Origin of the sequence: Longibacter salinarum, from assembly GCF_002554795.1 — a bacterium.
Taxonomy (GTDB): domain Bacteria; phylum Bacteroidota; class Rhodothermia; order Rhodothermales; family Salinibacteraceae; genus Longibacter; species Longibacter salinarum.
Window position 1 is genome coordinate 1 of record NZ_PDEQ01000003.1, and the last position, 57,671, is coordinate 57,671.

46 protein-coding genes (1 of these 46 running past the window's edge) are annotated in these 57,671 nt (G+C 59.5%); 35 read left to right on the forward strand and 11 right to left on the reverse strand.

What is annotated here, in order from left to right; genetic code table 11:
• Positions 1-373 precede the first annotated feature (373 nt).
• Positions 374-1,468: a mannose-1-phosphate guanylyltransferase gene (locus CRI94_RS06395; RefSeq protein WP_098074864.1), complete on the reverse strand. Its 1,095-nt coding sequence runs from the start codon at positions 1,466-1,468 to the stop codon at positions 374-376.
• A gap of 409 nt (positions 1,469-1,877) precedes the next feature.
• On the opposite strand from CRI94_RS06395, the gene hisD reads away from it, so the two are divergent.
• The 8 genes from hisD (at position 1,878) to CRI94_RS06435 (ending at position 12,209) form a co-directional block, all read left to right on the forward strand.
• Positions 1,878-3,236, forward strand: a complete 1,359-nt coding sequence (gene hisD, locus CRI94_RS06400; protein WP_098074865.1) for a histidinol dehydrogenase — start codon at positions 1,878-1,880, stop codon at positions 3,234-3,236.
• Between the two features lie 92 nt (positions 3,237-3,328).
• On the forward strand, positions 3,329-4,447 hold the full coding sequence (gene hisC, locus CRI94_RS06405; protein ID WP_245846095.1) for a histidinol-phosphate transaminase: 1,119 nt from the start codon (positions 3,329-3,331) through the stop codon (positions 4,445-4,447).
• A gap of 244 nt (positions 4,448-4,691) precedes the next feature.
• Positions 4,692-5,291 carry a bifunctional nuclease family protein gene (locus tag CRI94_RS06410; protein ID WP_098074866.1) on the forward strand — a complete coding sequence of 200 codons (600 nt, stop codon included), beginning with the start codon at positions 4,692-4,694 and terminating at the stop codon, positions 5,289-5,291.
• 185 nt (positions 5,292-5,476) lie between these two features.
• Complete coding sequence (bshC, locus tag CRI94_RS06415) at positions 5,477-7,150, forward strand: bacillithiol biosynthesis cysteine-adding enzyme BshC (RefSeq protein WP_098074867.1); 1,674 nt, start codon at positions 5,477-5,479, stop codon at positions 7,148-7,150.
• A gap of 40 nt (positions 7,151-7,190) precedes the next feature.
• Positions 7,191-7,892, forward strand: coding sequence for an HD domain-containing protein (locus CRI94_RS06420; protein WP_098074868.1), 702 nt, complete (start codon positions 7,191-7,193; stop codon positions 7,890-7,892).
• 68 nt (positions 7,893-7,960) lie between these two features.
• Positions 7,961-8,692 (forward strand): SDR family oxidoreductase, encoded by a 732-nt coding sequence (locus CRI94_RS06425; protein WP_098074869.1) that lies wholly within the window; start codon positions 7,961-7,963, stop codon positions 8,690-8,692.
• 239 nt (positions 8,693-8,931) lie between these two features.
• The gene (gene ppdK, locus CRI94_RS06430) at positions 8,932-11,613 is read left to right on the forward strand and encodes a pyruvate, phosphate dikinase (RefSeq protein WP_098074870.1); all 2,682 of its coding nucleotides are present in this window, start codon (positions 8,932-8,934) and stop codon (positions 11,611-11,613) included.
• 167 nt (positions 11,614-11,780) lie between these two features.
• Positions 11,781-12,209: a VOC family protein gene (locus tag CRI94_RS06435; RefSeq protein ID WP_098074871.1), complete on the forward strand. Its 429-nt coding sequence runs from the start codon at positions 11,781-11,783 to the stop codon at positions 12,207-12,209.
• Positions 12,210-12,226: 17 nt separating this feature from the next.
• Here CRI94_RS06435 and CRI94_RS06440 read toward each other — a convergent pair whose 3' ends face one another.
• The gene (locus CRI94_RS06440; RefSeq protein ID WP_098074872.1) at positions 12,227-12,751 is read right to left on the reverse strand and encodes a YybH family protein; all 525 of its coding nucleotides are present in this window, start codon (positions 12,749-12,751) and stop codon (positions 12,227-12,229) included.
• A gap of 163 nt (positions 12,752-12,914) precedes the next feature.
• Here CRI94_RS06440 and CRI94_RS06445 point away from each other — a divergent pair, with 163 nt between their 5' ends.
• The gene (locus CRI94_RS06445; protein ID WP_143815320.1) at positions 12,915-14,309 is read left to right on the forward strand and encodes an MFS transporter; all 1,395 of its coding nucleotides are present in this window, start codon (positions 12,915-12,917) and stop codon (positions 14,307-14,309) included.
• A gap of 46 nt (positions 14,310-14,355) precedes the next feature.
• Here CRI94_RS06445 and CRI94_RS06450 read toward each other — a convergent pair whose 3' ends face one another.
• The 5 genes from CRI94_RS06450 to CRI94_RS06470 form a co-directional block, all read right to left on the reverse strand.
• Positions 14,356-16,203, reverse strand: a complete 1,848-nt coding sequence (locus CRI94_RS06450; RefSeq protein WP_098074874.1) for a glycoside hydrolase family 15 protein — start codon at positions 16,201-16,203, stop codon at positions 14,356-14,358.
• A gap of 61 nt (positions 16,204-16,264) precedes the next feature.
• Complete coding sequence (pgl, locus tag CRI94_RS06455) at positions 16,265-17,020, reverse strand: 6-phosphogluconolactonase (RefSeq protein WP_098074875.1); 756 nt, start codon at positions 17,018-17,020, stop codon at positions 16,265-16,267.
• Between the two features lie 57 nt (positions 17,021-17,077).
• A complete protein-coding gene (gene zwf, locus CRI94_RS06460) occupies positions 17,078-18,565 on the reverse strand; it encodes a glucose-6-phosphate dehydrogenase (protein ID WP_098074876.1) in 1,488 nt (495 codons plus the stop codon).
• A 110-nt stretch (positions 18,566-18,675) separates the two neighbouring features.
• The gene (gene gnd, locus CRI94_RS06465) at positions 18,676-19,584 is read right to left on the reverse strand and encodes a phosphogluconate dehydrogenase (NAD(+)-dependent, decarboxylating) (RefSeq protein WP_098074877.1); all 909 of its coding nucleotides are present in this window, start codon (positions 19,582-19,584) and stop codon (positions 18,676-18,678) included.
• Positions 19,585-19,790: 206 nt separating this feature from the next.
• Complete coding sequence (locus tag CRI94_RS06470) at positions 19,791-20,558, reverse strand: ferredoxin--NADP reductase (protein ID WP_098074878.1); 768 nt, start codon at positions 20,556-20,558, stop codon at positions 19,791-19,793.
• Positions 20,559-20,926: 368 nt separating this feature from the next.
• Here CRI94_RS06470 and CRI94_RS06475 point away from each other — a divergent pair, with 368 nt between their 5' ends.
• The 6 genes from CRI94_RS06475 to CRI94_RS06500 all read left to right on the forward strand — a co-directional run bounded on the left by CRI94_RS06475 (position 20,927) and on the right by CRI94_RS06500 (position 30,467).
• Positions 20,927-22,648 (forward strand): LamG-like jellyroll fold domain-containing protein, encoded by a 1,722-nt coding sequence (locus tag CRI94_RS06475; RefSeq protein ID WP_098074879.1) that lies wholly within the window; start codon positions 20,927-20,929, stop codon positions 22,646-22,648.
• 101 nt (positions 22,649-22,749) lie between these two features.
• Positions 22,750-24,825: an OPT family oligopeptide transporter gene (locus CRI94_RS06480; RefSeq protein WP_098074880.1), complete on the forward strand. Its 2,076-nt coding sequence runs from the start codon at positions 22,750-22,752 to the stop codon at positions 24,823-24,825.
• 251 nt (positions 24,826-25,076) lie between these two features.
• Positions 25,077-25,757 (forward strand): metal-dependent hydrolase, encoded by a 681-nt coding sequence (locus CRI94_RS06485; protein WP_098074881.1) that lies wholly within the window; start codon positions 25,077-25,079, stop codon positions 25,755-25,757.
• A gap of 488 nt (positions 25,758-26,245) precedes the next feature.
• Complete coding sequence (locus CRI94_RS06490) at positions 26,246-26,740, forward strand: metallophosphoesterase family protein (protein WP_098074882.1); 495 nt, start codon at positions 26,246-26,248, stop codon at positions 26,738-26,740.
• Positions 26,741-26,847: 107 nt separating this feature from the next.
• Positions 26,848-27,771, forward strand: coding sequence for a sucrase ferredoxin (locus CRI94_RS06495; protein ID WP_143815321.1), 924 nt, complete (start codon positions 26,848-26,850; stop codon positions 27,769-27,771).
• A 362-nt stretch (positions 27,772-28,133) separates the two neighbouring features.
• Positions 28,134-30,467: an amino acid permease gene (locus tag CRI94_RS06500; RefSeq protein ID WP_098074884.1), complete on the forward strand. Its 2,334-nt coding sequence runs from the start codon at positions 28,134-28,136 to the stop codon at positions 30,465-30,467.
• A gap of 174 nt (positions 30,468-30,641) precedes the next feature.
• Here CRI94_RS06500 and CRI94_RS06505 read toward each other — a convergent pair whose 3' ends face one another.
• Entirely contained in the window at positions 30,642-31,049 is a 408-nt protein-coding gene (locus CRI94_RS06505; protein ID WP_098074885.1) for a CoA-binding protein, read from the reverse strand.
• Between the two features lie 278 nt (positions 31,050-31,327).
• Between CRI94_RS06505 and leuS the strand changes: the two genes are divergently transcribed.
• Positions 31,328-33,970, forward strand: a complete 2,643-nt coding sequence (gene leuS / locus CRI94_RS06510) for a leucine--tRNA ligase (RefSeq protein WP_098074886.1) — start codon at positions 31,328-31,330, stop codon at positions 33,968-33,970.
• A 380-nt stretch (positions 33,971-34,350) separates the two neighbouring features.
• Here leuS and CRI94_RS06515 read toward each other — a convergent pair whose 3' ends face one another.
• On the reverse strand, positions 34,351-34,578 hold the full coding sequence (locus CRI94_RS06515; RefSeq protein WP_143815322.1) for a hypothetical protein: 228 nt from the start codon (positions 34,576-34,578) through the stop codon (positions 34,351-34,353).
• Between the two features lie 470 nt (positions 34,579-35,048).
• On the opposite strand from CRI94_RS06515, the gene bshB1 reads away from it, so the two are divergent.
• The 16 genes from bshB1 (at position 35,049) to prmC (ending at position 51,272) form a co-directional block, all read left to right on the forward strand.
• Positions 35,049-35,810, forward strand: coding sequence for a bacillithiol biosynthesis deacetylase BshB1 (gene bshB1 / locus CRI94_RS06520; protein WP_098074888.1), 762 nt, complete (start codon positions 35,049-35,051; stop codon positions 35,808-35,810).
• Between the two features lie 383 nt (positions 35,811-36,193).
• Positions 36,194-36,775, forward strand: a complete 582-nt coding sequence (gene efp / locus CRI94_RS06525) for an elongation factor P (RefSeq protein ID WP_098074889.1) — start codon at positions 36,194-36,196, stop codon at positions 36,773-36,775.
• Positions 36,776-36,872: 97 nt separating this feature from the next.
• A complete protein-coding gene (gene accB / locus CRI94_RS06530) occupies positions 36,873-37,478 on the forward strand; it encodes an acetyl-CoA carboxylase biotin carboxyl carrier protein (protein ID WP_098074890.1) in 606 nt (201 codons plus the stop codon).
• Between the two features lie 160 nt (positions 37,479-37,638).
• Positions 37,639-38,997, forward strand: a complete 1,359-nt coding sequence (gene accC, locus CRI94_RS06535; RefSeq protein ID WP_098074891.1) for an acetyl-CoA carboxylase biotin carboxylase subunit — start codon at positions 37,639-37,641, stop codon at positions 38,995-38,997.
• 93 nt (positions 38,998-39,090) lie between these two features.
• The gene (gene gcvH / locus CRI94_RS06540; RefSeq protein ID WP_098074892.1) at positions 39,091-39,468 is read left to right on the forward strand and encodes a glycine cleavage system protein GcvH; all 378 of its coding nucleotides are present in this window, start codon (positions 39,091-39,093) and stop codon (positions 39,466-39,468) included.
• A 134-nt stretch (positions 39,469-39,602) separates the two neighbouring features.
• Positions 39,603-41,180, forward strand: coding sequence for a glutamine-hydrolyzing GMP synthase (guaA, locus tag CRI94_RS06545; RefSeq protein ID WP_098074893.1), 1,578 nt, complete (start codon positions 39,603-39,605; stop codon positions 41,178-41,180).
• Between the two features lie 281 nt (positions 41,181-41,461).
• Entirely contained in the window at positions 41,462-43,120 is a 1,659-nt protein-coding gene (locus CRI94_RS06550; protein WP_245846096.1) for an ABC transporter substrate-binding protein, read from the forward strand.
• 223 nt (positions 43,121-43,343) lie between these two features.
• A complete protein-coding gene (locus CRI94_RS06555) occupies positions 43,344-44,198 on the forward strand; it encodes an outer membrane protein assembly factor BamD (protein WP_098074895.1) in 855 nt (284 codons plus the stop codon).
• 223 nt (positions 44,199-44,421) lie between these two features.
• Positions 44,422-45,009 (forward strand): nicotinate (nicotinamide) nucleotide adenylyltransferase, encoded by a 588-nt coding sequence (gene nadD / locus CRI94_RS06560; RefSeq protein WP_098075227.1) that lies wholly within the window; start codon positions 44,422-44,424, stop codon positions 45,007-45,009.
• Between the two features lie 104 nt (positions 45,010-45,113).
• Positions 45,114-46,742 carry a glycoside hydrolase family 3 protein gene (locus CRI94_RS06565; RefSeq protein ID WP_098074896.1) on the forward strand — a complete coding sequence of 543 codons (1,629 nt, stop codon included), beginning with the start codon at positions 45,114-45,116 and terminating at the stop codon, positions 46,740-46,742.
• 143 nt (positions 46,743-46,885) lie between these two features.
• Complete coding sequence (locus CRI94_RS06570) at positions 46,886-47,548, forward strand: PhoU domain-containing protein (RefSeq protein ID WP_098074897.1); 663 nt, start codon at positions 46,886-46,888, stop codon at positions 47,546-47,548.
• A 114-nt stretch (positions 47,549-47,662) separates the two neighbouring features.
• Positions 47,663-48,256, forward strand: a complete 594-nt coding sequence (locus CRI94_RS06575; protein ID WP_098074898.1) for a thioredoxin family protein — start codon at positions 47,663-47,665, stop codon at positions 48,254-48,256.
• An 18-nt stretch (positions 48,257-48,274) separates the two neighbouring features.
• Positions 48,275-48,502: an ABC transporter permease gene (locus CRI94_RS06580; RefSeq protein WP_098074899.1), complete on the forward strand. Its 228-nt coding sequence runs from the start codon at positions 48,275-48,277 to the stop codon at positions 48,500-48,502.
• 309 nt (positions 48,503-48,811) lie between these two features.
• Complete coding sequence (locus CRI94_RS06585) at positions 48,812-49,648, forward strand: phenylalanine 4-monooxygenase (protein ID WP_245846098.1); 837 nt, start codon at positions 48,812-48,814, stop codon at positions 49,646-49,648.
• A 231-nt stretch (positions 49,649-49,879) separates the two neighbouring features.
• A complete protein-coding gene (locus tag CRI94_RS06590; RefSeq protein ID WP_245846099.1) occupies positions 49,880-50,182 on the forward strand; it encodes an acylphosphatase in 303 nt (100 codons plus the stop codon).
• Between the two features lie 112 nt (positions 50,183-50,294).
• Positions 50,295-51,272 carry a peptide chain release factor N(5)-glutamine methyltransferase gene (gene prmC / locus CRI94_RS06595; protein WP_098074900.1) on the forward strand — a complete coding sequence of 326 codons (978 nt, stop codon included), beginning with the start codon at positions 50,295-50,297 and terminating at the stop codon, positions 51,270-51,272.
• Here the strand turns inward: prmC and CRI94_RS06600 are convergent.
• Together CRI94_RS06600 and CRI94_RS17480 are read right to left on the reverse strand one after the other, a co-directional pair.
• Positions 51,269-52,180: a histone deacetylase family protein gene (locus CRI94_RS06600; RefSeq protein WP_098074901.1), complete on the reverse strand. Its 912-nt coding sequence runs from the start codon at positions 52,178-52,180 to the stop codon at positions 51,269-51,271. The two genes, prmC and CRI94_RS06600, sit on opposite strands and share 4 nt — an antisense overlap.
• 697 nt (positions 52,181-52,877) lie before the next feature.
• Positions 52,878-53,081, reverse strand: coding sequence for a hypothetical protein (locus CRI94_RS17480; protein ID WP_143815323.1), 204 nt, complete (start codon positions 53,079-53,081; stop codon positions 52,878-52,880).
• A 377-nt stretch (positions 53,082-53,458) separates the two neighbouring features.
• Between CRI94_RS17480 and CRI94_RS06605 the strand changes: the two genes are divergently transcribed.
• From CRI94_RS06605 to CRI94_RS06615, 3 genes are all read left to right on the forward strand, one after another.
• The gene (locus CRI94_RS06605; protein WP_098074902.1) at positions 53,459-55,030 is read left to right on the forward strand and encodes a Do family serine endopeptidase; all 1,572 of its coding nucleotides are present in this window, start codon (positions 53,459-53,461) and stop codon (positions 55,028-55,030) included.
• A 62-nt stretch (positions 55,031-55,092) separates the two neighbouring features.
• Positions 55,093-56,295: a chorismate synthase gene (gene aroC / locus CRI94_RS06610; protein ID WP_098074903.1), complete on the forward strand. Its 1,203-nt coding sequence runs from the start codon at positions 55,093-55,095 to the stop codon at positions 56,293-56,295.
• Positions 56,296-56,516: 221 nt separating this feature from the next.
• On the forward strand, positions 56,517-57,671 hold the 5' portion of the coding sequence (locus CRI94_RS06615) for a sensor histidine kinase (RefSeq protein WP_098074904.1). The gene runs 951 nt beyond the window's last position; only the first 1,155 of its 2,106 coding nucleotides appear in the window; its start codon is at positions 56,517-56,519; its stop codon lies beyond the right edge, outside the window.

Sequence of the window (57,671 nt, forward strand, 5' to 3'; positions counted from 1 at the left end):
TCGGGTGCCGAACATCTGCTGCAGTGGCACCAAATCTACCGGCACCATCCGGACCGGTGGGCCGAGTGGTTCCCCGCATCTGAGCCGGATTGATCCTCCCTTCGTCTCACAGTGTTGACATGCTACCAAACTTCCAAACTTTTAAACCTCCAAACCTCGAAACCTCAACCCCATTCTCCCTATCCCCAAAACCCATCCCACAAAAACGCCCCATCCCGGGCGGACCGAGACGGGGCGGAGAGGCAAAAAATGTAGGCGTCACCGTATCACACAGGTCAGCGACGCATTCGGGGTTCAGCACATGCTGTCACCGAAGCAGGACTCTGAACATTGAACTCTGAACATTGAACCCTGAACGGCGAAGCGAAGCGAGCTACACGTATTCGTCAAGCTGGTGCGAGCGGAGATAGTCCACGACGTTCTTGACCTGTTGCGCATTTTCGCGGTCGCAGACGAGGATGGCGTCCTCCGTGTCGACAACGACGGTGTCGTGCATGCCGACGAGGACGACGAGCCGGTCGTCGCTATTGACGAGACAGCGCGAGGAGTCGTGAACGATGACGCGAGCATCATCAGGGACGACATTGCCCTGGTCGTCATCCAGGCCGCGTCGCTGGCTTTCTTCGAAAACGGCTTTCCAATCGCCGACGTCATTCCACCCGAACGATCCGGGCACGACGAACACACGATCCGACTGCTCCATCACGCCGTAATCGATCGAAATGCGGGGGCTATCCTGGAAGGCTTCCGCTACGCGCTGTTTTTCCTGGTCGGTGTCGACGGCGGGACGCACCGGTTGAAAGGCAGAGTAGCAGTCCGGAAGGTGCGTCTCGAGCTCCGACAGGATGGTGTCGGCGCGCCAGATGAACATGCCGCTATTCCAGAGGAAGTCGCCGGAGTTCAGAAAGCGGGCGGCCGTCTGCTCGTCCGGCTTCTCGGCGAACGTTTTCACCGGAAGGGCCTCGTGTCGGTCCTCGTCGGATTCTGCCGTCTCATCGTACTGAATGTAGCCGTAGCCGGTGGCCGGATACGTCGGCTCGATTCCAATCGTGACGAGCGATCCCGGGTCCTGCGCCTTCTCCAGCGCGACGTTGAGCACCGAGTGGAAGCTTTTCACGTCGCGGATCACGTGGTCGGCCGGGAGGACGACCATGGTGGCGTCGGGGTCCCGTTCCGCGAGTTTGACCGCCGCATATGCGATGCACGGTGCCGTATTTCGACTGATGGGCTCGGCCAGAATGTTTTCATCCGGCACGGCCGGTAGCTGCTTCTTCGTCTGTTCCACGTAGCGTTCGTGGGTCACGATGAGGCAGCGCTCCGGAGGAATGAGGCCCTGGAGCCGGGCAACCGTGTTTTGTATCAGCGTCGCGTCGCCGAAGACGTTCAGAAATTGCTTCGGCATCTCCTGACGACTGCGAGGCCAGAACCGGCTACCGATTCCCCCGGCCATGATGACGGCGTAGTGCATATGTTGCGTTGGGTCGATAAGTGTTCAGTCGATTCGTCAACACGAACGTACGGTGCCGCGCGGAGAGTTGCAGGATGTTCGGCGTTTGTTTGTCTGGGCGGTAGCCTGTCGGGGCGCTAAAGCGCGATGGACTGAAGATAAACCGTCCTGCAGGATGTCCGGGCACCACCGTCGTTGCTCAATGAAGCGATTTCTTTATGCGACCAACGCTCCGTACACACTGCTTTCGAACATGCGACCGTTCTTGTCACCATTGCGGTAGGAATCCACCGAGCTTCGCTTGCCCGAAACTCCAATGCCGGGAACGGAATACGTGACAGCGCCCCAGGCGCGCCAGGATGCTCGATCCGTCCACGGGTCCATTATGGCGTTCTTGTCTATCCCGAGAGAGAAATAGGAGTCACTTCTTATGATCCCGATCATTGACCCGTCCGACCGCGCACGGCTGGACGCGATTCTTAGCCGTGATGCGACATTCAGCGATGAGGTCGACCAGGCGGTTGCATCAATTCTTCTGGATGTTAGGAAGCGAGGCGATGCAGCACTGCAAGAACTGTCCGAACGGTTTGATGGTGTCCGGCCGGATCCGATCCGCGTGCCGGTAGAAGAGCTTGAGGCCGCGTCTGATGCGCTCGACCCGGAGCTCCGCCAGATCCTCAAAGATGCAGAGGCCAACATCCGCCAGTTTCACGCGCGGCAGGTACAGAACTCCTGGTTTACCGATGACGGAGATGGAGTCCTCCTCGGCCAGCGTGTGGTTGCCATGGATCGTGTCGGGCTCTACGTGCCGGGGGGGACGGCCTTCTATCCGTCCAGCCTTTTGATGAACGCGATTCCTGCCCAGGAGGCGGGAGTCGAGGAAATCCACCTTGTGTCGCCACCGAAAGAAGGCGGCCGACCCCACCCTCTCGTGCTGGCGACGGCCCATCTTCTAGGACTGGAGCATGTCTATGGTGTGGGCGGAGCGCAGGCCGTGGGGGCGCTTGCTTACGGAACGGAAAGCGTTGCTTCCGTGGACAAGATCGTGGGACCGGGCAACGCCTACGTCGCGGCGGCCAAGAAGCAGGTGTTTGGTCGCGTGGACATCGACAGCGTGGCGGGACCGAGCGAGATCGGAATCCTCGCAGACGCCACCGCCGATCCGGAGTACGTCGCTGCTGATCTGTTGTCGCAGGCAGAGCACGACGAGCGGGCATCTGCGATTCTCGTCACGCCGCATCACGACCTGGCAGAAGCCGTGCAGGAGCACGTCGAGCGGATGGTGCCGTCGCTGCCGCGAAAGAAGACCATTGAGACGGCCCTCGCCTCGTACGGCGCCTGTATCGTAACCGAGGATATGGAGGAGGCGATCGACATCATGAACGAGCTCGCGGTCGAGCATCTTGAAATCATCACTGAGGACGACTGGAGCATCATGACGCGCATCCGCCATGCAGGTGCCATCTTTCTCGGTCCGTACTCGTCCGAGCCTGTAGGAGACTATTTCGCGGGGCCCAACCACGTCCTCCCGACGGGTGGGACGGCCCGGTACGCGTCGGCCCTCAGCGTCGACGATTTCATCCGGAAGCAGTCGATCATCTCATATACAAAAGAACGCCTCGCGGAGACGGGACCGTCCATCGCCACGCTCGCAGATGCAGAAGATCTGCAGGGGCATGCCGAGGCCATCCGTGTTCGACTCCGACGTTTTGCCGAGGAATCCGGCGATAGCGAGCCAGAATCGATGACCGTATCCGTGACGCAATCGGTTGACGCGAAAAACAAATGATGTGGGCGCGCTTCTCTTTGCTCGGGTGTATATTGTCTCCGTTCGGGTTTAGCGCAACCACAGCCGTTTCCTTCACCAAATAGATTTGCCGCATGATGAACTCTACGCCTGCGCTCTCTTCCATTGACGACGTCATTTCGCTGATCCGGCCCTCCGTTCGGAACGAGCACGCGTACGTGGTTGGTGCGCCGAGCCATTGCGAGGTTAAGCTCAACCAGAACGAGAGCCCGTTCGATCTTCCGGCGGATCTCAAGGAGGAGTTGGCGGAGGCGTTTACGAAGATTGAGGCGAACCGTTACCCGGACGAGCAGCCAACCAAGCTTCGCAACGCGTTGGCTGAACGGGACGGCGTCGATCCGGAAGGGATCATCGTTGGGAATGGCTCGAACGAGCTGACGTACACCTTCGGGACGGCATTCATCGATCCCGGCACACCGGTTGTGATGCCGCGTCCCATGTTCTCCCTCTACGAGAAGGTCGCTCGCATCTGCGGCGCCGATCTCACACCGGTCGCCCCGAGCGAGGACCTGTCGTTCGACGCAGGCGCCATCGAGAAGGCGGTTGTGGAAACGGACGCCGTGATGACGGTCCTGACCACGCCGAACAATCCGACCGGCCTCGCGATGCCGATGGAGGAGATCGAGCAGATCGTGAGTGCGGCGAACGGCGTCGTTGTCGTCGATGAGGCGTACGTGGAGTTCAACCCCGTCGGCTCAGCGACGCATCTCTTGGAGAAATATCCCAATGTTGTCATCTTGCGGACCCTTTCGAAGGGCATGGGCCTGGCCGGTGTACGCCTCGGCTACATGATCGCGCGACCGGAGCTGGCACATGAGGTTATGAAGTCCCGTCTCCCGTTTATGGTCGACCGGTTTTCGGAGCAGATTGCTCTGTCGCTCTTGGACCGGGAAGACCTCTTGGCTGAGCGAGTTGGTCTGATGAAGCAGGCGACCCAGAAATTGATCGCTGCGCTCGAGGAGATGCCCGGGGTCGATGTGGTGCCGTCGGACGCCAACTTCTGCATCTTCCGGACGGACCGTGATGCCGACGCTCTTCAGGCTGATCTGGCCGATGCGGGGGTGCTCGTTCGCAACATGAGCGGCTACCCCGAACTACCCGGTTATCTGCGGGTCAGTGCGGGTACCGAAGCGGAGAACAAGGCGTTTCTGACTGCGTTGGAACGGTCGCTTAGAGGTGCCGATACCGCTTGATTTAGGCGGTGACCGCCGGTTCTGCTGCGTGCCGGGGCGGGTCATGATGTTGTTGTCTCCACCCGCGCGCTCATCACGCAGAGACCTTTACGGAATGATTGCATCTTGAAGGTCGCTGGCTACGTCTCGGCACGAGCGAACGGCTGAACGTCTATGGTTGCATAGGACATTCTACGGTCGAGGCGGTGGGTACAGCCCGCTACGTCTCGCAGTTTTCGAATACACTACGGTTGCTGACATCGCGATGGATTTTACTCGGGTTGACATCATTGGCCTTTCCACGAGTCCGTCTAGCGGCGGTGCGTACGCGCTCGTCCTCGGCGAGGTGGAAGGAAACCGCCGCCTGCCCATTATTATCGGAGCTTTTGAGGCGCAGGCGATCGCGCTGGAACTGGAGAAGATCCAGCCGCCGCGGCCGATGACGCACGACCTGTTACGCGACACGTTCGAGTCTCTGGACGTTGAGGTTGATGAGGTCGTGATTGACGAACTCCGGGAAGGGACGTTCTTCGCGAAGATCCGATATACGGTCGACGGCGACCAGCGACAGCTCGACTCGCGCCCCTCGGATGCAGTGGCACTGGCCGTTCGCGTCGACGCGCCCATCTTCGTAGCACCGATGGTGCTGGACGAAGCGGGTATCGTGGCCGAAGACGAAGAAGGAAGCGTGTCGTCCCTCACAGAAGGGGAAACGTCGGGTGCCGAGGAAGAAATGTCCGGAGGTACACGGCTCGAACGCATGCAAAAGCAGCTCGACAAGGCGGTTGAAGAAGAGGACTACGAAAAAGCCGCCGAACTTCGCGACGAGATTGAGAAGCTACAGCAGGAACAGAACAAGAATTAGCTCTCGGTTCTATCGCTGTTGTACAAGAGCCTCGGGATCTTCCCCCCGAGGCTTTTCCATTGTAGGACTGTTGCATTCCAGAGGGCGCAAATGGGCCGGTGTGGCGTACGCTTTGCACCACTACTGGGCCATTGCCTGCCCGCTTTCCGACCGAACGATTCATTCTCGCTCTCCCCACGTCCCGCATGCCAACCCGCACGCTTCCGTCTGTCCAACGCATCTCTCTCTCCAGCCTGAATGCCTTTCCGGACTTGTTTGTCGATGTGGCCGAACGGCGCGAGTCGGCGCTCCGGTTCTACGATGGCGACTGGAAGGATCCGGCCGCGCGGAAGGCTAAGGCTGATCGTGTTGCCGCGCAGCCAGCCGATCGGGATGTGCTCGCGGATGCGTTGATGGACCATAACGCCGAATGGTCGGAAGCGGGAGAGGTGTCCGACGCCGTGCGGAAAAACATCGACCGGCTACGCGACCCGGAGTCGGTGGCTGTTGTCACCGGGCAGCAGGTCGGGTTGCTCTCGGGACCGTTGTACACGATCTACAAGACGATCACGACGCTTCAACTCGCGGAGGAGATGGCCGCCGACCTCGACCGGCCTGTTGTGCCGGTGTTCTGGGTGGAAGGGGAAGACCATGACTTCGAGGAGATCGCCCACGCTTCGTTTTTCCATCGAAACGAGCTCGTCGACGTTGACTATCCGACCGAGCTGGAGGCGTCGCCGGATGCGGAAAACGTTGGCCCCGTTGGGCGTCTGCCTCTTGATGGTAGAATCGATACGGTGCTGGGTGAACTCGATGAGATTCTTCCGCCGTCGGACTTCAAGCCGGAGATCATGTCGGCCTTACGACAGGCGTATGCGCAGGGCACGTGCATCGAAGATGCGTTCGCCCGGCTCATTCGCCACCTCTTCCGGGGCACCGGACTCGTGTTGATGAACCCGGATGATCCGAAGTTGAAAGCGCTCGTGCGGCCGCTTTTCCGGCGTGATCTAACCGACTCGCAAAGCGCCGTCGATGCCATCCAGGAAGCGAGCGCGGATCTGAAATCCAGTGGCTATCACGCTCAGGTCCACGCAGCGCCGACCAATCTTTTCTTGTTAGAGAAGGATGGGCGTCTCCCGATTGACGTTGATGAAGACCGTGGCGGGTTCACCCTTCGTGGGACGGGCCGGCATGTCTCGGAGGAAGAGATGCTCGATCGTCTCGAGACCGCGCCCGAGGATTTCAGTCCGAATGTCGTTCTCCGACCGCTGATGCAAGACGCTCTGCTTCCGACCGCGGCGTACGTGGCCGGTCCGGGTGAGGTGTCCTATTTTGCACAGTATCGCGGCGTGTACGAGTGGGCCGAATTGACGATGCCGCTCATTCATCCGCGTGCCAGCGTGAGTCTCGTTGAGAGCAAGGTGCAGTCCGTTCTCGATGCCTTCGACCTCTCCGTGTCCGATTTGACGGGAGATGTGGAACAGCTATTTCAGGAGATCGTCGTCCGGCAGATGGATGTCGATGTCGATGCCGTATTTGGAGAGGCGCTTGCCCAGATCCACGGCGCGATTAATGATCTGAAGCCGGCGGTGGAAGACGTGGACCGGACGCTCGTAAAATCCGCCGAGGCTGCGCGGGCAGCCATTGCACAAGAGATGAGTGACCTGAAGCAGCGGGTTGTGCGGGCCGAGAAGCGCCAGCACGATGAGGTGCGCGCAAAGTTGAGTAAGGCGCGCGTCAATCTGGTGCCGGAGGGGGGTCTCCAGGAGCGACGCATCAACGTGCATTACTTCCTGAACAAGTACAGTCCCGACCTGCTAGATGACCTCCGGAGCGTTCTTTCGACGGATACGTCGTCCCATCAGGTCGTGATGCTCTAGCAATACCTGTCTCAACCGACTCGTAAAACGTGTTGCCATTATGAATCTTGACGCGTCCCATTCTTTCGGCGTGCAGGCCGGAGCCGACCCATTTTCGCCGCTGATCGAGCTGGCTATCGAACTGGCTGCCGAGTGGCATCAGGGGCAGCACCGGAAAGGGCGTTGGCGGCCTCCGACGTTCGAGTACGAGGAGGAAAATGTTGCCGTCCGCGTGCCTGTGATGGCGCACCTTACGTCCGTCGCATCCATCGTGCAGCGAGCGGGGTGGCCCGATCCTGTGGTTGCCGCGGCCTATCTCCACGACATTCTCGAAGACAGGAATCGGGAGGGACAGTACTACGATCGCTCAGCGTTGATCGATGCCGTCGGGGAAGAAGTGACGGGATATGTCGAAACGCTGACAGAGACCAAGCTTGGACCGGACGGTTCGTACCTGTCGTGGAGGGAGCGGAAGGAGGAGTACATCCAGCAAATCCGTGAGGGCACGCCGGAGGCCGCGGGGATCAGTCTGGCGGACAAACTCCACAATCTGTGGACGATGAACCAGAGCCTGGATTTGGGCATCAACATCTTCGCGGACTCAAAGGGACGCAAGGGGCTGAGTGCAGGACCGGAACGACAGCTCTGGTTTTACTCGGCCGTTCTAGAGGCCACACGAGAGCACGAGGATCCTCGTCTTCCTCCGATGCGCGAGCGACTGCAGTACGAGCTCGACCGCTTTAAGGAATTCACGGCTAGGTGAGCCGAAGCACACTTTTTTACGTGTAGCAATCATTTTCTCGCTCACGGCAACCAACAAGTCATCGATTTATGGCGGATCCGACGAAAGGCGTCATCCTGATTACCGGTTCGAATCGGGGCATTGGGCTTGAAATGGTCCGCCAACTCGCCTCCTCGGCCGCCACCGTAATCGCCACGTGCCGACGACCCGACGAGGCAGACGATTTGCATGAGCTGGCGGACGCACACACGGATACGGTCGACGTTCTACAGCTCGATGTAACGGACCCTGACGCCATTTCTGGTGCCCGGTCGATGGTAGAAGAGCGATACGGCGCTCTCAATCTGCTCATCAATAACGCCGGTGTAAACGGCGGCGGGACGGCTGATACGTTCGATCATGTCGATATGGAAACGCTGATGCACACGTTTCAGGTCAATGCGGCTGCTCCCCACATCATGACGAGGGCGTTCGCGTCACTACTGAAGGCCGGAGCCGCGGACGGAAACAGTGCGGTGGTTAACATCACGTCGCAGCTTGGCTCGATCACCAATACGAAGGGGCGTGGCACCTGGCAGAGCTATAAAGCCAGCAAGGCGGCCCTGAACATGCTTTCGCGTCTCGAGGCGCATGAACTGCGTGCCGATGGCGTCGTGGTCGTCGCGATGCATCCGGGCTGGGTGCAGACCGACATGGGTGGATCGAACGCACGTCTGACGCCGGAAGCCTCGGTGTCGGGCATCCTGGACGTTGTGCGATCCCTCTCGCCAGATGACGCAGGACGGTTTCTAACGCACGATGGGAGCGAACTGCCGTGGTAGTCGAGGAGCCGGTCGAGCAGCGACCGGGCAACGGGGTGTCGACCGCGGACGGCGAACGTAGTGCCGTTGGGGGCAGTCGTCTCGGTGATTCCCCCACAACAGTGTCGGTCGTTCCCGGGCGAACCCCCGACACCGGGGTATCTAGCCTATTCATCAGTGACCGGACAGAGCCTCTGCACTGCGAGGACGGGTTCGGCACGTACTGATGAGTCGCTGTTCTCCCATTCCCCGAGGCGGTTATGGCTACCACCACTGCACAAGATGTATCTGTCCCCCGTGAGGCGTCAACGACCTGGGTATACCGTTTTGGCAACGGTCGATCGGACGGCTCCAAAGACCAGAAAGCGCTCCTAGGTGGCAAGGGCGCCAATTTGAGTGAGATGAGCGGAATCGGCTTGCCCGTACCGCCCGGCTACACGATCACCACCGAAGCCTGCGAGTACGTCGTCGAGCACGACGGCACGTGGCCGGACGAACTGGATGATCAGGTTCGTGCCGGCATTCGCCACGTAGAGGAGGCCATGGGTCGGACCTTCGGTGATCCGGAGAACCCGCTACTCGTCTCCGTTCGTTCGGGCGCTGCGCTATCTATGCCCGGCATGATGGACTCCGTTCTGAATCTCGGGCTCAACGATCAGGTCGTCGAGGGAATCGCCCGGCAAACCGGGAACGAACGATTTGCTTACGACGCCTATCGTCGCCTGATCGACATGTTTGGCGATGTCGTCGTCGGAATCGATCGCGAGAAGTTTGAGCACGCCATCACCTCGATGAAAGAGGAGCGTGGGGTCGAGAACGACATTGACCTCAACGCGAATGACTTGCGCGAGCTCGTCGATCGCTACAAGGCGATTTATCGGAAAGAGACGGGTCGCATGTTTCCGGACGATCCATGGCAGCAACTTCGCTTTGCGATTGACGCCGTGTTCGGTTCGTGGACGAACGAGCGGGCCGTCAAGTACCGGGAGATCAACAGCATCACCGGCCTGAAGGGCACGGCCGTGAACGTCCAGGCGATGGTGTATGGCAACATGGGCGAGGACTCCGGCACCGGCGTCTGCTTCACACGCAACCCGGCGACCGGCGAAAACAAGCTGTATGGCGAGTTTCTACTAAATGCCCAAGGCGAAGACGTCGTTGCCGGAATCCGTACGCCGAAGGACATCAAGGAGCTCGATCGGCTGATGCCGGAGATCTATGCCGAGCTTCAGGAGCACACCACGCGACTGGAGCGGCACTACGGCAACATGCAGGATATCGAGTTCACAGTCCAGCAGGGAGAGCTCTTTATTCTGCAGACGCGCGACGGTAAACGTACGGGCCCGGCTGCAATTCGGATCGCCGTCGAAATGGTGGACGAAGGCTTGACCTCCGAGTCCGACGCTGTCCGTGATCTCGTCGAGCCGGGGCACGTCGAGCAGCTTTTGCACCCGCGATTTAAAAATGAGAATGGGTACGCGGAGAAGGTTCTCGGTACCGGGCTCCCCGCTTCTCCGGGTGCGGCGGTCGGACGGGTTGTGTTTACGGCCGACGATGCGGAAGAGTGGAATCAGCGTGGCGAATCCGTGATTCTCGTGCGCGTGGAGACGTCGCCAGAGGATGTGGGCGGAATGGATGCTGCAGAAGGCATTCTGACGTCGCGCGGCGGTATGACCTCCCACGCGGCGGTTGTCGCGCGCGGCTGGGGAACGCCCTGTGTCGCCGGGTGCGATGATATCGTCGTCAACGCCCAGCGGAAAACGTTCACGAACGGTGAAGTGACGGTTCAGGAAGGCGATTGGATCTCGATCAACGGTTCAACCGGCGAGGTCATTCTCGGCAAGCAACCGCTCGTTGATCCGGAGCTGAGCGGCGAGTTCAGCCGGTTCATGACGTGGGCGGACGACCTGCGCACCCTCGGCGTTCGCGCCAATGCCGACACGCCAGAAGATGCGCGGCAGGCCCTGGAGTTCGGGGCGGAAGGCATCGGGCTGGCCCGCACGGAGCATATGTTCTTCGGGGATGACCGCATCGCGAAGATGCAGCGCATGATCCTCGCGGATTCTGAAGAGGAGCGACGGGATGCACTCGAAGCCCTATTGCCGTTCCAGCGTGAAGACTTTGCTGGACTCTTCCAGGCGATGAAAGGACGGCCGGTGACCATCCGGCTCCTCGATCCCCCACTGCATGAGTTTCTCCCGCATGACGCGGAGGAACAGGAAGTGCTGGCAGAACGCCTGGAAATGCCGGTTCGTCGTGTGCGCGAGAAAATCGAGCAGCACGCTGAAATGAACCCGATGCTCGGTCACCGTGGATGTCGCCTTGGCGTCACCCACGCGGAGATCACCGAGATGCAGGCCCGAGCGATCCTGGAGGCGGCCATCGACGTGTCGACGGACGATGCGCCAGTGCGACCCGAGATTATGGTGCCTTTGGTGTCCACCAAGGCTGAGTTTGACCATCAGCGGAGCGTCATCGACGAAGTGGCCGCAGCCGTTTTCGAAGAGCGCGGCAAGGAAGTTCAGTATCGCGTCGGTACGATGATCGAAATCCCGCGAGCTGCATTGCGGGCCGGAGAGATTGCCGAAGCCGCCGATTTCTTCTCGTTCGGCACCAACGACCTGACACAGATGACCTTCGGGTTCAGTCGGGACGACGCTGGCCGATTCCTCCCGTATTACGTGCAGGAGAATCTGCTGCCGGCCGATCCATTCCAGACGCTCGACCAGGAGGGCGTGGGCGAGATGGTGAGCATCGGGACCAACCGGGGCCGAAAGGTGAAGCCCAAGCTGCAGGTGGGAATCTGTGGCGAACACGGAGGCGATCCAGCATCCGTCAAGTTCTGCCACGACACGGACCTCGACTACGTGTCCTGCAGCCCATTCCGCGTTCCGATTGCGCGGCTGGCCGCAGCACAGGCCGTTACGGAGGACGATCGCTAACGGTAGGTCGACCTCTTAATCTCAAAACGACAACGCCTGCCCTGGAGACGCAACCTCCCGGGCGGGCGTTGTTATGTTCAGTCGACGCTTCGCAACTTGGCCGGCACAGGGAATGGTCGCCCACGTTGACGACGTTCCGCTGACTGTTTTCACCAGACGCAAAGCCCATGCCCTCCGAAGCCGCCCAGACCGGACTATCAGGCGTACTGGAAACATGTCTGTATGCTCACGACCTCGATGCCGCGGCAACCTTCTACGGCGACGTGCTCGGACTCGAATTCGTCTCGCGCTCCGAAGGTCGGCACGTGTTCTTTCGGTGTGGGTCGCAGATGGTGCTTATTTTCAACCCAGACGCGACCAACGACCCCGAGGGCACGCTCCCACCGCATGGGGCAGAGGGGGCAGGGCACGTTGCGTTCGGTGTCACAGAGGCTGAGTTAGATGGGTGGCGCAGCCGCCTACGGTCTCGAAACGTCGAGATTGAGAAAGACATGGAATGGGGCGAAGCGGGTCAGTCGATTTACGTGCGTGATCCCGCGGGAAACAGCGTTGAGCTGGCGACGCCGAGCATCTGGCCCGTGGACGCAGGGACGTGAGCGACGGCTTCGATTCTTCACTGCCGACTCGACGTCTGCGCGGGGGCGAGTGCATCGTATGCCTCATCCGGTGCTTTGCTGTAGGCATCAACGACGAATCGCCACTGACCGTTATCGGCGCGCCGGAGGACCGTCGAAAACTTACCGGTGGACGCGCTTGTCACCTCGCCGTCGTGCAAAACCCGCACCCGGTAGTAGCCGACATCGTATGCTATGTCGCCCTTCATATTCCGGCTAACGAAGCGGAAGTCGATCGTTAGTTGAGCCTGCTGCAGGGCCGCCGCCTCGAAAAAGCCCTCATACACGGCTCGAATCGAATCCCGTCCGACGACCACGCCGCGATTTGTGTCCGGGAGAATGTACATCGCATCCTCCGCGTAGATGTCGGCAATGGCATCCAGATCTCCGAGTTCGTACGCAAGCGTGATCCGGTCGTATGCGTCCTGGATACTGTTCGAACGAGTGGATACTGACTGGGCAGCGGCGGCCGAACTCGAAATGCTGAGGACGAGGGCGAGAAAAAGTGAGATCCGCGGTAGCATGATAAGCAGGGCTCGGTGCACGAATCGGCTGGGGACGCCGGGAGAAGCGAGATGGTTGCACCGGCGGGCTAGACCACGGATCCGCCGAATTCGCCTGAACGACAGATCGAAAGGAGAGTATCACGTTCTCGGTCTACCCCTTCTAAGTTGATGCGTTGTTTCCGTGCCCGATCGTTCCTCTAGACGAATCCTCCTTGTTCTCTTTTTCGGAGTCCTGATGGCCGCGCTCGATCTGGCCATCGTCGGTCCCGTGCTGAGACCGATTCGGGAGAGCTTCGGCGTTTCGGCGCGAACAGGAGCGTGGGTGCTGAACGTGTTCGTTCTATTCAACCTTGTCGGTGTCCCGGTGATGTCGCGCCTGGCCGACCGGCTGGGCCGACGTCGGGTCTACACGTCGGCCGTTCTGACCTTTGGCGTCGGCGCTTTGGTCGTCGCGGTTGCCCCTACGTTTGAATCGCTTCTCGTCGGTCGCGCGATTCAGGGTGTCGCGGCATCTGGCATTTTTCCCGCCGCAAGCGCTGTCGTAGGTGATTCCTTCGCTGTTGAAAAACGGGGCCGTGCTCTCGGCGTACTCGGCGCGGTCTACGGAATTGCGTTTCTCGTCGGTCCGGGTTTGGCCGGTGCCTTCCTCGCCATGGGAAGCTGGACCTGGCTCTATCTTCTGATCGTTCCGTTTTCTGCTGTCGTCGCTGTTGCAGCATGGCGGGTGTTGCCACGGGCCCCACGCGCCTCGGAAGAAGGCGTCGACATCGCTGGGTTAGCGATGCTCGGGGTTGGGCTGGCAGCGCTGGCCATCGGGATCAACCGGATCGACGCGCAGTCGGTGGTATCCAGCCTGGCGTCCCTGAGCGTAGCCCCATTCCTCATCGGGGCGGCTACCATGATCGGCGGGTTCGTTGCGGTCGAGCGGCGCGTGGAGTACCCGATGCTTCGACTCGGTCTCTTTCGCCATCGCTCCGTAAAGATCGCTGCCGTTCTAGCCATCGGAGCGGGTCTCGCAGAGGCATCGTTCATTTTCTTCCCCGAGTTTGCTGCCTCATCGTTCGACGTGCCGAGCTCCACGGCGTCCTTCATGCTGCTGCCGCTTGTCGGGGCTGTTGCTGTCGGCTCGCCGGTAGCCGGACGGTTGTTGGATCGAATCGGCGTCCGTCGAATCGTCACGGTAAGCAGCGTGCTCTTCACAGCAGGACTTGCCACGATCTCGGCTCTCCCGGGTGGTCGGGTCGCGTTCTACTCGGGATCCGTGCTCCTCGGTTTTGGGCTTGCCGGATTGCTTGGTTCGTCGCTGAGTTACATTCTTCTGAACGCCGCTCGGGAGACGGAGCGGACCGTCGCGCAGGGCGTGATCACGCTTTTTCTCGGGATCGGGCAGCTCGTCGGAGGGGCGATGATCGGCGCCGTAGCTGTGACCGCGGGCGGTACGGGAGAGGTCGCGGGACCGGAAGGGTATGCTGCCGCCTTCGGGGTCGTCGCCGTCGTCGGGGTGATTTGTGTTGGGCTCGGACTCCTTCTACCGTCGAAAACGAGCGCCGTGTGGGCAGGTCGTGCAGGCAGTTAAATGCTGACCACGCGTGAACGTTGAGAGCGCGTGGCAAGACACGTTCTCACTTTCCGTTTAGCGTTCGGTCGAGGTTGAACGCGGCGCTGATAAGGGAAAGGTGCGTGAAGGCCTGCGGAAAGTTTCCGAGTGCTTCGCCTCGCGGTCCTGTTTCCTCCGCGTACAGGCCGAGCGGATTCGCATATCCAAGCATTTTTTCGAAGGTTAGCCGCGCTTGCTGGAGTCGCTCGGGGTCGGTGCGTCCTGCGCGCGTCAGGGCTTCAACGAGCCAAAACGTACACATGTTAAACGTACCCTCGAGCCCAGGGAGACCGTCGTCTACTTTCGACTGGTCATACCGGTACACCAGGCTATCGGACCGCAAACCTCCGTCCATCGGCGGCTCCATGATCGCGTCCAGCGTCTTCGTCATGCGCGGATCGTTGGGTGCCATGAAGAAAACGAGCGGCATGATCAGGTGCGAGGCGTCGAGGGCATCGCTGCCATAGTGCTGCGTGAACGCCTGCCGTTCCTCATTCCATCCGCGCTCCATGACCTCCTTGTAAATGTTGTCGCGGCACGTGCGCCACGTGTCGAGGTCGGCCGGAAACGAACGTTTTTCCGCGAGGCGGATGCCCCGGTCGAAGGCGACCCAGCACATGAGCTTCGAGTAGACGAAATGTTTGCGCTCGGATCGAACCTCCCAGATGCCGTCGTCCGGCTGGTCGTAGTTTTCCGTCAGCCAATTCAGTATGTCCCGAAGGCTCGTCCAGAAATCGTACGAGATGGGCGCCTGGTATTTGTTCGCAAGATACACGGCATCCATCAACTCGCCGTAAATGTCGAGCTGGAGTTGATTTGATGCCTCATTTCCCAGGCGGACCGGGCGCGACCCGCGGTAGCCATCGAGGTGATCGAGCGTGATCTCGTCGAGGTCCGTCTCGCCATAGATGTTATACATGATATTTAGCGGAGCACCGGGATCGCAGTCGTGACAGCGCTCGCTGATCCATTCCATGAAGCCCTCCGCCTCGTCGGTGAAGCCGATTCGTAGGAGACCGTAGACCGTGAAGGCCGCGTCGCGAAGCCACGTGTAGCGATAGTCCCAGTTGCGCACGCTCCCGATCGATTCCGGCAGGCTCATCGTCGGAGACGCAATCATCGCTCCCGTCGGGTCGTGCGTCATCAACTTCAGGACGAGCGCCGAGCGGTAGACTTCATCGCGCCAGCGCCCATCGTAGGTGCACTGGCTGATCCAGTCCCGCCAGTACGTCAGGGTGTGGACAAACAGGTCGTTTTCGCGCTCCGCCGAAAAGGCACCCGCTCGGGACGGGCCGTGCGTCGTCGGGTAAAGCACGAAATGATTGCGGTCGCCCGCCGACATCTCAAACGTCGCTTTTGCCGCGTCGCCTTCGGCTTTGAGTGGGACGGTCGCATCCAGCCCGATCCGCTGCGTTTGGCCGTCGAATTGGGCGCCTCCGTTTCGGACCTGCGTGTCGTGGATGGTGAGCGTATGGTCGGCTCGGGCATAGTCGAATGCCGGATGGCACGTCATCTCCATCGTCATCTTCCCACGGATGACCTCGACGCGCCGGATCAGTGTCTGATAGCCCGGATTCCCCGGGTCGAGGTCGGGCGGCATGTAATCGACGATCTCGGCGACGCCGTCATCCGACAGAAACCGGGTGATCAGCACGTTGCTGTCCGGCCAGTACATGTGCCGCTGCGTAACGTCGTTTTCTTCCGGGGCGATCTGGAACGTACCTCCCTTTTTATCATCCAGAATCCCTGCGAAGACACTCGGGTCGTCGAAGTTCGGCCAGCACATCCAGTCGATTGCCCCGTTCTGCCCGACGAGAGCAGCCGTATGCATGTTGCCGATGAGTCCGTAATCCTCGATGGGGAGGTAGCTCATGAAAGAAAGCAGCGTTAGAAGAAGGGGCAGAAGGGAGCCACGTCAGGGCTATGAAAGCGGGTTACGACGAATTATACGTTTCGCTACGTGTCGTGGGCGGCTTCGCGGCAGCATCAGGGTCCAAAAACCAGGTAAGTCGCCCGCGGGGTGAAATGTGCGATGCCGGGAGCGCTGGATCGCCTGCCTGCGCCCGTTGCACGGCGCTTTGTTTCCCTTCTCCTGAAGCGAGAAAAACGGCTTCGCTCGACGAGTTGAATGCCTTCAGGGTGCACGTAATCCGATCACGGACATCGTAGGTGTCGGGGGCCTGGACGGCCCGAACCAATCGATCATCCGGGTGGTCCGTCACGGCCATCGGGTCGTCTGGAAAAAGCGAGGCTGTGTGTCCATCGCTACCGATGCCGAGAACAGCAAGGTCGAATGTGTGATCACGCCCGGACAGAACGGAGTTGATCTCCTGTTCGTAGCGCCGCGCTGCAGCCGCCGGTGAGCCAGCGTCCGTCGGAATGGGATGAACATTCGAGGAGGGCACGTCGATCGACGAGAGAAGTCTGCGCCGGGCCATCCGCTCGTTGCTTTGAGGAGACGAAGAAGGGACAAATCGCTCATCGCCCCAGAAAAGATGAACGCGTTCCCACGGAATACGAGGAAAGCCCGAGGCAAGCAGTTCGTAGGTTCGTTCGGGCGTCGATCCCCCGGCGAGGGCAAGCGCGTAGACGTCCTGATCGAGGAGGACCGTCTGGACATGGGCGGCGATGTGCTGCGCCGCCGCCCGGCTCAGCGCGTCGAGGGTGGGAAAAACATGTACGTCACTCATGGATGCGGCATCGTTTGATCCACATTGAAAACGCGATGTGCAGGATAATGGGAGCGATTAACGGCGGCCGTCGTCGCGGAGATCGCCGTCGACCCATGATGGAAGCAACTCGAACGTCTCGTCGGGGCCCCAGCTTCCGGCGGGATAGTCGTGGACGGGGAGGTCGGCGTCCAGGAGCGGTGTATACAGCCGCCACGAGGCTTCAACTTCATCGCTTCGAACGAACAGTGTTTGATCGCCGGTGATAACGTCCCGGAGCAGGGTCGTGTACGCATCAGGAATGGGACCAAATGCATCGCGGTACGAAAAGCTGAGGTGCTGCGTGTCGAGTTGCATGTCGCCGCTATTGGTTTCCGGCGACTTTACTTCAAAGCGCAGGTCGAACCCCTCATTCGGCTGGAGGGTGATCAAAAGAACATTCGGCTCAGCGGAGCAGCCGGCCTCTTCGGGAATACACGGCTCGCCGCCAGGTTGGAACAGAGCGATCGGGGCTCGCTGAAACACGACCGCGATCTGAGTTCGTTTCTTATCCAGGCGTTTGCCCGAACGGATGTAAAAGGGAACGCCCCGCCATCTCCAGTTGGCGATCTCCAGGCGGAGAGCGACGAACGTTTCCGTGTCCGAGTCGTCCGGGACATCCGGCTCGTCCGTATAGGCCGGTACGCGTTCGCCGCCGACCTCCCCCTCGCTGTACTGGCCGAACACGACATCCTCCGGCGAAGGCGGCATGACGGCGCGCAGGGCCTTGACCTTCTCCTGACGGATCTCGTCTCCCTCCATCGCGGCCGGCGGCTCCATCGTGACGAGTGAGAGGAGTTGCGTGATGTGATTCTGAAGCATGTCGCGCACGTGCCCGGAGCTGTCGTAGTAGCTCGCCCGGTCCCCGACGCCGAGGTTCTCCGAAACCGTGATCTCGACGCGCTCGATGCGATCACGATTCCAGAGCGACTCGAACATGGCGTTCGCAAAGCGAAAGACCAGTAGGTTCTGAACGGTTTCTTTCCCGAGGTAGTGGTCGATCCGAAAGACCTGATCTTCCCGGAAGGCCGCGTGAACCGTGTCGTTTAGCTCCTTCGCGCTTTCGAGGTCCTGTCCGAACGGCTTCTCGATAACCACCCGTGTCCACCCGTCGCTTTCGGACAGACCCTGTTCCCCGAGCTGCTTGATCGTCGGGCCGTACGTCCGAGGCGGGAGCGACAGGTAGAACGCTCGATTCTGTGGCAGGTCGAACTGCTCTTCAATGTCCTCGATACGATGTTGAAGAGCCTCGAAGTCGGCCCCGTCCTCTCCGAGGGATTGGTAGAAAAGGCGTTGATCACACCATGCGTCAATGTCGGCCTCGTCGAAGTCCGCGTTGCGGAGCGCTTCTTTGGCTACCGAGCGAAATTTGTCATCGGACCAATCTGAGCGCGCTGTACCGAGGACGTGGCATCGCTCGGCGATGTCTTCATTCTGCATCAGGTGAAAGAGGGCGGGGATGAGCTTCCGCTTCGTGAGATCACCTGTGGCGCCGAAGATGACGAAGACATGCGGGTCAATGGACATAAAAGCAGCCAAGATGCTGTTTGATAAAAGGCAGCGACGCTGCGTACCGGCGCGCACAAAACCAGGAGATGAACCGCGGACGCCGATGTGGCAGGGGGATGACGTGGGGACTACTCCGCCTCCTTCATAGCATGTCCGCCGAACTCATTCCGCAGGGCGGCGAGAAGTCGATGAGCATACGTGTCCTGCTGACGTGACTGCAGGCGCTGGATGAGGGCATCGGTGATCACCGGGGCCGGCACGTCCAGGTCGATCGCCTCCTGGACCGTCCACCGGCCTTCACCGGAATCATCAACCCACGCCGCGATCTCTTCCAGGTCTTGGTTCTTTTCCAGAGCTTCCGCCGCGAGGTCGAGGAGCCACGAACGGATGACACTGCCGAACCGCCAGATTTCGGAAATCTGGTGCAGATCGAAGTCGAACTCCTCTTTTGCCTTCAGGATGTGAAAGCCTTCCGCATAGGCCTGCATGACGCCGTACTCGATGCCGTTGTGGACCATCTTGACAAAGTGGCCCGCACCAACCTCGCCGACGTGTCCCCAGCCTTTGTCCGCGCTAGGGGCCAGCGTTTCGAAGAGCGGTGTCAGGGCGTCGATAGCTTCGTCCGGTCCGCCGACCATCAGGCTGTATCCCTGTTCGAGTCCCCAGACGCCGCCGGAGGTCCCGACGTCGATGTAGCTGACGCCGACCTGTTCAGCGCGGCCTGCTCGTTTGAGCGTGTCGGTGTAGCGTGAGTTGCCGCCGTCCACGAGCCGATCCCCTTCATTCAATAGCGGTAGCAGCGCATCGAGCGTGGAGTCCACGGCGTCGCCTGCAGGCACCATCATCCAGAGTGTCCGCGGCGCCTCCAGGTGATCGACGAGCGCTTCAAGAGACGTCCGGGTCTCTCCACCGTCCTCCTCCAGAGCCATCATCGCGTCCTCGCTCAGGTCGTAGCCGACGACATCATGGTCATTTCGAAGGAGCCGGCGCGACATGTTCGCACCCATTTTTCCGAGACCGATCATTCCAATCTGCATAGCAGGTTGTGGATATGTAGAAGAAGCGAGACGTCGGGGCGAGCGTGCCGATCACAAATCCGACCATGGCAAACGTAAGTCGATGGTCGACGAGAGGCAATGACCTCGCGGGACCATGATGTAACGGTCTACCCTTTCGGGTGAGACGATGAGACCAACGGCCCATCCCGAGGCGACGTGGTTTCTGGTTCAGGGGCACGTTGATGTCAGGCCCCGGATTCCCAGCCCTCGGTAAAGATGCGATCGGGATCAATGTCCATCGCGTCCGTCAAGAGCTCTTCGGTATCCACGACCATCTGGGGAACGCCGCACGCGAAGAAGTGAGCGTTTTCGCGTAGATCGCTGTCGAGGAGATCGTCTAGATGCTCCTGTACGTGGCCGTGGCGAACTGCTGGTGCACCGGTCGCTGCACGTTGGGATTCGGTCCATCCCGCTCGTTCTTCGGCGGATTCGGGCTCCGACAACACATATGCGACATCGATTCGCTCGCTGCTCGATGTCCACATATCCAAGACATTGCGGTACGCGAGGTGATTGAGGGACCGTTCACCGTACACGAGCACGGCTCTGCCTTTCCCGTGCTGGCGGTACGCCTGAAGCATCGACATCATCGGAGTCAGGCCCGTGCCGGTAGCAAGAAAGACGGCATCGCGGTCCGTGTCGTGGAGCTGGAGGTTTCCTCGGGGATCGGTAAGTGGAATGGTGTCGCCTAGGGCCCTTTCATGTAACCAGACCGAGCAGGTCCCGTCGTCGTACCGCTTGACCATCAAGGTGATGGTGTCGGTGCCGGGAAGGCTGACCGGGGAATACGGCTTGTGGACGATTCCGTCTTCGTCCGATTCGTACGCGACGCCCACGTGGTGACCGGGCTCGAAATCGAATTGATGCCCTGGCACTCGAAGTACGAGCTGTGCCGTGTTGGGAGTGAGCATGTCTGAGGCGATGAGTGTCGCATCGAGGGTGTTCAGACGCATATATTCGACGGCGTGCAGATTTTCGTGGGAGATAGCTAGTGTTTGTACAGGCGGCTCCGGTGAGCGACAGGTCGATGAAAGCGATAAGAGGGCCCTTTTCGAAGATCCGCCTTGTAAGTGACTCTACATGATGGTATGATAACACCCTGCCGATGGGCAGGATACACGCATGCTGTGATTCGTTCGTAATCGCTGCAGGCTGTGTTATCATCTCCACGTCGTTTTTCCATCTCTCCATTCCTGCAACTAACCAACCCGGCCTGACCTCTGCCCGGTACTCGTCGTGCATGTGCGGACGAATCGAGCGGAGAGTCAAATGATAAGGTACGTCTGCCTGCCAGGGCGTTACGTGTCGGGGTTGATTCCATATGCAGCGATCGATTGGGACGTGCTGGATTGTCACCCTGTTTGTGTGGCTTGTGGCGAGTGTTCATGTGCCTGTCGCCGGCGCTCAGTCGTCACCGCGGACGGCCGTTCGATCCGCGGAGGAGCCGACGCGTCTTTTCGCTACGCTCGATGTACCTGAGGAAACGGATGGTCTAGTCGTTTCGCTACCGTCGCGGTGGACGCTGGAAGACGTTTCGCTTCTCCGATATGGGTCCACGGCTCGGGATGTGCGCGTACGGCGAGACGGCGCATCCTATGTGCTGGCGTCGCCTTCACCGATTCGAGGGCCGCACGACCTGTCGCTTCTGGTTACGCCCAATGGCCCTGGCGACGCGTTGAGCTGGTCCATCCAGCCGTTTCGGGCGGCCGCCGATGATGGATCCGTTCAGAGAGTGGGATCCCCGTGGGAGCAGAAAATCCGGATGGTCCGTGGAGGCGGCGAACGAACGGATAATCGAGTTCTCGAATTTGCTCCCGACGCCTCCCAGCCGGTCGTTATCGATGCCCACAGCATTCCGGCATTCGAGCGATCGGTTTCGTTTACGACCGAGTTTTGGATCTCGACCATCGGGCTCGGTGAGGTCGTGATGTCTACATGGACGGGCGAAGAGCGTCGTCATTACCCGTTCGAAATTGTCGTAGATGCGAGTGGGCGACTCCGTTTCTACTGTGGTCAGCCCGGGCGCCACACATCGATGTCGTCCGGTCGGCCGATTGCGGACGGCCGGTGGCATCATGTGGGTATCGCGTACGATGGGGAACGCCGTTTTCTTCGGTTCATGATCAACGGTGTCGCCGTCGACTCCGTCGAGCAGGTGTCGCTTCCAGGCGGATATCTACGCCCCGACCTCGCGGTTGGTGGACGCCTGTCGGACGGAAGACGCGACGCACCGCACGCCTCGCTTTTCTCGGGCCAGCTCGACGTCTTGCGCATCTGGGATTCTGCTCGCACGCCGATGGACGTTCGCCAGACCATGCGCGATGCTGCGCTTCACGCTGCCGCAGACGACGAGAATCGGCAACAGCCCACGCGTGTCACGCTTACCTTCGACAGAAAGCCTCCCGCCCGACTTGTACGCCGGTGGCCTCGTGGTGCCCAGCGTCCTCGCGCTGCCCTGCGGCTTCGGCAGTCGCTGCATGATCTTCGTGCATCCACGGAAGGAGAGGTCGTTCAACTGCAGTGGCACGCCGATGCCACGACGGTGTCAGCCTTTCTCGTAGAGCGGTCGTCGGATGGGATCAACTTCGAAGAGGTGGAACGATTGACGCCGGAGATGGCTGAGCCCGTCGCCGAACATGGCGATGCTTTGTTCACTGCGAGCGACGATCCATCATCGCGTGTTGCGTACTACCGCATTCGAGAAGTCTTTTCCGACGGATCGACTGATGTTTCGGGGACCTTCAAGGTCGGCGTCGGGCCGGCAACTGTAGAAACCAAGGAGGGTACGCGGATTATTGGGAATTACCCCAATCCGTTTTCCCGGTCCACTACGGTCGAGTTTCAGTTGAATGAGGCTGCCCCGGTCCGCATGACGCTCTGGGACGTGTCCGGAAAGCGTCTGGGTGTCGTCTACGACGGGTCTGACGAAGCCGGCACGCATTCGTTTGAATTGCCTGCCCGGGATCTACCCAGTGGTACCTACTTTCTACGATTGGAGACGGGGCGAGCCGTCGATTCGCACCCCGTTGTCGTCTTGAAATAACTATCGACTTTATTTTCGCTGTTGGACGGCTCGTGCAACCGGTCTTTCCGAGTACAGGCTCGTCCGGCATCAGGAATTACATTTACGCATCTAACACCCCCATGCCCGAATCTACCTCTACGACCTCTTCTGAACCGTCAGCGCGAGCACAGACGGGTGGTCCGTACATTTCTGCGTCGACCTCCCTGCCGGAGATCACTCCGAAGGCGCTCTTTCTCGGCTTTATCCTCTCCGCCGTACTGGCAGGTGCCAATGCATACCTCGGGCTGAAAGTCGGGATGACGGTGTCGGCGTCGATTCCGGCGGCCGTGATCTCAATGGCGCTGCTGAAGGCGTTCAAAGAGTCGAACATTCTTGAGAACAACATCGTGCAGACGGCGGCGTCGGCAGGAGAGTCGCTGGCGGCCGGGGTCATCTTCACGTTGCCGGCGCTGATCATGCTGCGCTACTGGGAGGGCTTCCCGTTCCTTGAGACCATGTCGGTCGCTCTCTGTGGAGGGATTATTGGGGTCCTGTTCACGATTCCCCTGCGTCGCGCCCTGATACTGGAGGCCGAGTTGCAGTTTCCAGAAGGCATCGCAACGGGTGAGGTACTCAAGGCCGGTGATCGTGGCGGAGGCGGTGCCAAATACATCGCTATCGCCGGACTCGCCGGAGCGGCGATGCAATTCTTTCAGACGGGACTGAAGGTCGTCGGGGACTCCGTCTCTGGGGCCGTGACGGCCGGGAAATCGGTCTTCGGAATCGCCAGTGGGTTGGGCGTGGCGCTCCTCTCCGTTGGGTACATCGTCGGGCTGAATATTGCCACGCTCGTGTTCCTCGGCGGCGCCATCGCGTGGTTCGTCGGGATTCCGTTGTACACGGCTCTCGCCGATCCGGCGACGCTTCAGAGCATTGTCGGGGATGCGACGGGCTGGGATGCGGCGCTGAGCGTGTGGGATGCGCGCATTCGGTACATGGGCGTTGGCGCCATGGCGACCGGTGGGCTGTGGGCATTGGTCGCACTTATCGAGCCCATTCGGGATGGCATCCGCTCGTCCATGGATGCCGTACGTCGAGCGAAGGATGAGTCTACGCCTGATATCACGAGAACGGAGCGCGATACTCCGATCAACTTCGTGCTCGGTGGCGCAGCGGCGATGGCTGTTCCCATATTTATCGTGTTCACCTTCGTGGTGGATCAGACCGGGTTGGGCATCTCGAGCGGGCTGTACTGGCTCACGATCGTGTTTGGCGTCCTGTTCGCGTTCGTAGCCGGGTTCCTTTTCTCAAGCGTAGCCGGCTACATGGCCGGTCTCGTCGGGTCGTCTAATAACCCGATCTCTGGCGTGACGATCGCAACCATTCTGACCGTGTCGCTGATTCTACTCGTACTGCTCGGCTCGCAGATCGACTTTGCCGTGGACACGTCGCAGGCCGCTGCCGCCGCGGCAACGGCGATTCTTGTCGGAGCCGTCGTATGCTGCGCCGCTGCAATCGCAGGCGACAACATGCAGGACCTGAAGGCGGGTCACATCGTCGGGGCGACGCCCATGAATCAACAGATCATGCAGGTCGTGGGTGTGGTTGCCGCGTCCCTCGCCATTGCCCCAGTCATGGACCTCCTATTCAGTGCGTACGGGTTCGGGGACGTATTGCCGAGAGCGGGGATGGACCCGTCGGAAGCACTCGCCGCGCCACAGGCCACGCTGATGTCGAGTGTGGCGGATGGCGTCTTTTCCCGCAACCTGCCGTGGACGATGATCGGCCTCGGCGTATTGATCGCCATCGCGATTATTGTCTGGGACAAGTGGCTGGAATCCCGCGAATCCAGTTTCCGCGCGCCGGTTCTCGCCGTAGCCGTTGGTATCTATCTTCCGATCGATCTCTCGGTGCCGATCTTCATCGGCGGACTCATCGCCTACTTTGCAGCGCGCAGTGCCACGAAGAAAGCAGGTGAGGAGGAGCCGGAAAGTCAGCGAGGTTTGCTGTTCGCTTCGGGGCTCATCACCGGAGAAGCCCTGGTCGGCATCTTCCTCGCGATTCCGTTCGCGATTCAGGAGGACGCGAACGCGCTCGCTATTTCTCCGGACATGCTCGGCCTCAGCCCCGCAGCCTTCGCGACGATGGAGCAAACGCTGGGCGTCGTCCTCTTCGCCGGATTCTGTTTCTGGCTCTACCAGGTCGCTAAGAAGTGAGGTTTGGGGTTTGGCTGTGAAGGTGTGAAGGTGCGAAGGTATCTCACCACCGTCGCACGGCCGTGCGACGGTGGTGTGCCCTGAACCTTGAACTCTGAACCCTGAACCTTGAACTCTGAACTCCAACAGAGTCATCTTCCGAGAACGTCGCGTCTGACGGGGCATGATTCGAAACAGAAAATCCGTCTCATTTCGTACCATTCGAGTGGCATCGCAGGACTCGGCTCTCTCAAACGAATCTATCCATCGATATGGACCTGACGTACTTCGGGCACGCGACTTTTCAGATCGAGACCGGCGACCATACGCTGCTGTTCGATCCTTTCTTTCAGGACAACCCGCATACGAATGTGGATCCGGCGACATTGGACCCGGACTTTGTGCTGGTGTCCCATGCTCACTTCGACCACTACGCCGATGTCGAGGCGTTTACCGGAGAGGATGGACCGATGATGATCAGCAACTTCGAGATCATCTCCCGGATTGGCAACGACTACGGACATGAAAACGTCCACCCGCTGAACGAGGGAGGAACGATCGATCTCGACTTCGGGAGCGTCGAAGCGACCCATGCACGCCACACGTCGAGCTTCCCAGACGGATCGTACGGCGGTGTCCCGGAAGGCTTCGTCGTCGACTTCGGTGATCAAACGGTTTACTACACGGGCGACACGGCTCCATTCGTCGAAATGGAATGGATCGGTGAGGCGTACGATGTCGATGTGATGATCGCTCCGGTCGGAGACGTGGTGACGATGGGTGTCGATGGCGCGATCCACGCTGCCGAGATGGTCGAGCCCGATCTCATTATTCCGGTTCATTACAACACCTTCCCGTTCATCGAGGTCGACCTGGACGACGTCCAGGATTCGTTCGAAGACGCAGGGTTCGACCTGCAAATTGTCGACTTCGACTCGAAGGTGTCGCTGTAAACGAGAGCACATTCCCACACGTTTCGCACGGGAACCTGGCACTGCGCCGGGTTCCCGTTGTTTGTTATACCAAATCCAAATGACAGTGACGGGGCCACGATCGTCTGTGGAAGCGTTTCGCAGGCTTGGCAACCTGTTTGACGGATGGATCTCGAAACCTACGGGCAGTTCTTCATGCCTATGAGTAAATCTGACAGTCATCTTTTCGCGATGACGCAGCAGACACGGTGCGCGAGATCAATCAAACCCCGTACTGCGAACATAGCGAGGACCGACCAGCGAGAGGTCCGTACCATCGGATCGCCGGAGGCTGTCCGCCAAACAGGTTATGATTCCTGCGTCTCCTCCCTTTGTCGATCGAATCGACCCCACATCGTAGGCACGGCATCCGGACGCGATCATTTGAATTCAGTATTAGCGGTGGAAATCAGGTGGCAACCTGACCGGACACACAGCGAACTCTCAGTGCTTCGACGCAATCGACCTTCATGACCACGCTCGGCATCCTCTCGGACACGCATGGATACTTTCATCCCGACCTGGTGGATGAACTAGATGGGGTCGACCACATCCTCCATGCCGGAGACATTGGCGACCTTTCGATCATCGACGGCCTAAAGGCACTGGCACCGGTGACGGCGGTGTACGGCAACGTAGACGGCTGGGATATCCGTCACCGCACGGCCGAACATCAACGGATGACGTTCGATGGCGTGAACGTCTGGATGACGCATATCGCGGGGCGCCCCGGTGCGTGGCAGCGGGGGATGGGAGCGAAGCTGAAGGCAGACCCACCGGATGTATTTATCTGCGGCCACAGTCACATCCTCCGGATCGAGCGGGTGAAACCGTTCGACAACATGCTCTACCTCAATCCCGGTGCGGCTGGACGCCAGGGGTTTCACCAGAAGAAGACCTGCGTACGTCTCGTCATCGACGATGGCGCACCCGTGCAGGCCGATGTGATTCATCTGGATGAGTGACTCTTCGCCTTTGCCGTACAGCGGTCGGTCCGCCCTGCGGTAGGGTCCGTGCGCTTCCTGATCGAATGCGCAATCGACGCATGTAGAATTTCTCCGTGTACTTCTTGATGCCCGACGCATTTTGCTCTGATATCGCCCGGCGAGGTGACGTTGACCTGAACGGCTCCGCGACGGTCGCTTCCTACTGGCTCTGCATAGAGCATCCAGAGCCGTGGGAGGAGCGTGAGATTTCGAGTGGGTCGCTTCCGCCCCGCTTGGTCGAATGCATTGGACAGTGGGAAGAGGCGTTGCCCGGACTGCGCACGCAGGCAATCCGGCGTGAAGTCAACCAATTCGACGAAGCGGGAGGCGTGACCGTTTTTATCGCCTCGGTTCAGCCGGGCGAACAAAGCCTCCGGCGTCTCCGGTTGTCTTCACTCGAGGCGCTCGCCGATCTGGATGTCCCGGCAATCATCTTGGGTCACGTCGACGAACCACCCGGACGGCGCCTCGACGCTCCGATCGTTCTCACGTGTACGAACGGGAAACGGGACGCCTGTTGTGCGCTCAAGGGCCGGATATTTCAATCGGCGTTGGAAGCAGTCGCTCCACAGGCGGCATGGCAGGCGACACATCTAGGAGGCCACCGCTTCGCGCCGACAGCGCTCGTTCTTCCGCATGGCCACCAGTACGGTTGGCTTGAGGCTGACGATGCCGATGAGTTCTGGTCTTCAGCGAGCGGCGGTCGTATTTTTCAGTTCGACCGATACCGTGGGTGCACAGCGCATCGACGGCCAATTCAGGCGGCTGTCATCGCTGTGCGTCGCGAGGTGGGTGCCGACGCGGTCGAAGATATCGAAGACATTCGGTTTGAGCATCGACCTGGAGACGTGTGGCATCTTCGCGTCACGTGTCGCGGGCAAAAATTTACCGTGCGTGTCCGGCGTTGGAAGGACGGGCTGTTGCCGAAGAGTTGCGGTGGGGATCCCAAGCCCGTGATTCGCCAGTCCGTCTCCGTAGAGGCTGCGTCTACTGAGGACTGTGACCGTTGAAATGTCAGCGTAGATATCAATTGGGGCTGCGTTGTTGATACCGGTCGAGTTGACGTTCTCGGTTGAGTTCCCTTTCGCTACGATATGGAGCGGGATGTGGAAAAGCTCTCGCTAACGTTAGCGCACGTCGCGCTTGCACATCTAGACTTGAGTACGTAGTCGACCGTGATGGGACCCTCCGAAGCGTAATGGGGATAGGGTAAACCGTGATTTGCCTGAGCCTCGCTTAGGGACGAGATCGTAATTATTGAGGTTGAAAATCGATTTCGTATCATTCGCATGTGGTATCTCGGTGGAACTCCGTGCATCCGTTTGGTATACTGCCGCCTCATTCACTGAAATGTAGTTAGGTGTTTTAGGTCATGGCCACAGACGACCTTCGTCGTGAACTCGGGTTCTGGGATGCTCTGACGATCGGTGCTGGCACCATGATCGGTGCCGGCATTTTCCTCCTCGCTGGCGTTGCCCTCGAATTGACGGGGCCCGCTGCAATCTTTTCGTATCTGGCTGCCGGTCTGGTGTGTATGATCACGGCGGCCAGTGCGGCAGAGCTTGCGACGGGTATGCCGACCTCGGGTGGCGATTACTATTTCGTGTCTCGCTCGCTCGGACCGGCGCTCGGTGCAATATCCGGTGTCGGAATCTGGCTGAGTCTGACGTTTGCCATCTCCTTCTATCTATTCGGGCTCGGGGAATACCTGTCCCAGCTTTTGCCCGTGACCCCGTTCTGGGGGGCGCTCGTCGGCGGCATTTTGCTCACCGGGCTCAACGTGTACGGCGCGAAGGAGTCGGGGAAAATGCAGGTTTTCGTTGTGCTGACGTTGCTCGCCATTCTCGGCGGCTTCTGCATACTGGGGTTCTTTCAGATTGAAACCGACAACTTCACGCCGTTCTTTCCCTTTGGTACGGCACCGGTTGCATCCACGACCGCTCTGGTCTTCGTCTCCTTCCTCGGGTTCGTAAAGATCGCAGCGGTGGCCGAAGAAATTAAGGATCCGGCCAAGAACCTCCCTCGGACGCTGATTGGCTCCGTCGCGCTTGTGACGCTGCTCTACGTCGTCATTCTCCTCGTGATCGGCGGCATGTTCACGCAGGAAACGATTGGAGACGTACGCGATCCGCTCACCACGGCGGCGCGCACCCTTGCGGGTCCGGTCGGCGCCGGATTTATCATCTTCGCCGGCTTGCTCGCGACGGTTTCATCCGCCAACGCGAGCATCATGGCGTCGTCGCGTATTAACCTCGCCATGGCGCGTGACCGGATGGTGCCAAACGCGCTGTCTACGATCCACCAGCGATTCCTGACACCGCACCGGGCGATTCTCCTGACCGGGTTACTCGCTTGCGCCTTCCTTCTGTTCGAAAGCATCGAGGACCTCGCGAAGATAGCCAGTGTCCTCCAGCTGTACAGCTATGCAGCACTGAACATTGGCTGCGTCGTTCTGCGCGTCGCCAAGCCGAAGTGGTACGAGCCGTCCTATCGAACGCCTCTTTTCCCGTTCGCGCAGATCTTTGCTGCGCTTGCATGCGTGGGGATCATCGTGTCCTCGGGCCTCTTCGCGCAGATTGCTATTGTCGTTCTAATCATCGCGAGCCTGGCCTGGTACGCGGTCTGGGGCCGGGGACGCGTCGAGATTGAGAACGCCATGCCGGAGTTTCAGGAGCGCTGGGGCGCGGAAGGCTTTTCCGCACTGATGGGACCGGCGACGAAGTTCTCCGTCGAGCTCCCGGAGGTGCTCAAGCCGGGCGAGCGGGCCATCGATCCAAATGAACCCCGGCGCGTCTCTGTCGCGCTGGCGAACCCGGCGACCGAGTCGGATCTGTTACGCATTGGACGCTACATCGCAACGGGCAAAGACCGGGGCGGTCACGTGTCGGGCTTGCACCTCGTGCGGGTGCCGCTTCAAACACCATTAGAGGTTGCTCGCGATCAGTTCGCTGAGCGTCCATCGCTGGAGCGCGCGATCTCCGGTCTCGTGTCCTCCGGCGATGGAGGGACGACCGAACTTCGGCCTCTCGATGAGACGGAGTTCGAATCGGTCATTGATGTAGCTCATGACGTGTTCGGTGGGCTAATCACCGAAACGCAGGATCAGCGCTCAGACCTTCTGCTGATGGGCTGGCAGGGCGGTTTCAACGTCCGCCGCATATATAATAGCCCGATTCAGCGCATCATGTCTGATCTCGCGGCGGACCTCGCCGTCCTCAAGGATCGTGGTGTGACGTCGATCAAACGCATTCTGCTGCCGTGGGGCGGAGGCCTACATGCCCAGCTCGGACTCGAGGTGGCCGTCCGCATCGCCGGAGCCACGGGCGCGACGGTCCAACTGCTCCGTGTGGTGAAGAAAGATGTGGACACAGCTGGCGAGTCGGCCGCACTCTCGGCGACCGTCAAGCAGCTTGTCGGCGAGCAGGAGAACATCGAATACCTCGTCCGCGACGCCAACTCGGTTACTGAGGGCGTTGAAGCCGCCATGGAAGAGAATGCGCCCGACCTTGTCATCATTGGCGCATCCCGCGAGTGGACGATCCGGCAGGTACTGTTCGGGTCGATCCCGGATGTCGTCGCCGACGCCGCCGATTGCTCCGTGCTGATGGTGCGTCGCTACGTCCCTGATACGCTGTCCATCCGCGCGGCCGAAGGCTTCAAGCGCATCAAGGAATCCGCGGGCCTGACGACCTCCCCCGAAGAATAGTTCAGGGTTCAACGTTCAATGTTCAGGGTTGGGGATGGCGGTTGAGACTTCGAGGAATTGGCAGGCCCCTTCGTCCGTCGTGCCTCTCTACGCGCGCGGCCAATCCTTGTCTTCGGCCACCAACTTCTCAGAGAAGCGCCGTCGAACTCTGAACCCTGGACTCTGAACCTTGAACTAGATTTTAGCCAGTTCGACGGCAATGCACCGGTTTCGGATGTACGGGAGATTGGCGTCCTTCGCCAGCGACTCTGCCTCGGGACTCGATACACCGAGTTGCGTCCAGATGACCGGTGTTCGACTCGTTCGTCCTGCGTACTCGATGGCGTCCCGGACGACACCGGCCGTATGCTCTGGCGCGCGGAAGACGTTAATGATGTCGACGCTCTCGTCAGGGAGATCCTGAAGTGATGCCACTGCCGGCTCTCCAAGCACCTCGTCGTAGTTCGGGTTCACGGGTATGATGCGATACCCGGCCTGTTGCAGGTTCTTCGCGATCTGATGGCTCGTACGCTGGGGGCGCCCGGAGAGCCCGACCACAGCGATGACATCGGCCTCGCGAAGGATAGAAGGGATATCAGACATAAGCCTGCTGACAAATTGTAGTAGGACAGAAACCGCTGAACCCTGAACCCTGAACCCTGAACCCTGAACCCTGAACTCTGAACTCTGAACTCATCTTCCCCGTGAATTCAGACCGGACGGTTCGGGACATCCGGGGCAGCGTTGTACGTTAAAACACCATTTCGTGCCGAATATGTTGGCCTCTATTGCCGGTCGGCACCCGCGGTCGTCTTTTGAGTTTCTCCGATGACCGCACGAACTCACCCGCACGGCCCGATCGAACTGCACACCATCGCTCCATGCCGTATCCGCACGACGAAATTGAATCCAAGTGGCAGCGCCACTGGGACGAACATCAGACCTTTCGCACGCCCGACGACCTTCCTGAGGATCCGTCGGACGACGAAAAGTTCTACGTCCTCGACATGTTTCCCTATCCGAGTGGTTCTGGGCTCCACGTTGGTCATCCCGAAGGGTATACGGCCACAGACATCGTCGCTCGACACAAGCGCATGCGTGGCGTCCGCGTGCTCCATCCGATGGGATGGGACGCGTTCGGTCTGCCGGCCGAGCAGTACGCGCTAAAGACGAACACGCACCCACGGGTGACGACGGAGAAGAACGTCGATAACTTCCGGAAGCAGCTCAAACGTCTCGGGTTTTCGTACGACTGGCAGCGGGAGATCAATACGACGGACCCGGATTACTACCGGTGGACACAGTGGATTTTTCTGAAGCTGTATGAGCGGGGACTCGCCTATCAGAGCGAGGAACCCGTCTGGTGGTGCGAAGAGCTGGGCACGGTGCTCGCCAACGAAGAGGTGATCGATGGCAAGAGCGAGCGGGGCGGCTACCCGTGCCGCCGTGTGCCGATGCGCCAGTGGGTGCTGAAGATTACGGAATACGCTGAGCGGCTGCTGGACGGGCTCGACGACCTGGATTGGCCCGAGAGCACCAAGCAGATGCAGCGCAACTGGATCGGCAAGTCCGAAGGTGCGGAGATTCACTTCCAGCTTGACGACGTCGATGACGCGCTGGAGGTATTCACCACCCGTCCGGACACGCTCTTCGGCGCCACGTACATGGTGGTTGCGCCGGAGCATGATCTTGTGGACGACATTACGACCGACGAGCATCGCGACGAGGTTGAGGTGTACCGCAAGCAGGCAATGCAGAAGAGCGAGCTCGAGCGAACCGAGCTTCAGAAAGAGAAGTCCGGCGTCTTTACCGGCGGCTACGCGATCAATCCGGCGACCGGCGATCGTGTCCCCGTCTGGATCGCGGACTACGTGTTGGCGAGCTACGGAACGGGCGCCATCATGGCCGTTCCGGGGCACGACGAGCGCGACTACGACTTTGCGCAGAAGTACGGACTGGAGATTCGCGAGGTGGTCGAAGGGGGCGACCTCGATGAGGCTGCCTACATCGGCGACGGCTCTCACGTGAACTCCGCGAATGAGGACGTGAGTCTCAATGGCCTCGGTACCGACGCGGCGATTGCGGCGATCACCGAATGGCTGGAAGAGAATGATCTCGGTCGCGCCAAGATCAACTACAAGCTCCGCGACTGGCTCTTCAGCCGTCAGCGCTACTGGGGCGAGCCGTTCCCGATCATCTTCACGCAGGACGAGGACGGCGAGTTTACCCAGCCGAAACCCGTGCCGGAAGACGATCTGCCGGTGACGCTGCCGGAAGTCGACGAGTTTAAGCCAAGCGGCTCTCCACACGGTCCGCTGTCGAACGTCGAGGACTGGGTCGAAACGACGGACCCCGAGACGGGCGAACCGGCGCGCCGCGAAACCAACACGATGCCCCAGTGGGCCGGGTCGTGCTGGTACTACCTGCGCTTTATCGATCCGGATAATGATGACCGCCTGGTCGACCCGGAGAAGGAGAAGTACTGGCTACCGGTCGATCTCTATATCGGTGGGTCGGAGCACGCGGTGCTACACCTTCTGTACGCTCGTTTCTGGCACAAAGTCCTGTACGATGCAGGCGTCGTTTCTACGAAAGAGCCGTTTCAGACGCTCGTCCATCAGGGACTGATTTTGGGCGAGATGGAGTATACGGCCTATGTCGGGCCCGACGGTGAACCGGTCAGTGCTCAGCATGTCGATGACGGCGTGGACACGCGCACGGGCGTTGAGGTCGAGGCACGCTCGATCGACAAGTCGGATGTAGAAAAGGACGGAGATGTATTTGTTCTGGCGGAGTCGACGGACATCCGCGTCGATGCTCGAAGCCACAAGATGAGCAAAAGCCGCGGCAACGTCGTCAACCCCGACGACGTGATCGACGAGTACGGTGCCGATGCGCTGCGACTCTACGAGATGTTCATGGGCCCGCTTGAACAGGTGAAGCCCTGGAGCACGAGCGACGTTGACGGCGTCTTCCGCTTCCTGAACCGTGTCTGGCGTCTGGTCATCAATGATGAGACCGGCGAGCTAAACGACGCTGTGCAGGACGTGGAGGCGGACGCAGATCAGATGCGTGTGCTCCACAAGACGATCAAGAAGGTCACCGAAGATATCGGCGACCTGAGCTTCAACACGGCTATAGCGGCCATGATGGAATTCGTGAATGCCGCGTACAAATGGGACGTCGTGCCGCGTAGCACCATCGATCCGTTCATCCAGATCCTGAGTCCGTTCGCCCCGCACATCGCGGAAGAGCTCTGGGAGCGGCTCGGCCACGAGGATACGATCGCCTATACCGATTGGCCGGCGTTCGACGAGGAGAAGATCAAGAAGGATGTTGTCAGCATGGCCGTGCAGGTCAACGGCACGGTTCGCGCGACGATCGAGATCCCCGCGGGGGCCGACGAGGACGAGGCATTGTCTACCGCCCGGGCCGACGAAAACGTCAAGCGGTATCTTGACGACGGCGACGTGAAGCGTGAGATCTACGTGCCCGGTCGCATTATCAACTTCGTGGTGGCGTAAATAATCGCGACGCCTTCGCTCGCGCCAGTGTGATACTGAATCCAAATGATCGTGTCCGAATGCCGTGCCTCAGATGTAGGGTCGATTCGATCGAAAAAAGGGGACGGGACGCAGGAATCAACGTTTTTTGGCACCTTCACGCCTGCGAAACGCTTCCACAGATGATCTTGACCCCACATTGTCATTTGGATTTGGTATGAGGTGTGTCTTCCGGCTGGCGAGAAGACAAGAAAAGCCGGAGCCGACCCTGGGTCGTGCTCCGGCTTTTTCCGTAGGGGCCGGCGACTGGGGGATGAGAGCGGCACCGTATCCGAAGGGGGGAATCGGAGAGCCCGCGTCTCGCAGTCGCCGGAAATCGAGGTCAAGATTGGAATCAGTCGTTAGTTTTTACCCACCACGACGTTTTCACCATCGGATGTGCGTCGAAACGAATACCATACGAGCATGGCCTCGTCGGTCTCACCGTACGGGCAATTCGCGCCCTTGTATGCGTCCCATGCCTCGCGGTAGATTTTCATAGCGTACTCGCGCATTTCTGGGCTGAGAATGTCCTCCTGAGGAGGACGGGCACTACCGAAAGGAAGCATCTGAGAGTTTGAAGGCAACATAGACGAGTGGAGAATAAGTCTGCGTCGGGGGATCGCCGAGGGGTAGAACGGGCCAGAATTCGGCCGATCAGGTAGGGCGCTCGGTTGAGCCAGTATGTGAACAGGCATCTCAAGCACATCATGCCTTTCATCAATACGTCTAGGAAGTAGCCCAAAACCATTCCAAAAGAGCGGCGAATCTCGATCTATCAGCAATTCTATGTGAAGGATGCGCGATAGAATGGCCAGAAAGACGCCTCTAGGATATGTATTCTGCTACAGACGAGGCGTTTGCCACGCCGATCGAGCGCAGCAAACCCGGTTGTATAGCAGGTCATGGAGTTACCACTGCGTCGCGGTTCGTTCTGAAACACGCCGACATTTGGTGAGACAGCGACGTTTCGGCGCGGCCGGCAGATGGATCTCGGACGGAGGGATTGCGTGCGAACCGACCGAATGAGTTTTGCTCGTCCAACCAACTGGCGCCTTTTATGCCCGAACCTCTCGATGTTCTAGCGCTTGCCGCTCACCCTGACGATGTCGAACTCTGCGCTGGCGGGACGATTTGCCGTCTGACGGGCGCGGGTCATCGCGTTGGGATTGTCGACTATACTCGAGGAGAGCTCGGGTCGCGCGGTACGCCGGAGGGGCGAATGGAAGAAGCGCAGCGAGCGGCTGACATTCTAGGGCTCTCAGCACGAGAGAACCTGGGTCTTCCGGATGGCAACATCGCCAACACCAAGGCGAATCAGCGAAAGGTGATCGAGGCCGTTCGGACGTATCGACCTCGTATTGTGCTCATCAACAGCCTCGAGTGCCGGCATCCCGACCATGGGGCGGCCGCTCAACTTTCGATTGACGCGATGTACTATGCGGGGCTTCGGATGGTCGAAACGACAGGGGCAGACGGGAAGGCGCAGGAGCCGTGGCGCCCCAGTCACGTTTTGCATTACATGCAGGCGATCGAGTTCGAGCCGACGTTCGTCGTTGACGTGAGCGACGTGTGGGAGCAGCGCATCGAGGCGCTACAGGCATTCCAGTCCCAATTTTTTAATCCCGACTACGAGCCGGGGGACGACGAGCCCGAGACGTTTATCTCCAATCCGACCTTTTTCGAATGGATCGAGGGGCGGGCTCGGACCTACGGATACAAGGTAGGCGCAACGTTCGGGGAGCCGCTGCTTTACCGTCACGGCCCGGTCGGCGTGGATGATTTGATGACCGTTTTGAAGAAAGACCAGCCGTATCGGTAGCCGCCACGGTACGGAGAAGACCGGATCGCGCCCGCTATGAGCGTGAATTGTTTATGACATGCAACGGAGCGGGAGGGGCGAGACCGTCTGAGGTTGGGAAAATTGCGGATTCTCGGCCGTCTGGCTTCAAATGCCCGTCTTCGGCGTTGACACCCTCGATACCCCCACGGTATATTGGCACACTGTCGCGAAAACGCGGCGTGGACGAGTCGGTCCAAGGGGCCGGTTTTTCCAGCGATGAGCTGCGCTCGGTTTGCCCGAATGGATGCGAGCCGAACATGCACCGGACTTCTGCTTGCAATGTACTTGGGCAGAGCCAAAGCTATGCGCTGGCGCTGTCGTCCTCCTCGACCGACGTGCATCACGATTTACCTTGACGCAAGATGGCAAGCACGAGTGATTTCCGTAACGGCCTGATGATCATCTGGAAAGATGACATCTGGGAGATGATCGATTTTCAGCACGTGAAGCCCGGGAAGGGTGGAGCGTTTGTTCGGACCCGCCTGAAGAATGTCAAAGACGGGCGTGAGTTGGATAACACGTTCCGTGCAGGGGCCAAAGTGGAAGAGGTCCGTGTCGAGAAGCGTCCGCACCAGTACCTCTACGAAGACGACTACGGTCTTCACTTCATGAATACCGAGACCTACGCGCAGTTTTCGCTGCCGCCGGAGCAGGTCGAAGGCATGGAGTACGTGAAAGAGGGAGGGTCCGTTGACATTCTCTTCCGCGCCGACACCAACGAGCCGATGCGGATGGACATTCCGCAGAAGGTAGAACTGGAAGTCGTCGATACGACGCCGGGCGTCAAGGGAGACACCGCGCAGGGGGGATCCAAGCCTGCAACCCTGGAGAGCGGAGCGACGGTAGACGTTCCGCTGTTCATCAACGAAGGCGACGTCGTGCGCGTCAGCACGCAGACGGGAGAATACGAAACCCGTGTGTCGACGGCGCCGAACGCGATATAGTTCGATCCGGTTGTGCTCCGCTCGCACCGTGCGTGTGGAGGCACCGGCGCAGCATCCTGCGTAGCCGTGCCGATCTTTCTTCATACCTATCAGACGCATGAAGCTAGACAAGATTCAGCAATTGCTCTCGATCGTGGCCGAAAGCGGCGTATCGGAGATTGAGATTGAGGAAGACGATTTCAAGCTCACGATCCGGCAGAATTCGCCTCAGGTGATTATGCAGCAGCCGTCGCAATACGCGATGCCGTACGGCCCACCGGCGTATGCTCCGCAGCAGGGGTACGCGCCCCAAGGGGCCCCATCGCCGGCGACGCCCCCTCAGGGTGCGCCGCAGCAGGGAGGCTCTCCGTCGCAGGGTGGAGCAGGGCAGCAGCCTGCGCCCGCACAGGGGCAGAGCGGTTCCGCATCGACCGAAACGTCCTCCGGGTCGGGTGAAGAGAAAGCCGAAGCAGGAAGCGGTGCGAACGAAGAACTCGTCCGCGCTCCGATTGTCGGCACGTTCTATCGCCGCCCGTCGCCGGATTCTGATCCGTACGTCGAGGTTGGGGATAGCGTCGGTGACGGTGATGTGCTTTGCATCATCGAGGCGATGAAGTTGATGAACGAGATTGAGTGCGAGACCTCGGGGACCATCAAGGAGATTCTAGTGGAAGATGCCGAGCCCGTTGAGTTCGATCAGCCGTTGTTTGTGATCGAGAAGTAGACGGCCCTCAGCCGACCGCGGTGTCCTCCCTGGGTACCGCCGGCACAGGTTACTGCATCCCCGCCGGACGGTCCGACGCTCCAATCGTGTCCTACACGACCTCGCGTCTGTCTCGGCCGCCCGGATTCGTCGACGTTGCCCCACGGATATCCACATCACGGTGAGTAAGATCAAGAAAGTTCTTGTCGCCAATCGCGGAGAAATCGCCCTCCGCATCATTCGGACGTGCCACGAGATGGGCCTCAGCACGGTAGCCGTTTACTCGACGGCCGACCGCGACTCCCTCCACGTTCGATTCGCTGACGAGGCCGTCTGCATCGGCCCGCCGGCGTCCGGCGAAAGCTACCTTCGTCCGGACCGAATTATCGCCGCTGCTGAAGTCACCGGTGCGGATGCCATCCATCCCGGTTACGGCTTCCTCTCAGAAAATGCGGAGTTCAGCCAGATCTGCCAGGACAACGATGTGAAGTTCATCGGTCCCTCGCCCGAAACGATTCGGATGATGGGGGAGAAGTCGCTCGCCAAGCAGACGATGGCCGAAGCGGGTGTCCCAACGGTGCCCGGGTCCGATGGCATCGTCGATTCTCTCGAAGAGGCCAAAGAAGTGGCCAAGGAAATTGGCTATCCGGTTATGGTCAAGGCCTCAGCAGGCGGCGGTGGTCGCGGCATGCGGATGGTTTTCGAACCGGAGAACTTCGCGAAAGCGTACAATAGCGCCCGGTCGGAGGCGGAAGGTGCGTTCGGCAATCCGGACGTGTATCTCGAGAAAGTCGTTGAGGAGCCGCGCCATGTCGAAATCCAGCTGCTGGGAGACGGTAAGGGGGGGGTTATGCACTTTGGCGAGCGTGAGTGCTCAATCCAGCGGCGGCACCAGAAGCTCGTCGAGGAGGCGCCTTCACCGATCGTTGACGAGGACCTCCGTGAGGAGATGGGCCAGGCCGCCATCCGAGGCGCCGAAGCTGTCAACTACGAGGGGGCCGGGACCATTGAGTTCCTCGTCGGAGCGGACAAGAACTTCTACTTCATGGAAATGAACACCCGGATCCAGGTCGAGCATCCGGTGACGGAGGAGGTCACCGATGTGGACCTCGTCGAATACCAGATTCGCGTCGCGATGGGCGAGACCGTCCAAAGTCGCAAGGTTCCGATTGACGGCCACGCGATCGAATGCCGCATCAACGCAGAAAACCCGTACCGCAACTTCAGCCCGTCGCCGGGCACGATCACGGCGTTTCACCAGCCGGGCGGACACGGCATACGCGTCGACACGCATGCCTACGCTAGCTACATGATTCCGCCGAACTATGACTCCATGATCGCCAAGCTGATCGTGCGAGGTAAGACACGCGAGGGCGCCATCAAGAAGATGCAGCGGGCGCTCGATGAGTTTGTGATTGAAGGGATCAAGACGACAATCCCTTTTCATCAGCAGCTGATGAAAGACCCACGCTTCCAGTCTGGTGACTTTACGACCCGGTTCCTGGAGGACTTCGAAATGGAGCCTCCACCGGAAGAATAGTTTTCCCACTGAAGCACAGCGCCGTACCCGACGGTATACGAATGGGTGCGGCGCCACCGTTTTCATTCTGACTTCCTCGACCTATTACGCCGAATGACTTTTCCCGACGACCTGTACTACACGGAAGACCACGAGTGGCTGCGGATGAACGACGATGGCACCGCGACTATCGGTATCACCGACTTCGCGCAGAGTGAATTGGGCGACATCGTGTTCGTAGAAGTGGAGCCTGACGGAACGGAGCTCGATGAAGGAGACGTGTTCGGCACCGTGGAAGCCGTGAAAACAGTTTCTGAACTGTACATGCCGGTTGCTGGCACGCTGGTCGAGTTCAACGAGGAACTGGATGTCGCACCGGAAAGCGTCAACGAAGAGCCGTACGGCAACGGCTGGCTCGTCAAAATCGAGCTTGCTGATGCGTCCGATGTCGACGATCTCATGGATTCGGAAGCCTACGAAGCAACTGTGTGAGGTTCGGGGTGTGAGGTTCGGGGGATGATACGATGTACGAAGGCCCCAACGCCTTAGCACTCTAACACCTCAACACCGCAACACCTGAACACGTTAGTACGCAACGCCCCAACGCTTTTTAACACCCCCGGTACATGCACGAGACGATCATCATCCTCGACTACGGTTCGCAATATACGCAGTTGATTGCGCGCCGGGTACGGGAGGCCGGAGTCTACTCAGAGATTCACCCCTGCACGATTCCGACGGAGGAGGTGGAGGCAATGAACCCGAAGGGGCTGATCCTTTCGGGCGGGCCCTGTTCGGTATACGATCCGGAGGCACCGCAGCTCGACGGAAACCTGTTATCGCTGACGCGCGATGACGGATCGCCGGTCCCCGTCCTGGGCATCTGCTACGGCCTGCAGGCAATGGCCCATCTCCTTGGAGGTGATGTGGAGGGCGCGGAGCGTCGCGAGTTCGGCCGCGCGCAGATTCAATTTCCTGAAGGGAACGGTGCGTCGGAGCTGTTCGATGGCGTGCCCAGCGGCTCCACGGTGTGGATGAGCCACGGCGACCACCTGACGGCCCTGCCCGAAGGCTACGAGATTATCGCCAACACGGAAAACGCCCCGGTCGCAGCCGTCCGAAACCTAGAGGATCCGCATTACGGCGTTCAGTTCCATCCAGAAGTCGTCCACACGGACTTTGGACGCCAGATCCTGGAAAACTTCGCCTACAAGATCTGCGGATGCGAGGGGGATTGGACCCCGGCCTCTTTTATCGAGGAACGAACGGCGGCTCTCCGCGAGAAAGTGGGCGACCGACACGTCATTCTCGGGTTGTCCGGCGGCGTGGATTCGTCCGTCGCAGCCGCTTTGTTGCACCGCGCCATCGGGGACCAGCTGCACTGCATCTTTGTGAACAACGGCCTCCTTCGGAAAGGCGAATGGGAGCAGGTGCAGAAAACGTTCCGCGACCATTTCCACATGGACCTGCATGCCGTCGACGCGACGGATCGGTTCCTGGAGGTGCTCGACGAAGTTGTTGATCCGGAGGAGAAGCGCGTCCTGATCGGAAATACATTTATCGACGTCTTCGAGTCGCAGACGGATGAGATTGCCGAAGAACTTGGGCATCGACCGACGTTCCTCGCGCAAGGCACGCTGTATCCCGATGTGATCGAAAGCGTATCGTTCAAAGGCCCCTCGGCGACGATCAAAACGCACCACAACGTCGGCGGACTCCCGGAGGAGCTTAACTTCGAACTGATCGAGCCCTTCCGCGAGCTCTTCAAGGACGAAGTTCGTGAAATCGGCCGGCTGCTCGACGTGCCGGAAGACATCGTCGGGCGGCACCCGTTCCCGGGCCCCGGGCTCGCCATTCGCATCCTTGGCGATGTGACGCGTGAACGCCTGGACCTTCTTCGCGAGGCCGACGCGATCTTCATCGACGAACTCCGCGAAAAAGATCTGTACGACGAGGTATGGCAGGCCTTCGCCGTTCTGCTCCCCGTGCAGAGCGTGGGCGTCATGGGCGACGAGCGCACCTACGAAAACGTCATTGCTGTTCGGGCGGTCACCAGCGTCGACGGCATGACGGCCGACTGGGCACACCTTCCCCACGACTTCCTCGGTCACGTGGCGAATCGCATCGTCAACGAAGTACCCGGGATCAACCGCGCGGTCTACGACATCACGTCGAAGCCGCCAGCCACGATTGAGTGGGAGTAAGGTCGATCGGCACCCTCAAGGCTGTCGATGACGGATCGCGGTGCAACAGTTTGAGTACACCGGTCATGCGACAATCTTGTGCGAGCCTTCGGTTCACGAACATGACCGAATCGATGAAAACGTCTGCTCCGCACGTCCAAGTCGGACGGTAGCCAATCGCGCCCCGCTGGTTTTGGAAATGAGGAGCAGACCGACGCACCCTCTCTCCATCACGCATTCCTGCATCGAAGCACATCAACGGTTTGAACTTGAACGACAAAAGCAGCACCGGTTGGAACGTGATGAGGAACGCCAGACGTCGTCTTCGTCTTGGCGTCATGCTGATGGGCATCGTCCTCGCATCCCTTCTGGTCGTCGATACAGCGCGTGCACAGGAGGCCATTCCGCGTCTGCCCCGAGCGGAGCTGGCATTCGAAGACGCCCGAGCCTCGTTCGAGGGAGGCAACTTTGCTGAGGCAGCGGAGGGATTTCGCTCCGTCATGGAGTTCCCGCTGAATCGCAAGACGACCGCGGCATTCGTCATGGCGGCGAAGGCGCGGTATCGTCAGGGCGACTATCGGGCTGCGATCGAACTCACGAATACGCTTCTCGAGCGGTATCCCGAAACGTCGTATCGGCAGGAGGCAATCGATGTCCAGACGAAGGCGGAGGAAGGACTCCGCACGTTTGGCCGCCGGGCCGATACACTCCGGGTTGGAGTGGTGTTGCCCATGCGCGACCGGGATGCGGATCTGACGCAGGCGTTCTTCAACGGCGTCCGTCTTGCCGTCGACGAACACAACGGCATCCGCCGCCGGTACGTGTTGCCGCCACACCTCCAGTCGACGCGGTCAGAAGACGTAAGTGTATTTAACACGGCTGAAATGTACGGCGATAGTCTCGCATCGGCGAGTGGGGAGACGACGATTGCCACGCCACGGGACACGATCCAGGTGGACTCGCTTCAGATTGTGACCGAGCAGGTCGGGCAACCGTCGTACATCGCGAAAATGTATTTCCGGAGCGTCGGCGAGCAGCCGCCCTCCGCGGGAACTGCGGTCGACTCACTCATCCGTCTGGATCGCGTCGATATTATCATCGGTCCGTTGTACAGTCAGTTCGCGCGGGAAGCTGGTCGGGTGGCGGAGGAGAACCGAGTCGTTATGGTCGCACCTCTCGCGACCGACGAGAGTGTGTCTCAAGGACGCCAGTTCGTCTTTCAGGCGAATCCGACGATCCCAATGCGTGGACGAGCCATGGCCCGGTTTGCTGCAGAGAGCCTGCTGATGGAGTCCGTCGGCATCATTCACGAGGCCTCGGACGAAACGGCAAGACAGATCGCGAGCGGGTTCAGAGAGGAGGCACGGCAGATTGCATTGAAGACGCCATACACGCTATCACTGTCGTCCAGGCGAGACTGGTCGCGCTTGCCCGGTGCGTTTGCGGCTGACTCCACCGTCACGGACTCAATGCGCGCGTCGGCGGAAGCGGTCTACATGCCGATCACCGGGCGGGACGCGCAGGGGAAGATCCAGGACGCGATGGTTGGGCTCCAGCGCTTTGGGTCGGATGCGCGCATTCTCGGTAACTCGCAATGGCACGACCTATCGGTGAAGCAGGAGGCCAGCAAGGTCCGAGCAACATACGCGAACGACTTCTACGTGGACACCTCGCGGAATAACGTCCAGAACTTCATCCGTGACTATCGTCTCCTGACCGGTGACACGCCGGACAACCTTTCGGTTACGGGACAGCGTCTCGCCTATACCGGGCACGACGTCACGCGCTTCCTCCTGCAATTTCTTCAAGCCGGTCGCACGCGACCGTCGCCCGACGCACTGCGGAGTCCGCCACGCTACAACGGGCTTGGCATCCGCATCGATTTTCAGACGGGCGACAATGTGAATCGCGCTCTCTTCTTTCACCGGTACCGCGACGGCCAGATCGAACTGCTCAACTAGCGGTCACCTCTATGCGGTCGCCAAAATGACCGATAGACGTCATCGCGGCGAGCCGTGCGAATCTCTGTACAATACGTGCACGTGTCTCATCGTTACAAGTAAACGGGAGGAACAGGCAGATTGTCGTTCCGTACCGCCCCCGGATATACGCTTTGCTCCATTTGTAGGCCCTGAGGAGGTCGGCGGCCTCCCATCGATCTCAGACTCATACCGGTTCGTATTCATGCGACTTCGCCTTCCCCATTTCGTCGCCCTTCTGACGACGCTGCTCGTCTTCACTGCATGCTCGGGCGGTCAACGCCTGCGCTATTCCTCAGCGGAGGAGGCCTACGAAAAAGGCATGGTCGAATTCAAAGATGAGGATTACGATACGGCAATCAAGTTCTTCCGTGGCGTTTTTCAGTACGGACGCGGAAATGAGTTTGCCGAGGACGCACAATTCCGGATCGCCGAGTCGTACGAGAAGCAGCGACGCTACCTTCTTGCTGCCGCCGAGTACAACCGATTCGCAAAACTCTATACGGCGAGCCAACGCGTGCCGATCGCAGAATTCCGCCGCGCGAATATGTATTTCAAGTCGTCGCCGATGTACCAACTCGATCAGTCCGATTCGCGCAAGGCGATCGAGTTCTATCAGCTGTTTATCGAGCGATACCCGCAGCATGAGCTGGTGGCGACAGCGCAGGAGCACATCGTCGAGCTGCGCGGGAAGCTCGCGCACAAGAAATTTGAGGCTGCTGAACTTTATCAGCGACGTAAGATGTATGAGGCCGCCGCGAAGACGTACGAAAGTTTGTTCGACAAGTACCCGGAGACGGACTGGGCCGATGACGCACTGTATGGCGCCGTTCGCTCCTACGTCGATTATGCTGACAATAGCGTTCGAGCGAAGCAGGACGAACGCTACCAGGCAGCCGTCGACAACTACGAGCGCTTGACTCAACTCTTCCCGGAGAGCAACAAGACGAAGGAAGCACAGAGCCACTACCGGAAGGCCCGGGAGGCGTTGGATCGTCTTCGCAAAGAGGAGGAGGCCGCGGACTCGATTGCAGAAAGCGACTCGACGGACAACCGTTAGATCCGCGTCGGCACATCAAACGGCAGCACGGACGGCGTCTCCACGAAGGAGACGTCGTTTCCTCATTCGACCCAGTTGCCGACGTATCCGCCGGCTCCAAGGCTATAGCGTTCCGCTACTCTCATTCTGCCCACGCTCCCTCGTATCCATGCCTGACGCTCCCGATACCTCCTCGGTCGATCGTGACGCTGCCACGTCGGAGTCGAACGGTCAGTCGCCCTCCATCGACGTAGGATTGTTCGGTGGCTCATTCAATCCGCCGCACGTCGCGCACTGTGTGGTAGCGAACGTGGTGCGCGACCAGTTCTCGATGGACGAGGTATGGTGGATTCCGAATGCACAACCGCCACACAAGCCGGAGACAGAACTGGCCTCGGCGCGGCATCGACTGGCGATGACGAAACTCGCGACGAAGGACGATCCCCACTTTCGTGTTTCGGACATTGAGATTTGTCGAGAGGGTGTCTCGTACACGGTCGACACGGTGCGCGCGCTGCAGGAAAAGCACCCGGAGACAAACTTCGCTCTCATCATAGGAAGCGATAGTCTGGACAGCTTTTCATCATGGCATTGCCCGGACGAAATTGCTGATCGCGTACCGCTCATCGTGTATAAACGGCCGGGCCCGATCGAGTCGGTCGCAGAGGCTCGATTTGTGAACCAAGCGCGTTTCGTCGCGGCGCCCGTGATGGAAATCTCTGGTACGGAGGTCCGCAAGCGTCGTCAGGCCAGGCGATCCATACGGTACTTCGTACCAGCGCCGGTCCGGCAGTACATTCTGGATCACGACCTGTATCTAGAGGATACGTAGCCAAGAAGAGCGCATCGGCACATCCGGTGTTGCTCTACATCTGCTGCTGCCGCGTCGTGTATCGTTGCCAAACAGGTTCTCATCTCATCATCGACTCTCTGGGAATGACGCGTCCTGATGGCATCCGCGAACGCGCCGCGCAGCTTCTGATGGTCCGCCTCGGATCGAATGTGCCGCCGCCAACGGCTGCGGAAGACGACGCGAAGCGCGTGTCGAACCTTCTGGTCGACTGTCCGGTGGGAGGTCTGATCCTGTTTCGTGGCACGTGGCCCCACGTTCGCCGCACACTGGACCAGTTACAGGCCGAAAGCGACGTGCCGCTCCTCGTCGGGTCGGATCTGGAGCGGGGCCTCGGGCAGCAAGTTCGCGGAGGGACACGATTCCCGCATGCGATGACGGCCGGCCACACTGCCGATCCAGAGGCTGCAGCAGCTGCACTTGCACAGGTAACTGCACGTGAGGCGCGGGCAGCGGGCATTCACCTGGCATTTGCTCCCGTCGCCGATATTCATCTGCACGCGGAAAATCCCATCATCGGTCCGCGCGCATTCGGCGACTCGCCGGATATGGTATCCCGGTGCGTCGAAGCGTACATTCGAGCCGCCCGGGCCGACGGTCTCCTGACCTGCGCGAAGCATTTCCCGGGACACGGCCGGACCGTCTCGGATTCTCACGAAGAGCTTCCGGTCGTGGAGGCTTCGGAAAAGAACCTTCGGGTGACGGACCTGGTGCCATTTCAACGGGCCATTGAGGCAGGCGTCGACACCGTGATGACGGCGCACGTCGCCTATCCGAGCCTTGATCCGAGTGGCCGTCCGGCAACGGCATCCCGTCGCATTCTTATCGACTTGTTGCGGACAGAGATGGGCTTTAGTGGCTGCGTCGTGTCCGATAGCCTGTTGATGGAGGGGATTCGGACGAACGCATCCGGGCCGGGCGAACAGGCGGCCGAATTGATCCAGTCCGGTGTGGACTTGCTCCTCGACCCACAGGAGCCGCGGGCCGTCGTAGATGGACTGGTTGACGCCGTGGCCGCGGGGCGCCTGTCTCGTGCGCGTCTAGACGAAGCATTCGAGCGGGTGTGGGCCCTCAAGCAGAATGCATTTGCACGTATGGAGCATTCGTCTCCAGATCAGCCAACCGGTACGGTTGGGATGCGAATCCACCACGCAAAGGCCGAACAAATGGCGCGAGATGGTGCCATCATCCGGCGCGACACCGGACAGCTTCGTCGTCGCAACGGAGGAGAGGGTGTGGTCGTCATTCGGTTCGAAAGCCGGTTCTCCGGTGGTGCAGAGCCCGAGATGAAACGGACACTGGCCGATCGGTTACCTGCGGCTCAGTTCCGGGTTGTTGATCCAGAGACGCCTCACGATCGCTGCGAATCGGTACGGCGAGACGCAGGCGAGCGCGCCGTCATTGTCGTCGCAATTGCGGCTGAACCGGCTGCCTGGCAATCATTCGGCCTTCCCGACGACCTGGAGCGCATGGCCGCGGAGATCCTCGATGCTGCCGAAGAGAGGGGTGCTGCATCCATGCTCGTGGTTCTGGGAAGCCCGCGCGCAGGCGATCGCGTGGAAGAACGAAGCGCCGTCGCTGGACGCATCGGGCGCGTCGATTTTTTCAGCGATGAGGATGTCAGCCAGAAAGCGTTCGTCGACGGGCTCGCCCGGCGGCTCGAAGGAACGTCGGAAGCTGTCAGCGATTCGGATCCGGGTGAGGCGGCGTGGTAACAAACGCATCACCTCCGCGTTCGAACTCGCCATACATCCTTTAGTTGAGGAGTGTGACGCGAAAGTCAGCGCCGTTCGCACGAGCGGGTTGAGCCTTTTGTCGCGCTCCTCAGGCTGTCGCGTTCAGATGACTCCAAAACCGAATGGGTTTATTCGACCTTTTTTCCGACGACCGACCTGCGCTAGTCGCCGAAGCGTTCGTTCGCGTACAGCAGATGCTTGATACGGGGAACGATATGTTTGCTGCGGCTACAGCCTTCGCCCTCGAAAACGAAATCCTCGATGTCGACCTCGGGGAGCTCGATAGTGAGATTAACGAGGGCGAGCAAGAGCTGCGAAGAGCGGTGCTCGAGCATCTCACGTTCGACCCGCAGCGCGAGATGGTGTTTAGTTTGAAGCTCGTGAGCATCGTCCACGAGGCGGAGCGAATTGGCGACCTTGCCAAGTCCATCGTCAAAGCCGGCAAACTCGCCCACAAGCCTCGAATGGGCAAGCACGTCGAATCATTACGTGAGATGCGCGACCGCGTGCTCGTGATGTTCGACCATGCCTATCATGGCTTTGTGGATGAGGAAGCAGAGGCGGCCCGCAAGCTTATGACGATGCATGAGCAGTTGAAAGACGACGTTACGGTCTATCTCCAAGAGGTTGCGGATGACGAGTCGCTAACGGCGAACGAGGGGATCGTGCTTGCACTCCTGGCGCGGCTCCTCAGTCGCGTGGGGTCGCACCTGTCCAACATCGCCTCGACGGTTGTCTCCCCGTTCGACCAGATTCGGCGCGCACCGACCTGGGAAACCGAGTAACTCGTCGCTTGAGACGAACCGAGACGCTGCGCTAATCTGACACTCCGGTCTCTGCTCGTAGTGATCGGAGTGGCTTCACTTGTCGATTCCTGCAACACGATCGTATCTGTATATATGGCTGTCACCGAATCGAAGATGGCGGAGCTTGGAACGCCAGCCCCAACCTTTGAGCTTCCTATTGCCAATCCAGGGGTTGACGACCTGCAGGGTACTCTCCGGGCGCTTGAGGACTATGACAACGCTGAGGCCGTGGTCATCGTGTTCATGTGCAACCACTGCCCGTACGTGAAGCACATCGAAGACGCTATGGTGGACGTCGCGAACGAGTATCAGGATCGCGGCGTGCAGTTCATCGGCATTTGCTCGAACGATGCTGAAAAGTATCCGGCAGATGGATTCGAGCGCATGACCGAACGGGCGATGGAAAAATCGTTTCCGTTTCCGTATCTGCAAGACGAGTCTCAGAACGTGGCGCGTGAATACGGTGCGCTGTGCACGCCTGATATTTTTGTCTACGATCAGGATCGTGATCTCGTCTATCGGGGACGCTTCGACGAAACGCGCCCAAACAACGGAGAGGCGCACGGCGGCGATCTGAAAAAGGCGCTGGACGAACTCCTCGATTCAGGTACGATCGAAATGGAGCAGCATCCGTCCATGGGGTGCAATATCAAGTGGAAACCTGGTAAGGCTCCATCTGCGGCATAACGTTTTGAGGTTGCCTATATGTTCGATGGCTCCGCATTCCGGACCTGGCCCCTTGTTTTTGCCGGTGCGATTGTGTTCGCGACGATGTTCGTCGTGCTGATGCTGCTTGTCGAGCAGGTCCTCGGCAGCGGGGCTGAGCCGACGCGAGCCGTCGTTGGAATTGGAGGGGCCGCGTTTGTCGGATACGTCGGAACGGCCTGGATCATTCGCCTGGATTTGCCGGAGGTCCATAACCGGGATCGGTAACGTGGAAGATGACCTCTAGCCTCAATCCTTCGTTTCTGCCAGCGGAGAATGACGAGAATCCCTTTCGGGGTACGGACGGGTACAAGCGGAATCAAATGCGCGGCTAAGTCATTCTAAAAAACCGTCCCCGTTACACGTCCACGTTCGGACTGATGCCGAAATGGAACCGCTTCCATGCGGGGACGCAGATAGATGTACAGGCAAACACTGGCTGCCGAATGTCTCCGTGTTCAGTTCCCCCCTCCGCGGGCGGACTGCGCAGAGCCATCATCTCGCCGCTCGTTCCGATTCACACCCTAGACTTCCGTTATGATGGACGAACACGCTGTTGACGCAAAGCCCGAGGACGAACGGTCTGCTTATGAGAAGGCCGCGGATGACGAAGAGGTCGATCCGAGGTGTATTCCGCAGACGCTCGACGAAACCCCGCCGATCGGCGACGAAATTGAGTACCCTGACTATCCGGAAGAAGACCACGATGTGTGGCGGACCCTCGTGCAACGTCAGATGGAACAGCTGCCTGGACGTGCCTGCGAGGCGTACCTGAAGGGTCAGGATGTGCTGAAGATCGAGGCGGACAAGGTGCCTAGCCTCGCCAATCTGAGCCGTCGCCTGAACGATGCGACGGGATGGAAAGTCGCTAAGGTCCCGGGGCTGATCCACGAGAAAAATTTCTTCGAGCTTCTGTCAGATCGGATTTTCCCGTCCACGAACTATGTGCGTGGGCGCGACGAAATCGACTACACCCCGGCACCGGACTGCTTCCACGACATGTTCGGCCACATGCCGATGCTGACGCAGCCGGACTTCGCTGACTTCTATCAGCTCTTCGGTCAGGCCGCTCTCAATGCAGAGGGAGCAGACCGCCCTCGACTCGAACGCTTCCACTGGTTTACGGTTGAGTTCGGGCTCATCCGGGAGAATGGAGAGAACCGGATCTTCGGTGCAGGCATCGTCTCGTCCAACGATGAAGTCACTCACGCACTGTCTGACGAGGTAACTGTCCACCCCTTCGATCCTGCTCATATTACGGAGAAGGATTACGACGTCTGGCATCTGCAGGAAGAACTCTTCTTGCTGGAGTCGTTCGAGCAGCTGGTTGACGGCTTCCGCGACTGGGCGACGTCGCGCAATCTGCTTGCGTGATATCTGCACTTAGGGCGGTGTTATCGAATACGTCCGACGGGCGCCTCACTCCATCCGGGTGAGGCGTCTTTTTGTTTTGCCCCCGTGGTTGCACTTTCATGCCAGGCCCGTTACAGATTTGTTGCTACGAGCTGGTCGCATGGCGCCGAAGGATGGAAAAATTTTCTCGACTCTGGGTTCGGGAAACTACTGCCGATGGTCCATATCTTTGAATGCATCAACCTTCAGATCATGAGTTCACATACAGACGCGACGATCATGGAGAAACGTCTATCTGCACGCATTACCGGTCGTGTACAGGGCGTAGGTTTTCGACACTTCACCACGACGCGGGCCCAACGGCTTGGATTGACCGGCTGGGTTCGGAACGAGGCGGACGGGTCCGTTCGACTGGAGGCAGAGGGTCCGAAAGATGATCTAAACACGCTTCTGGATGCGGTTCACGATGGACCCTCGTCGGCTCGTGTCGAGAATGTAAATGCCGATTTTAACGAGGCAGAAGGCTCTTTTCAGGGGTTTCGCGTCCGACGGTAGGTCGCTGGACACAGACGACATTGGGAGGGGATGAGAGCGGAAGTATAACCGTACCCTTTCATTCCTGGCATCAGCGCAGGCCGAGACATTCGGGAACGATTACGAGGCACGGATGATGGACACGAGGGGGAAAGACGCGGCAAGTACGGATGCGGGAAAAGACGAGCAGTCCTCGAGCGCTGCCTCGTCGCCTGAAAACGGCAATGGAGGGCTTCGGAGAGGAGCGGTTGCTACCCGGAGCACGTGCATTCGATACGGTACGGAGAGATTGCAGGAAGCCGGTCGGGATGCACCTCGCCGTACGGCCATCTGGCTGCTCTGCGATCTCGACGAATGCTCCCGGGCGTCGATTTATGGCTATCCGGATCAGGAGGTCGCGTCTGATGTTGTGACACGCTTCATTGACGCAATCGAGCGACGGGCCAGTGGTGAGCCGCTGCAGCACATCCTCGGGTACAGCGAGTTCTTTGGGCTCCGACTCCATGTCTCCCCGGACGTGCTCATTCCTCGTCCGGAGACCGAAGAGGTGGTAGAGTATGCGCTGAAAACGCTCCGCGGCGTCAATGCTCCTCGCATTTTGGATGCTGGGACGGGTAGCGGCTGCATCGCACTGGCGTTAAAATCCGAGCGGCCAGATGCAGATGTCGTCGCCTGCGATGTGAGCGAGTCTGCCCTGGAGGTGGCTCGAGCGAACGCTAGAGATCTCAAGCTTGATGTCGATCTTCGACGGGCGGACATGCTGCATCCGGATTTTCCGTCAGCGCTTGGCACATCGTATGACCTGCTCATTTCCAATCCACCGTACATCCCGGATGAGGAAGCCGAATCGCTTTCGGACACGGTGCGCGAATACGACCCTCATCTTGCTCTCTTTTCTGGGGACGATGCCCTTCAGTTCTACCGCCAGTTGGCCGAGCACGCGGATGTGATGCTGTCGCCCGGCGGTTGCCTCATTGTCGAAACGCATGCGCACTACGCCAGCGGGGTGGCAGACGTATTTGCTCGAGCCGGTCTAACGGACGTTCAGATTGAGCAAGACCTGGGGGGGCGACCACGGATCGCCCGGGCGTCGAAGCCATCTGCGGATTAATTACGGCCGTTTTTGAATACGCGAGCCGCCTCCCTGTGCATCACGGCGTGTAAATCCGCGGTTCCCTCGGGCGTCTCTGCGTATCCGCCCGAGAGAAGGAGGACGACGGGAAGGTCTCGATTGCGTATCTGCTCGAGCACGTATCCGTCGCGGGCGTGCAATCCGTCACGAGAGAGAGCCATCCGGCCGTATCGGTCGTCCTTCATCACGTCGATGCCGCCGAGGTAAAAGACAAGATCGGGTTGGGCGGCATCGAGGACGGCGGGCAAATAGTCGGCGAGGGTCTCAAGGTATGCGTCGTCCTCTATATCGTCCTTCAGTGGGACATCAAGTGAGGACGGCGGCTTGCGAAAGGGGTAATTCTTTGCCCCATGCATCGAAAAGGTGTAGACCGAGTCATCGTCCCTGAAGTAGGCCGCATTGCCATTCCCCTGGTGAACGTCGAGGTCGATCACGAGCGTTCTCTGGACCCAGCAGGCACTTTTGAGTACGCGGATCGCTACCCCCACGTCGTTTAAGACACAGAAGCCCTCTCCGTGTCCGGGCATCGCATGATGCGTTCCGCCGGCCAGGTTGGCGGCTACGCCATCTTGCAGGGCCATGAACGCCGCATTGATGGTGCCCTGTACGGCCAGACGTGAACGGTAGACGAGTTGCCTGGACCACGGGAGTCCCATCCGCCGCTCCTCCTGTCGAGAGAGCGTGCCGTCTGCGAGAGCGGAAAGATACTCGCGAGTGTGGACGCGGAGAAGGTCTGCCCAGTCCGCCTGGCGCGGGGAGACGATGTCTGATGGGTCCAGAAGATCCTCTCGGACGAGGATGTTGCGCAGGGCTGGAAATTTACCCATCGGGAAAGGGTGCCCCTCGGGTAGCGGGACGTAGTACCCTTCAGAATAACTCGCGCGCATGGATGAGGGCAGTAGAGAGAAAAGCAGACGCTGTGGTTGGACGAGCCACGACGCAGGTGGTTCATCGCATCGCGTGTTCTAGGCGACACAGTTTCGTAAATTGAATCATGTCTCATTCGCGTTCATTACCCGGCAAGACTCCTTTACCGGTAGCCCCCGCGAGTACAGGCTTGTCGACACGGAAACCTGTAATATGAAAACGACGATGAGCCGGTGATTTCTATTTGTAGATATACGAACGGAGATCGTGAATGAAAACACACCTGTTCAGTATACGCACGTAAATTTATAGTTGTGACTATATGTTACTATTTTTTTGTAGCGTTACGATTCTTCTACTCGTTTGTATACTCGCGGAGTCTGCTGAGGGAGCGAGAGCCCGTATGCGGTCTGCGTTGCAGGGACGGCGTCTGCATTCCATTCGGTCTCTCCTCGTTGGATAAATAGCATCCGTCCGTGACGTGCTGAGCTACGACGTACCGGTACCGCGAACGTTGTACGTCCACGTGGCCCTGCACCGCTCGTATGGGACCGGGTCCCGCACAAACGAGGCAGCGTGATGAAGCGCGCGTACGTGTCGAAGCACTGCAAAAAAAAGAAAACGCCCGATGCCGTAGGGGCATCGAGCGCTTCGTGCTGTCCCATTAAGAATGCGGTCGGGAGTACAGCTGTTCGGAATTGTCAACGCATCCGATCGTTAGTCACACTCTGGGTCGCCCTCGGGGCAGCCGGTATTATGACCGGTCTCTGGCTCCGTATTGGGCGGGTCGTTACTCAATACGTACTCGGTCTCAGCCTGATTTTCCTGCGGCCCGGTTAGTGAGTTTGCGTCGCATGCTGTAAAGGTCAAGCTTGCGAGGAGAAAGGCGAGGAGGACGACGAACGAGGATGCGCGTTTCATGAGATCTGTCTGGTTCTAAACCGTGAAGAAGGTGGGGGTAGGGAAGAGGATGGCAATCTGGGCCCATCCATTTGACTCATTTTGTGATGCGCCAATTGTACATACGATCATGGTGCCACAATTCCGACCTAATGCTTGGGCGTAGTGGACATTGATGTTTGGAAACGTCGCGAGATCCATATCATGCGATCCCTTTCGCTGGGAGGGGCGGAAAATGGAGCGTACGAATGTTCAAGATGTCCTCAAGCGACGTCATTGACCGCGGTGATTGGACATCGTCGTTGGATTTGTCTGCGAAACAAAATGGGGAATTCGGGGTGCGCACAACACCCTATCGCGTATCACCGCTTACTCTAGGTCCCAGCGGCTCTGCGTCCATGCACGACTCACGACGCGTCCATTTCGTCCTCGGTGGAATTGGCCTGATTCTGATTGGTCTTTTCGCCGGCGTTCTGCTCATGCTGATGAGGGAAGAGTCTCCACCTCGTGAGCAGGTGACGCGTGTCGTGGATCGTGTGGAACTCGGCAGCAGTCAGCCGCCGCTTTCACCAGCCTCTTCGGACGCTGAGTTGGCGTCGGAGATGCCACAGCCATCGGCGCTCAACCGCCTCTTTCGAGACGCGGCCGAGCGCGTGACGCCAGCTGTTGTTTTCATCGAGGTGGCAACGGAGGCTTCCGAGGACGGGTACCATCGATACGACGGTGAGATGCGGGACTTTTTCCGCAATCCTGCGCCACAACAGAGCGTGGGAAGCGGCGTGATCGTCAGTGAGAGCGGGTATGTGGTGACCAACCAGCACGTCGTCCGGCGGGCGAAGGAGATTGAGGTCACGCTTGCAGACAAGCGTCAGTTCGGCGCATCCGTCATCGGCACCGATGCCTCCACCGATCTGGCTGTGCTGAAGCTAGAAGCCGAGACGACATTCCCCGCGCTTCCGCTCGGAGACTCCGACCAGGTCGAAGTTGGAGACTGGGTCGTAGCGGTCGGCAACCCGTTTCGGCTCACGTCGACCGTCACCGCTGGAATCGTTAGCGCTCTAGGTCGACAGGTCAACATCATCGACTCTGACTTTCGAATCGAAGACTTTATCCAGACGGACGCTGCAATCAATCCGGGCAATTCCGGAGGAGCGCTGGTCAACCTGCAGGGGCAACTCGTTGGAATTAACACAGCCATTGCCACGGAATCGGGTTCGTACGAAGGCTACGGTTTCGCCGTCCCCTCGAATCTGATGAACCGCGTCGTCAAAGACCTTATCGCATACGGCGAAGTGCGGCGCGGCTTTATGGGCGTGTCCATCGAAGGCATCACGGCGCGTCGAGCGCAAGAGATCGGTCTCGATTCGATACGAGGGGTCTTCGTCTCGGCCGTACGAAGCGACGGAGCCGCGGATCGCGCGGGAATGCAGAAGGGAGATGTCGTCCTGAAAATCCAGAGCCAGGCCGTTGATGCGCCGAATGAGTTGCAGAGTGCGGTCGCCCGGCAGCGCCCGGGGGACCGGATCGACGTTACGGTCTGGCGCAATGGTTCGATCGACGAGTATACCGTTCAGCTACTGGGTCGTGACGACCCTGCGTATCGCGACTGGATTACCGAACTCGATTCACAGTCTGTGGACCCACCCCCGTCATCGCCGAGTCCAGATCGACCTTTGCCTGACGTTCCTGAACTTGAGCAGGTGTCGGACTGGGCCATCGGCGTGCGCGCCGTCCAACCGGGTGAGGCCCACGTCTTTGGTGCTCGGTCCGGAGTCTACGTCGCGTACGTTGATCGAGACGGGTTGGCCGCGAAGGCTGGGCTGCCAAGAAATACGATTATCACGCACGTGAATGATGCTCCGGTCGACGATCCGGAGGCTCTCCGTCGCATCGTGCAAGAACTCCGTTCACCGGCCGTCGTGCGCGTGTTGCGCCGAGGCGGAGTCAGCGCGTTCTACGAGATCCCCTAACCCGGGACCCTCCCCCGGGGCGCGTCCCCTTTACTTTCTCTCTAGTTAGTTTTCCGCAGTATATGATCCGTTATCTTACGGCAGGCGAGTCTCATGGTGAAGCGCTCATCGGAGTTGTTGAAGGCATGCCGGCCAAGGTGCCGCTGACGGCCGAGGACATCAATGAACACCTGGCTCGCCGCTGGCTCGGCTACGGACGCGGAGGACGCTCAAAGATTGAGAACGATAAGGTTCACATCTATTCTGGAATCCGGTTTTCCGAGACCCTCGGAAGTCCGATTTCCTTCCGCATCGACAACGGTGCGTACAAGAAGGACCGGGCGGGATGGCCCGAAAAGATGGCTGTCGACGGGGACAGAGGTGATGTTGAGCGCGTCACCATGCCCCGCCCCGGACACGCCGATCTTGCCGGGATGCAGAAGTACGAGTTTGACGATATTCGCCCCGTTATCGACCGCTCGAGTGCCCGTGAAACGGCCATGCGAGTTGCATGCTGCTCGGTGGCCCGGCAACTGCTCAACGCGTTTGGTATCCACGTCGGCAGCCACGTGACTCGCATCGGGGAAGTAGGCTACGACCACCCGGAGGAGTATCTGGAGCGCCGCGAGAGATTGATGAAGGAAGGCGGTGCGCAGGCCGTGTACAGGGCGGCTGATGAGAGCGAGACCCGAATGCTCGATCCGGAGATGACCGAGCGTTCCATCGAACATATCGAAGAAGCGAAAGCAGCTAAAGACTCGCTCGGGGGGGCGTACGAAGTGATCGTGACCGGCGTCCCGGTTGGACTCGGCTCGTACGTCCACTGGGATCGGCGCCTAGATGGTCAGTTGGTGCAGGCGATTTGCTCGATCCAGGCGCAGAAAGCAGCCGAAGTCGGCGATGGCTTTCGGAATGCGGCCCGGCCGGGGTCGAAAGTGCACGACCCAATTGTGCTGGATGACGACGATGATTTCGCCCGGCGCACAAACCATGCGGGAGGCATTGAAGGAGGAACAACCAACGGAATGCCTGTCATCGTTCGGGGCTACATGAAACCCATCCCCACCCTAATCAAGCCGCTAGACTCGGTGGACACAGCGACCAGGGAGCCGAAACCGACGCGTTATGAGCGAAGCGACATTACGAGTGTCCCCGCTGCATCAACGGTGGCGGAAGCGACGGTGGCGTACACGATAGCAAACGCGCTGCTGGAGAAATTCGGAGGAGATAGTCTGCCGGAGATTCGCCGGCACATTGAGACGCACCGTGCTAAAACCACGGACTGAGTTCACCGCCTTGCTGAAGTCGGCGGCTACAGACATTAGGGACCTCGTGGACGGACACTATTCGGAACGCGTTGACCAGATGGTTGAGTCTGGGAACCCGTCTTGTTATCTTCTCAGATAACGTGCGATGTCCCCGATCGCCTGTGGCGTGTCCATCATTATCGCCTTACCTGCTCTACGCGGTTCTTGCCTCAGGCCGCACGACCATTTTCTATCGCTTTATGAGTTCACTTTCGTCGTCGCCATCCACCCGGTCGACACAGGACGTCGGTCCAGATGATCTGATTCGGGTCGAAACGGTTCAGACGCTTACGGATCTTGTGGCGTCCATGCCCGGTCTCGTCATCCTGATTGATGACTCAGGCGATGTTCTCGCAGAGACGGAGGCGTGGGCTTATGGGTTTGGTTCGGAAGCCGATCTGGACAAGATTCCAGAGCGTTCGGATGCCCCCGCTTCTACCTCCGTCTCGGAGAACGACGATCGGGATGTCGACACGTCGTTCTTTGCCCGTCACGACGTCGATGGGAACTGGAGGAAGGTCGTCCGAACGTGTCTCGATAGCGAGCGGGAGGTGCGAGATTACGACGTGCCCCTGCGGATGCCCGATGGGGCCACCTACTGGATCGACTTTACGGCGCGACCCTGGCGGGCGCGTGACAGTCAGGGTGTGATGCTACACGCAGTAGACCGGTCGAATGCTCATCAGGCGGCTGTGATGCGCAGGCAGGTCGAAGACCGGTTCGACATCTTGATTGAGACGATCAGCGAGGGCGTCCTCCTGATGGATCAGAGCGGGGTGTTTCGCGATTGCAATCACGCAGCTGAAAAAATTCTGGGGCGCCCGGCGGCAGACATTGTCGGTTCGCGTTTTTCAGATAATCAGTGGAAAGGATTACGGCGTGATGGGACGCCGCTGCCCAATGCGGAATTTCCATTCTGGCAGGCCGTGGTGGAGCGTGAGGCAATCCACGAAGAGGTCATGGGGCTCTATCCACCGGACGGGCCGCCGCGCTGGATCCGGGTAAACGCGCAACCGCTCTTCAAGGATGAGGCGGAAGAGGAACCGTACGGTGTTCTTGCCTGCTTCGACGACATTACCGACGAGCAGTTGAAGGACGAGGCTTTACAGGCCTCGCGTGATCTACTTTCGAGCGTACTCAGCAGTTCGCTCGATGGCATCATGGTGTTCTCTGCGGTTCGAGATGATGCAGGCGCGATTGTAGATTTTGAGTGCCTGCTCGTGAATCCGCAGGCTGAGAAGATGCTGAACCGATCCTCCGAGTATCTGATCGGCACGCGGATGCTCGAGGAAATGCCGGGCCATAAAGAAAACGGACTGTTTGACGCTTACGTCGATGTCGTTCAGACGGGAGAG

Bases quoted from the DNA above. Each gene is read 5' to 3' on its own strand.
- CRI94_RS06470 (WP_098074878.1), bottom strand. From the start codon at position 20,558: ATGCGTCTGAACACCCTCGATGCGACACTCATCGCCTCAGACATGCTC.
- CRI94_RS06600 (WP_098074901.1), bottom strand. From the start codon at position 52,180: ATGCGCGCGAGTTATTCTGAAGGGTACTACGTCCCGCTACCCGAGGGG.
- CRI94_RS06500 (WP_098074884.1), top strand. From the start codon at position 28,134: ATGGCCACAGACGACCTTCGTCGTGAACTCGGGTTCTGGGATGCTCTG.
- CRI94_RS06485 (WP_098074881.1), top strand. From the start codon at position 25,077: ATGGACCTGACGTACTTCGGGCACGCGACTTTTCAGATCGAGACCGGC.
- CRI94_RS06495 (WP_143815321.1), top strand. From the start codon at position 26,848: ATGCCCGACGCATTTTGCTCTGATATCGCCCGGCGAGGTGACGTTGAC.
- CRI94_RS06585 (WP_245846098.1), top strand. From the start codon at position 48,812: ATGATGGACGAACACGCTGTTGACGCAAAGCCCGAGGACGAACGGTCT.
- accB (WP_098074890.1), top strand. From the start codon at position 36,873: ATGAAGCTAGACAAGATTCAGCAATTGCTCTCGATCGTGGCCGAAAGC.
- guaA (WP_098074893.1), top strand. From the start codon at position 39,603: ATGCACGAGACGATCATCATCCTCGACTACGGTTCGCAATATACGCAG.
- CRI94_RS06505 (WP_098074885.1), bottom strand. From the start codon at position 31,049: ATGTCTGATATCCCTTCTATCCTTCGCGAGGCCGATGTCATCGCTGTG.
- CRI94_RS06480 (WP_098074880.1), top strand. From the start codon at position 22,750: ATGCCCGAATCTACCTCTACGACCTCTTCTGAACCGTCAGCGCGAGCA.
- CRI94_RS06475 (WP_098074879.1), top strand. From the start codon at position 20,927: ATGCAGCGATCGATTGGGACGTGCTGGATTGTCACCCTGTTTGTGTGG.
- CRI94_RS06550 (WP_245846096.1), top strand. From the start codon at position 41,462: ATGAGGAACGCCAGACGTCGTCTTCGTCTTGGCGTCATGCTGATGGGC.
- hisC (WP_245846095.1), top strand. From the start codon at position 3,329: ATGATGAACTCTACGCCTGCGCTCTCTTCCATTGACGACGTCATTTCG.
- CRI94_RS06450 (WP_098074874.1), bottom strand. From the start codon at position 16,203: ATGAGCTACCTCCCCATCGAGGATTACGGACTCATCGGCAACATGCAT.
- CRI94_RS06515 (WP_143815322.1), bottom strand. From the start codon at position 34,578: ATGTTGCCTTCAAACTCTCAGATGCTTCCTTTCGGTAGTGCCCGTCCT.
- efp (WP_098074889.1), top strand. From the start codon at position 36,194: ATGGCAAGCACGAGTGATTTCCGTAACGGCCTGATGATCATCTGGAAA.
- CRI94_RS06425 (WP_098074869.1), top strand. From the start codon at position 7,961: ATGGCGGATCCGACGAAAGGCGTCATCCTGATTACCGGTTCGAATCGG.
- gcvH (WP_098074892.1), top strand. From the start codon at position 39,091: ATGACTTTTCCCGACGACCTGTACTACACGGAAGACCACGAGTGGCTG.
- CRI94_RS06590 (WP_245846099.1), top strand. From the start codon at position 49,880: ATGAGTTCACATACAGACGCGACGATCATGGAGAAACGTCTATCTGCA.
- CRI94_RS06580 (WP_098074899.1), top strand. From the start codon at position 48,275: ATGTTCGATGGCTCCGCATTCCGGACCTGGCCCCTTGTTTTTGCCGGT.
- prmC (WP_098074900.1), top strand. From the start codon at position 50,295: ATGATGGACACGAGGGGGAAAGACGCGGCAAGTACGGATGCGGGAAAA.
- CRI94_RS06570 (WP_098074897.1), top strand. From the start codon at position 46,886: ATGGGTTTATTCGACCTTTTTTCCGACGACCGACCTGCGCTAGTCGCC.
- CRI94_RS06565 (WP_098074896.1), top strand. From the start codon at position 45,114: ATGACGCGTCCTGATGGCATCCGCGAACGCGCCGCGCAGCTTCTGATG.
- zwf (WP_098074876.1), bottom strand. From the start codon at position 18,565: ATGTCCATTGACCCGCATGTCTTCGTCATCTTCGGCGCCACAGGTGAT.
- bshB1 (WP_098074888.1), top strand. From the start codon at position 35,049: ATGCCCGAACCTCTCGATGTTCTAGCGCTTGCCGCTCACCCTGACGAT.
- aroC (WP_098074903.1), top strand. From the start codon at position 55,093: ATGATCCGTTATCTTACGGCAGGCGAGTCTCATGGTGAAGCGCTCATC.
- CRI94_RS06440 (WP_098074872.1), bottom strand. From the start codon at position 12,751: ATGCTACCGCGGATCTCACTTTTTCTCGCCCTCGTCCTCAGCATTTCG.
- ppdK (WP_098074870.1), top strand. From the start codon at position 8,932: ATGGCTACCACCACTGCACAAGATGTATCTGTCCCCCGTGAGGCGTCA.
- gnd (WP_098074877.1), bottom strand. From the start codon at position 19,584: ATGCAGATTGGAATGATCGGTCTCGGAAAAATGGGTGCGAACATGTCG.
- CRI94_RS06605 (WP_098074902.1), top strand. From the start codon at position 53,459: ATGCACGACTCACGACGCGTCCATTTCGTCCTCGGTGGAATTGGCCTG.
- CRI94_RS17480 (WP_143815323.1), bottom strand. From the start codon at position 53,081: ATGAAACGCGCATCCTCGTTCGTCGTCCTCCTCGCCTTTCTCCTCGCA.
- CRI94_RS06575 (WP_098074898.1), top strand. From the start codon at position 47,663: ATGGCTGTCACCGAATCGAAGATGGCGGAGCTTGGAACGCCAGCCCCA.
- pgl (WP_098074875.1), bottom strand. From the start codon at position 17,020: ATGAGTGACGTACATGTTTTTCCCACCCTCGACGCGCTGAGCCGGGCG.
- CRI94_RS06435 (WP_098074871.1), top strand. From the start codon at position 11,781: ATGCCCTCCGAAGCCGCCCAGACCGGACTATCAGGCGTACTGGAAACA.
- CRI94_RS06420 (WP_098074868.1), top strand. From the start codon at position 7,191: ATGAATCTTGACGCGTCCCATTCTTTCGGCGTGCAGGCCGGAGCCGAC.
- leuS (WP_098074886.1), top strand. From the start codon at position 31,328: ATGCCGTATCCGCACGACGAAATTGAATCCAAGTGGCAGCGCCACTGG.
- CRI94_RS06410 (WP_098074866.1), top strand. From the start codon at position 4,692: ATGGATTTTACTCGGGTTGACATCATTGGCCTTTCCACGAGTCCGTCT.
- hisD (WP_098074865.1), top strand. From the start codon at position 1,878: ATGATCCCGATCATTGACCCGTCCGACCGCGCACGGCTGGACGCGATT.
- CRI94_RS06555 (WP_098074895.1), top strand. From the start codon at position 43,344: ATGCGACTTCGCCTTCCCCATTTCGTCGCCCTTCTGACGACGCTGCTC.
- CRI94_RS06395 (WP_098074864.1), bottom strand. From the start codon at position 1,468: ATGCACTACGCCGTCATCATGGCCGGGGGAATCGGTAGCCGGTTCTGG.
- CRI94_RS06490 (WP_098074882.1), top strand. From the start codon at position 26,246: ATGACCACGCTCGGCATCCTCTCGGACACGCATGGATACTTTCATCCC.
- bshC (WP_098074867.1), top strand. From the start codon at position 5,477: ATGCCAACCCGCACGCTTCCGTCTGTCCAACGCATCTCTCTCTCCAGC.